The sequence below is a fragment of the Streptomyces sp. NPDC050423 genome, assembly GCF_040655445.1.
GTDB lineage: Bacteria > Actinomycetota > Actinomycetes > Streptomycetales > Streptomycetaceae > Streptomyces.
In genome coordinates, this window is sequence record NZ_JBFAJY010000015.1 from 57672 (window position 1) to 115342 (window position 57671).

A 57671-nucleotide genomic window follows, 5' to 3' on the forward strand; every position below is an offset into this window, starting at 1 on the left:
CAGGCAGTGCATCAGTGTCGACTTGCCGGAGCCGGACGGGCCCATGATGGCCGTGAACTGCCCGCGTGCGATGTCCACATCGACGTGGTCGAGCGCGACGACCCGGGTCTCCCCCACCCCGTACGCCTTGACGACCTGCCGCGCTCGCGCAGCAACAGCCGTACGCCTTCCAGTGCCCGCGTGCCTGGGAATGGTCACAGCCGTTGTCACGGTTTTTCTCCTATGTCGGTCAGCGTCGCGTTGTCGCTGTCTGCTCTGAAGTCTGTCGTTCGGAGGGGGTCCGGCGCGCTGGTGCCCAGCGCAGTCTTCCGGTGGGGTTTTCCCCACCCCGCCCCCTGCTGCCAGCCGCAATCGCGGTGTGTGGACCACGCTACGGAGCGGGCGGCACCGGGCACGTCCTCCGCCGGGAGGAACGGCCCCTGGACAGAAGTAAGGAGCCACCCCTAGGGGTCTGATACCGGGGGCGGAGGGGTCTCTCAGGGACTGCACCCAGGGGTCCACATCGCCGGGTGGAGCGGCACGGCGCAGCGGACACGGGCGGGGCATCGGCGCCGCGGGCGGCGTCCCGCCGGGTCTTCCCGCGGCCGCCGTGGCACGCGGCACGCGCCGGGACGGCCGGTCTCGGTCACACGGCTACGAGTGGTCCGGCAGCCGGGCCCAGAACCGGTTGACGATGTCGTCGATGTAGCCGCGTCCGTCCTCGCCGGAGGCGGTGGTGCCGCCGGCCCGGCTGAGGGTGGCGGCCATGAGCGCCTGGTACTCGTGCTGCATGGCGTTCAAGGGGTCCCGCAGGTCACGGCGGTCCATGGAGAGGAGCTTCGCGATGGCGCGGACGTGCGCCTGCCAGCGGGTGGAGACGGCTTCGGTGAGGAGTCGGGCGAGTTCGTCCTCGAGCCCGGTGATCGCGATGTAGTCGCGTGGGGGCAGAGCCAGGAGGCTGCCGAGTCTGAGGGACTGCCCTTTGTCACCGGTCCACTGACCGGTTTCCTCCATCGCATGGTAGGCGGCGATGTTCAGGCCGGTGCCGCGTGCGACGTCGTCGGGGGAGATACCGCGGGCGATGCGGTGCTCGCGCAAGGTACCGGGTCTTCCCATGAGTTCACTGGGGTGACACCACAGGGCGCCGGCCAGGGCCATGAGTTCGTTCGCGCTCGGCAGATGGGTGCCGCGTTCCCATGCGGCGACGTGTTCGGGGGCGATGTAGGACATGTCGAAGGAGGCCCGCATGGCGTAGGCGACGTGACCGGGAGCCATCCCGAGCTTTTCGCGCAGGGCTCGGGCCGCGCGTGCGTTGAAGGGGAGTGGTGGATGCACGCGCAGAGAGTAGGGGGGCTGTCACCGGAAAATCCATGGTCACTGTCGCCTGTCTCACGGTTTGGCGCGATAGGTCGCCGGTGATTCCGTAGGAACCGACAGGGGACAACTGGAATCGTCAACTACCCACCATGCCAAGGCGGTTGCCAACCATAACCGTCCGCGTATGATCCGCTCGCGAGGTGCCCTCCGCACGTTTGCGCGAATGCCCGTCACCCGCTTCGGGCGGCACCCGGTCACACCCTTCTATTTCACTGCAGGCCCAGGAGAAACAGTCATGCACCCCAGTGAGACCAGCGCGACCGACGTGCCGCCCACCAGATCCGGCAGCCCTCTCGACCGGTTCTTCCGCATCAGCGAACGCGGATCGACCTACGGACGGGAGATACGCGGCGGGTTCGCCACCTTCTTCACCATGGCGTACATCCTCGTGCTCAACCCGATCATCCTCGGCAGCGCCGAGGACAAGTTCGGCAAGCACCTGGACAGCGTCCAACTGGTCACCGCCACGGCTCTGGTGGCCGCGGTGATGACGTTGATCATGGGTGTGGGCGGCAATCTGCCACTCGCCCTGGCCGCAGGCCTGGGCATCAACGCCGTCGTCGCCTTCCAGGTCGCCCCCATGATGGGCTGGGACGACGCGATGGGCCTCATCGTGCTCGAAGGTCTGCTGATCTGCGTCCTGGTGATGACAGGTCTGCGCGAGGCGATCATGCACGCCATCCCACAACCCCTCAAGCAAGCCATCAGCGTCGGCATCGGCCTGTTCATCGCCTTCATCGGCTTCGTGGACTCCGGGTTCGTCACCCGCATCCCGGACGCCGCGAACTCCACCGTGCCCGTTCAGCTCGGCACCGGCACGCTCACCGGCTGGCCCATGTTCGTCTTCTGTTTTGGCGTGCTCATGACAATCGTGCTCCTCGCCCGCAAGGTGAAGGGCGCCATTCTGATCAGCATCGTCCTGATGACCGTCCTCGCCGTCGTCATCAACGAGATCGCCGACGTCAAGTCCTGGGGCCTGACCTCGCCCGCGCTGCCCGACAAGCCCGTCGCCGCACCCGACTTCGGACTGCTGGGCAAGTTCGACCTGTTCGGCTCGTTCGGACAGGTCAGCGTCCTGACCGTCGTCCTGCTCGTCTTCACCCTCGTCCTGTCCGACTTCTTCGACACGATGGGCACCGTCGTCGGTGTCACCGCCGAAGCCGGACTCCTCGACGAGCAGGGCCAGGTGCCCGGCCTGGGCCGCGTCCTGCTCATCGACGGCGTGGCCGCCGTCGCCGGTGGCGCCTCCTCCTCGTCGTCGGCCACCACCTACATCGAATCCGCCGCCGGGGTCGGCGAGGGTGCCCGCACCGGTTTCGCCAACCTCATCACCGGCGGACTGTTCGCGCTCGCGCTCTTCCTCACGCCCGTGCTGACCATCGTGCCCCTCCAGGCCGCGTCCCCCGCGCTCGTCGTGGTCGGGTTCCTGATGATGACCCAGGTCAAGCACATCGACTGGGACCGCTACGAAGTCGCCATCCCGGCCTTCCTCACCATCGTCGTGATGCCGTTCACCTACTCCATCACCAACGGCATCGGTGCCGGTTTCGTCGCCTACGTGATCATCAAGGCGTGCCTGGGCAAGGCCCGCGAAGTCCACTGGCTGCTCTGGGGCACCACGGCGCTCTTCTTCGTCTACTTCGTCATCGACCCCCTGGAACAGGTCCTCGGCCTCAAGTAGCCACGGGGCAAACACGACCGGGGTGGCCTCGTCCGCACTCGACGAGACCACCCCGGGGGCTGCGCGCACAGGGACGCGCGCCGGGATCAGCTCCTGGCCGCGGCGACCTCCGGTGCGGCGGACGCGTCAGCCTTGTCGCCGGTGGCGCCGGACCCGCGTACGGCCGGGATGAACGCCGAGATCGCCGCGGCGATGACGGCGACGGCGCAGCCGAACATCAGGCCGGTACGGAACCCGGCCTCGGTGGTGAGGGTGAAGCCACCCGTCTCGGCGGTCATCTGCGAGAGGACCGCACCGATGACGGCGGCGCCGATCGAGGTGCCGAGCGCGCGCATGAGGGTGTTGAACCCGTTGGCGGCGGCCGTCTCGGACGCCGGGACCGCGCTCATGATCAGGGCGGGCATCGCGCCGTAGGCGAGGCCGACGCCGCTGCTGCTGACCATGAGGAACAGCATCAGCCCCCAGGCGGAGCCCATCAGGACGATGCCGAGGCCGTAGGCAGCGGCGATGACCAGCACACCGCTGATCAGCGTGAACTTCGGGCCGCGGGCGTCGGTGAGCTTTCCGCCGAACGGGGAGACGATCATCATCATGATGCCGCCGGGGGCCATCCACAGGCCCGCCGCGAGCATCGACTGGCCCAGGCCGTAGCCGGTGGCCTCGGGGAACTGGAGCAGCTGCGGCGCGATCAGCATTCCGGCGTACATGCCGAAACCGACGAAGAGCGACGCGAGGTTGGTGATGAGCACCCGGGGGCGGGCGGTGGTGCGCAGGTCGACCAGCGGGTCCCTGGTCCGCAGTTCCCAGAATCCCCAGCCGATCAGCACCACGACGGAGGCGGCGAACAGGCCGACCGTCGTCGTGGAGGCCCAGCCCCACTCGGCGCCCTTGGAGACGGCGAGGAGCAGGCAGACCAGACCGACGGCGAGGCCGAGGGCGCCGGGCACGTCGAAACGCTGCCCCTTGGCGCCGGCCGGGACGTCCGGAATCAGGAACCAGATCAGCGCGGCGATGGTGAGGGCCAGCGCGGCGGAGCCCCAGAACAGCACCCGCCAGCTCGCGTACTGGGCGACCGCCGAAGCGATCGGCAGGCCGAGGGCGCCGCCGATGCCGAGGGAGGCGCTCACCAGGGCGATGGAGGAGCTGAGCTTCTCCTTCGGCACCACGTCACGCAGCAGGGCGATGCCGAGCGGCACCATGCCCATGCCCATGCCCTGCAGACCGCGTCCGATGATCATGGGGACGACGGTGGACGCGAGGGCGCACACCACGGAACCGACGAACAGTGGCACCGCGCACACGAGCAGCATCCGGCGCTTGCCCAGCAGGTCACCCAGCCGTCCGGAGACCGGCACGCACACCGCCGAGACCAGCAGGGTGACGGTGATCACCCAAGTGGCGTTGGAGGACGTCGTGTTGAGAAGCTTGGGCAGTTCCGCGATGAGCGGGGTGACCAGGGTCTGCATGACCGCCGCCACGGTACCGGCGAAGGCGAGAGTCGCGACCACACCGCCCGTTCTGGCTGTCGGCTGGGGGGCATCCATGAGGTGGAACTCCTAGGGGTCGTCCGGTGCGCCGAATAGCGATGTGCATCGTACATGTCGAATGTGTCATACACACCACGTGGCCGATGCACGACGCATGAGAGCATGAGCCCGCGTTCGGAACCGACGCGCGATCGCCCCCGGAGCAGGAGGCCGCAGACATGTCCAGGCCCACGGACGAAGTGGAGTACGAGCAGATGCTGCTCGGGCGACACGACCTCGCCCACCACCGGGGCGGACGGCACAAGTACGCCCTCATGGGCCGAAGCGCCTACATCCTGCTGAGCCGCATCCGGATCCAGGGCCCCATGTCCAACGGCGAACTGAGCGAGGCCTTCGGCCTCGACGCCTCCACCCTCAACCGTCAGACCGCCGCGGCCACACGCGCCGGACTGGCCGAACGCATCGCGGACCCCGACGGCGGCATGGCCCGCAAATTCCGCATCACCGACAAGGGCGCCGCGCTCCTCGACCAGGAGCGCGAACGCGTCGTGCGCGCCCTGGACCAGATCATGAACGACTGGCCGGACGAGGACATCGCCGCCTTCGCCGGCTACCTCAAACGCTTCAACAGCGGCATCGAGCACCTCTCCAAGCACCCCTGGCCGCGCCCCTGACAGTGCCCCGGCCGCTGACGGACCTGATCAGTGACGGGCCTGATCGCTGACGGGCCGGGGGCCCCTCAGTCGTCCGCCGGGGCCACCCGCCCGGTGAGCGCCGCCAGCGAATTGCGCACATGCGCCATGTGCGCCTGCACCTCCTCGCGGCCCTCCCCGTGCTCCCGCAGCATCCGCTCCGTCTCCCGGACCACCCGCTCCTCACGCACCCGGGCGGCGGCGACCAGCTCCGCACCCCGCGCCTCGGCGTCCTCCTGACCGTGCCGCGCGGCCTCCTCCGCCCCGGCCAGCGCCCGGCGCGCCCCGGCCAGAGCGGCATCCGCCCGCCCGGCCAGCTCCGTGTGCTCCGCGGACTGCGCCGACTCGGCGTCCGCCAGCTCCTGCCCGGCCACCTTCCACCGCTCGGCGTGCTCCTGCTCCTGATGCGCCAGCACACTCGCGGTACGGCTGCGCGTCGCCTCCATCGCGGCGTCCGCCTCCTCACGCACCGCCCCCGCCGCCAGCCGGGCCGCGGCCAGCGCCTCACCGGCCGAACCCTCCGCCGCGGCCAGCACGCCCTCGGCATGGGCCACCGCGGCCGCCCGCACCGCCTCCGCGTCCGCACGGGCCGACTCACGCAAGGTCCGCGCCGCCGCGTCCACCGCGTCCCGCAAGGACTGCGCATCCTCCAGCGCGGCACCCCGCACACCCTCCGCCTCGCCCTGAGCGAGCGCCAGGATCTGCTGCGCCCGCTCCCCCAGCGACGCGTAGTCCTGCGGCGCCAGCACGGCGACGGCCTCGTCCAGCCGGGCCGACTCCGCGATCAGCGTCTCCGCCAGCGCCGCAAGCCGCGCCACCTGCTCCTGGGCACCGTCCCGCTCGGCGGACAGCTCGGCCACCATGCGGTCCACCTGCTCCGGACGGTAGCCACGTCCGCGCACGCCGACGAAGCCGTGCGCGGACACCGGTGCAGAACTCATCCCTGACGCCTCTTTCCGACTCTCCGGCCCGACCCGAGCATCGAGCGATACGCCAAGGATGCGGCAATTGGCTGAGAAGTCGGAATCCTTTCGACGCTTTCCGGACGGAAGCGACGGGCATCACAGACGGCGAAGGCGTGACACCCCGTCCCCCAGCAGGGAACAGGGCGCCACGCCCGAGGAAGTACGACGCAGACCGGACGATCAGATCAAGCCGTCCCACATCTGCTCCAGCAGCACCGACCACCAGCTCTCCGGCGACGCGAGCGCCGCCGGGTCCAGCGCGACGAGCTGCGCCTGGAAGTCGACCGTCCAGCGGCCGGCCTGTTCCGGGTTGAGCCCGAACCGCAGCCGCCACATCCGGCCCAGCAGCGCCAGCGAACGGGTGAACTCCGGCAGCCCGGTGTTCACGAACTGCGGCGGCACCGACTGCCCGCCGGGCCCCGCCTCCACCGGCACGGCCACGATGTTCGCCGTCCCGTACTGCACACAGATCGCCCGGCCGAAGTCCGAACCCATCACGAGGTACGACCCCGCGTCGGACGCCGGCTGCACCTGACGCTGCACGGCCAGCTCGGCCAGCGTCGGCACCACCGGCTGCCCCGGCTGCGCCCAGAAGAACGGCCCGAAGTCGGCGGGCAGCCCCGCCCACACCAGCGTCCGCGCCACGACCTCCGGCACACCCTGCCGGGACACCGCACGCTGATCGAAGCGCAGCACACCCTGCGGACCGAAGGTCTGCAACAGCTCCTCCGCGACGGCCTCCGCCGGCACCGGCAGCGCGGGCGGCAACTGCGGCAGCGGCGCCCGGACCGGCGCCGGCCGCGCCGGACCGTCCGCGACCTGGTGCAGCTCACCCTGGTGGGTGAGCAGATGCTGCATGCCCTGCTGGCGGCTCGCGTGATCGGTGCCGTACGGGGCGACGCTGGTGATCCGCACCTGAGGCCAGGTCTCCCGGATCATCCGGGCACAGTAACCACCCGGCAGCTCACAGGACTCCAGCTCCGTGTGCAACTCGATGACCTGCTGCGGCGGCACGTTCATGGCCCGCAGCTCGTGCAGCATCTGCCACTCGGGGTGCGGGGTGCCGGGCGCCGAACGCCGGATCAGCTGCTGCTCGCTGCCGTCGGGGCCGCGGTAGCGCAGCACCGCCTGGTAACCGGGGCCGACCGTCGGCTGACCGACGGGCGCCTGCGGGTACCCGTACGCCGGGGGCGGCGGGGTATGACCCGGCGGCGGCACCGGACCCGGGGCGCCCCCCATCGGCGCACCGGGCGGACCCGGAGGCTGCGGAGCCGGCGGGCCCATCTGAGCCGGACCCGCGAGCATCGTCGCGGCATGGTGCACACCGCCGCCGGGAGGCGGCGTCGCCCCGGGAGGAGCGGGCGGACCGGGCGGCTGCGACACACCCGGGGCACCAGGCGGAGCGGGCGGCTGCGGCGCACCCGGGGCACCAGGCGGACCGGGCGGCTGCGGCGCACCCGGAACACCGGGCGGACCCGGCGGGTGCGGAACCGGCGGACCGACCTGGCCCGGGGCCGCGAACATCGTGGCCGCCTGGTGCACATCGCCACCGGGCGGCGGCGGTGCCGGCGGACCGGGAGGCTGGGGCGCGCCGGGCGGACCCTGCTGCGGAGCGAGCTGCGTCGGCATGTACCCGCCCGCCGGGGCGCCGGGCGCACCCGGTCCCGAGGGCGGCGGCAGCTGCGCACCCGGAATGCCGGGCGGCCCCGGGGGCTGCGGCGTCGTCGAACCCCCACCACGCCCACCCCGCGGCGAAACAGCCGCCTTGCTGGTGGCCTCCTGCGAGATGTCCCCCGAACCGGGACCCCGCGCGTCGAGACCGGGCACGATCGCCGTCCGGGGCAGCTGGCTGCCACCGGACATCAGCGCGGTCGGCGCATCGGCCGGCACCACCCTGGGCGGCGCACCCTCGTCGTCCGCACCCGAGAGCGGCGGCGCGAACACCGTGGCGGGCAGCCCCACCTCCCCCTCGTCGGAACCGGCGTTGGTATCGGTCCCCGCCCACGGCGTGGCCCCGGCCGGCGGCTGCGGCGAGGACGCCGGAACCCCCGCGAACGCGGTGGGCTCGTACGCGCCCGGCCCGGCCGACGGAGAAGGCGGAGGCGGAAGCGGAGGAGGAGAGGACAGAGGAGCAGGAGCGACAGGGGCGGGGGCGGGGGCCTGTGGCGGCACCCGCTCCCCGGCCCGGTCCGCCCGCCCGTCCGGGATGCCGAGCTTGTCCGCCGCCTCCTGGAGCCACTCGGGCGGGCTCAACAGGAACGACGTCTGATTCAGATCGATGCGCTGCGGCGGCTCCGGGGCGGCCTGCACCACATCCGGGGCGCCGTACTCCTCCTCGTACCGCCGGATCACCTCACCGACCGGCAGTCCGGGCCACAGCGTCGCCTCACCGCTGTCCCGGGCGATCACCAGCCGCTGCCGGCCACCGTCCGAGACCGGGCCGTCGACCCGGTCCTCGGCCCACACCACGAAACCCAGTTCGAACTCACGCACCCGCACCTCGCGGTGCTGGTACGCCGCAACGTCACCGTTGACCCACTCGTCCGCGCGCTCCTGCGCCTGCGCAAAGGTCACCATCGCGCTCACCCTTCCACCGGGACCGCGCGCGCGAAGCCGCCGTCCACCATCAGGTTCGCCACCGTCTCCAGCTCCGGCGGACTGCCCGCGAGACGCTGCAGAAAGGCATCGAAGTCCGCACCGCACGGCAGCAACAGCCGCTCCACCCGCTCCTGGACACTCCAGCCGTCCTGATCCCGCGCGTCGTCGTACACGCAGAACCAGACCGAACCGATGTCCCGGCCCCGGACCTTCACCGCGAGAATGCCACCCTGGACGAAACCGACCCCCAGGTAGTCCTTGGTCAGATGGTCCCGCAAGCACTTGTTGACGTACACCAGATCGTTCACCGCGGCCTCGTCGCGCACCGTGAAGAACGGCTGGTCGACCAGCAGACCGAGCTCCGCGTCGAGCGCCGCACCCACCGGGGCCGAACCGCCCGCCGCCTTCAGGAACGAACGGTACGCACCGGGCAGCCGGTACCCGAGGTCCTCCTCCACACCCTGGATCTGCTGCTCGCTCACCGCCACGGCCCCCTTCGGGAGCCGGAAGTGCGCGGGCCGGGTCTCCTGGAGCGGACGCGTACCCCGCTTGTTCTGGTCCACCGCGGTCGTCGCGAGACCGCCGTGATGCCGCAGCAGCGCCTTCACCTCGACCGGGACCAGCTCCATCCGACGGCCGCCCGGCACGTGGTGCCAGGTCCAGCCGTGCGGGGTGGCCACCGCCGGAATCGTGTCCCACAGCTCATGGCCACTGGCCGCCAGTGCCGCGTTCGCCGACACGTAGTCCGTGAGCCGCAGTTCGTCGACACCGAAACCCTGTGGGGGCTCCGCGATCTCAGCGACGGCGCGCGCGTACGGCGCGAACACCGGACAGCCGTTCCCGTCCATGCGCACACCTCTGGGGTGGCGGGACGCCCGGACAGGATCCGGGAAGTGCACGAGCTGCCCGGCGTAGGCCCCGTTCGGTGGCGCGGCTTGCTGCCCGAGCCGACCTGTCGTCATGGCGGTTGCCCCCTGCTGCGTCTGGCTGATGAGGACCGACTGCCCATGGGGGCGGTCCGGGCACAGCCTATGCGGTGCCGCGAGAACGGACCCCGCCCCACCGGCCGCCGGCCACTTCCGTCACGAACCGTCACGACGATGTGCCGAATGAGCGACCAACGGGCCACCTTCGGGCGACACGCGCACACGTTTTCCCGACCCAGCTTTCACACGACCCGACACATTTGGCAGGCTGTCACCGCATACACGGGGGCGTGCACATTCGGCAGCGGCCGCTGCGGGCACGGGAGGGACAACGCACCATGCACACCGCACACTCTGCACACACCGTCACATCCGGGGACCCACGACTCAGCTGGAGCAGCACCGAAACCAGCCACGCGCCCCACCTGACCCACCGCCGCGACGGCATCCTGCCCGCCGTGGCCGCAGCGCTGTCCGTACGCGGTGAAACGCTCACCTGCACCGCGGGCAAGGGTGACCAGGCACCCGTACTGCACCACCTCGTCCAGGACTTCCTCGACACCCTCACCAGCGGCCAGCGGGAGCGCTTCACCGGCCGCTGCCCCGAAGCGATACTGCTCTCCCGGCACCTCTCCGCCGCCGAGGCCGGCCGCTCCAAGCGGGCCCAGCGCAAGCCCCTCACCAACGGCGAGGCCCGCCGCGCACTCAAGCACGCCCGGCTCACCGCCCGCCGCATCCGCGAGGACGGCGACCCCCTGCACGGCAGCTACGCACCGCCCTGCCGCTCCTGTTCGGTGATGCTCGCCCACTTCGGCGTACGACCCGTCGACCTCACCACGACCGGAGCGGCGACCACCGCCGAGAAGGGCTGACCGCGCCCCCATGGCCGACCGAAACGACTTCCCCGAACAGGCGGGCCCGGCGAACCACGACCGCCAGGCCTCCACCCGCTTCCCCGTCCCCGTCGACGCCGCCCTGCGCGCCGCGGGCTGGCAGCCCGGCCGCTGGGACATCCGGCAGGCCGAGGAGTGGGCCGACGCGCTGCGCTCGCACGCCTCACCGGCCGGCCACCAGCACGCCGTCTTCCCGGCCGCCGTGGAGGCCTGGGCCGAATTCGGCGGCCTGCACCTCACCGCGACCACGCCAGGCCGCCAGATCGCACCGGCGGCGGTACGGATCGACCCCCTGCGCGGCCTGCACCTGGCCCGGACCCTGGCGGACCTGGGACGCGCCCTGGAGACCGAGGTCGCCCCACTGGGGGAGGAAGGGGACGGGCAGGCGGTCCTCGCGATCGACATCGAGGGACGCGTCTACAGCGTCGACCACACCGGTGACTGGTACCTCGGGCCGGACATCGACCAGGCCCTGTCCACCCTGGTCACGGGCACCCAGCCGGAACGCCTGACCTCGGGCTGAGCCCGCCTCGAAGCCCGTCCGTCTCGAACGCCGGACGGGCCGGGCAGGGACGCGCCCTCAGGCACCGGCCCCGGCCACGTCCGGCAGCACCGCCGACACCCGGAAGCCGCCGGCGTCCGTCGGGCCGGAGACGAAGACCCCGCCCAGACCCAGCACCCGCTCCCGCATCCCCACGAGCCCGTTGCCCCCGCTGGGCAGCCCCGCGTCCGCCGTGGCCGAGTCCGAGGGGCCGTTCTCCACCTGCATGGCGACCTCCGCCCCCCGATGCGCCAGCCGCACCCACGTCTTCGCGCCGGCCGCGTGCTTGTGCACGTTCGTCAGGGCCTCCTGCACGACCCGGTACGCCGTCTGCTCGACCTCGGGCGCGTAGACACGCGTCTCGCCCTCCACCGAGAACTCCACCGTCATCCCCGCCGCCCGGGACTCCCCGACCAGCGTCTCCACCTCGTGCAGCCGGGGCCCGTCCTCCGGCGCGACCACGGCCGCCCGGCCGACGGAGGCGAGCGGCACCTTGGTCACCCGCGCCACCATCGGCTCCCCCGTGCGCAGCACCCCGAGCATCTCCCGCAACTCGGTCAGCGCCTGGCGCCCCATGTCACCGACGAGCGCCGCGTTGCGCACCGCCTTCGCCGGGTCCTTGGGCGCGACCGCCTGGAGCGCCGCGGCGTGGACCACCATCAGACTCACCCGGTGGGCGACCACGTCGTGCATCTCGCGGGCGATCCGGGTCCGCTCCTCCGTACGCGCCCACTCGGCCCGCTCCTCGGCGCGGTCCGCGAGCAGCGACAGCTCCCGCTCCAGCGAGTCCGCCCGCTCCCGCAGGCTCTCCATCAGCCGGCGCCGGGCCCCTATGTAGAGGCCGAACAGCACGGGCGGCGCGGTGAGCCCCACCGCCATGAAGAGGGACAGCATCGGGACGTACCAGTCGCCGGGCCCGAAGTCGGCACTCGCCGAGACGCCCTGGCGCAGCCGTACGTACGTGACGATGAACGTGCCCACCAGCGACATGCTCATCAGCACGACGGTGATCCGCCGCGGCACGTCGGACGCGGCCAGCGTGTACAGGCCGACCAGGCCCATCAGGAAGCCCATCTCGGCCGGTGTCGTCGCGACCGACACCAGCACCACGGCGATCGGCCACCGCCGGCGCACCAGCAGCACAGCCCCCGCGAAGAACCCGAAAACCACGCCCAGAGGCACCGGCAGCCCGGTGTCCCCCGCGAATTCCACCCCTTCCAACGCACACTCCAGCGCCGAGAACAGCGCCAGCCCCACATCCAGTGCGACACTCCGTCGCCGTTCCCACCACCAGTAGCCGCGGGTGGTCGGTCCCGCCGCTTCCCGGTCTGCCCCCGTTGCGGTCATGGCATCCAGCGTACGGGCGGGCGCATCTCATTTTCGGGGGACCTGCGCAGCACGTCCCGACGTCGAACGGATTCGAATCATGTGCTCATCACTCGATCCGGCGAACACCAACCGAATCCCCGGCGGACGTCCGCATTCCGGACGACGATCACCACATGACGGCAGAACTCGGGAAATACGCCGACTTCGAGGGGCTGCGCGCACAAGCGGTGGCCCTGCGCCGGGAGGGCCTCAGCCTCCGCCAGATCCGCGACCGGCTACATGTCCACAACAACGACCTGCTCAATCGGCTCGTCAAGGGCGAGCCGCCTCCTGAGTGGACGAAACGCCCCAACGCCAAGGACGACCTCCGAGCCAAGGCGCGGGAGCTGCGGCTACAGGGGATGACGTACGACCAAATCCAAGTAGAGCTGGGTTGCTCAAAGAGTTCGATCTCACTGTGGGTCCGAGACCTACCGAAACCGACGCCGAGCCGCACTGCTGCCGATCAGGCACGCTTGGCCGGACGAATGCGGTGGGACCACGAGCTGGCCGTGCGCGACGTAGAACGGCGACGGACCAAGTCGGAAGCATCGGCCGAGATCGGTGTGCTCTCGGACCGCGACCTGTTCATGGCTGGCGTCTCCCTGTACTGGGCCGAGGGAGGCAAGGACAAACCGTACGACCGCCGCGAGAACGTCACCTTCATCAATAGCGACCCTGCCGTGATCCAGTTGTATCGAGCATGGCTGGCGCTCCTCGAAATCGAGCCGCAACGACTGTGCTACCGACTGAGCATCCATGAATCAGCTGACGTGAAGGCCGCCGAGACCTGGTGGGCCGAACTGATCGGAGTCGACGTCTCGACCTTCCAGAAGTCAACGATCAAGAAGCACAACCCGAAAACCGTTCGCAAGAACGTGGGGGATACCTACCGGGGGTGTCTGGTCATCCGAGTCTTGCAAGGCGCCGAGTTGTACCGTCGAATTGAAGGGTGGTGGCACGGCATCGCGGATCAGGCTCAACTCCGTCTCAGGTAGGGTCTCCTCCTGTAATCCGCCGTGGGGTAGCGGCATCCCGCAGGCCTTTGGAGCCTTGAGACGCTGGTTCGAATCCAGCCGGCGGAGCCCACGCATACGGGCCCCGACCAACCGGTCGGGGCCCGCACTCATGTCCGGTCCAACACCCCCCGGTATCCTGCGGATGTCCACCACCCGAAGCCGAAGGGCATATCCGTGAGCTCCGAACGCCCGGCAGCCGTCGTCGTCCTCGCAGCGGGTGAGGGCACCCGCATGAAGTCGAAGACCCCCAAGGTTCTGCACGAGATCTCCGGGCGCTCGCTCGTCGGACATGTCGTCGCGGCCTCCCGCGAGCTGGAGCCCCAGCACCTCGTCGTGGTCGTCGGCCACGCGAGTGAGCAGGTCACCGCCCATCTCACCGCCGCGGACGCCCAGGTGCGCACCGCCTACCAGGCCGAGCAGAAGGGCACCGGAAACGCGGTGCGCGTCGGGCTCGACGAGCTGGGCGGGACCGTCGCGGGCACCGTCATCGTGGTCTGCGGCGACACCCCGCTGCTGTCCGGCGGGACGCTCACCGCGCTCGCCGCCACCCACACCGCCGACGGCAACGCCGTCACCGTGCTGAGCGCCGAGGTCCCCGACGCGACCGGCTACGGCCGGATCGTCCGCGACCCGGCGACCGGCGCGGTCACCGAGATCGTCGAGCACAAGGACGCCACCGAGGCCCAGCGCGCGATCCGGGAGATCAACTCCGGGGTGTTCGCGTTCGACGGGCAGCTCCTCACGGACGCGCTCGGCAAGGTCCGTACGGACAACAGCCAGGGCGAGGAGTACCTCACCGATGTGCTGTCCATCCTGCGCGAGGCCGGGCACCGGGTCGGCGCCTCGGTCGCCGGCGACCACCGGGAGATCCTCGGGATCAACAACCGGGTGCAGCTCGCGGAGGCCCGCCGGCTGCTGAACCAGCGGTTGCTGGAGCGGGCGATGACGGCCGGCGTGACCGTGGTGGACCCGGCGTCGACGCTGATCGATGTCACCGTGACGTACGAGCGGGACGCGATCGTGCACCCGGGTACCCAGCTGCTGGGTACGACGCATCTCGCGGAGGACGCCGAGGTCGGCCCGAACTCGCGGCTGAAGGACACCGTCGTCGGTGCGGGCGCGCGGGTGGACAACACCGTCGCGGACGGGGCCGAGGTCGGCGCCGGTGCGACGGTCGGTCCGTACGCCTATCTGCGGCCGGGTACGCGGCTGGGCGCGAAGGCCAAGGCCGGTACGTACGTGGAGATGAAGAACGCGACGATCGGCGAGGGCACGAAGGTTCCCCACCTGTCGTACGTCGGTGACGCGACGATCGGCGATCACACCAACATCGGTGCCGCGAGCGTGTTCGTGAACTACGACGGTGTGGCCAAGCACCACACGACGATCGGCTCGCACTGCCGCACTGGGTCGGACAATATGTTTGTGGCGCCCGTCACGGTCGGGGACGGCGTCTACACCGCGGCCGGATCCGTCATCACGAAGGACGTGCCGTCCGGTTCGCTGGCCGTGGCCCGAGGCCAGCAAAGGAATATCGAGGGCTGGGTGGCCCGCAAGCGTCCGGGCAGCGCGGCCGCGCAGGCCGCCCAGGCCGCGGCGGCGGAGACCGGCGGCGAAAGCTGACCGGAATCAGGCGCGTCGCGCACGGCGTACCGTGATAGATGCTCACCCCATTTCGGCTGGCTCGTTGCACATCGGGACATCTGCGTGCAGCGCCAGGAACACGTCTGAGGAGACTGTGCTGTGACCGGGATCAAGACGACCGGCGAGAAGAAACTGATGTTCTTCTCCGGCCGCGCCCACCCCGAGCTGGCCGAGGAGGTTGCACACCAACTGGGTGTCGGCCTCGTGCCGACGAAGGCCTTCGATTTCGCCAACGGTGAGATCTACGTCCGATTCCAGGAGTCCGCCCGCGGCGCCGACTGCTTCCTGATCCAGAGCCACACGGCTCCGATCAACAAGTGGATCATGGAGCAGCTGATCATGCTGGACGCGCTGAAGCGCGCGTCGGCCCGTTCGATCACGGTGATCGTGCCGTTCTACGGCTACGCCCGCCAGGACAAGAAGCACCGCGGCCGCGAGCCGATCTCGGCCCGTCTGATCGCGGACCTGATGAAGACGGCTGGTGCGGACCGCATCCTCACCGTCGACCTGCACACCGACCAGATCCAGGGCTTCTTCGACGGTCCGGTCGACCACCTCTTCGCGCTGCCGATCCTGGCCGACTACGTCGGTGCGAAGGTCGACCGCTCGAAGCTGACGATCGTCTCGCCGGACGCCGGCCGGGTGCGCGTCGCCGACCGCTGGTGCGACCGGCTGGACGCCCCGCTGGCGATCGTGCACAAGCGCCGCGACAAGGACGTGCCGAATCAGGTCAGCGTTCACGAGGTCGTGGGCAACGTCAAGGGCCGGGTCTGTGTCCTGGTCGACGACATGATCGACACGGGTGGCACGATCTGTGCCGCCGCCGACGCCCTGTTCGCGCACGGTGCCGAGGACGTCATAGTGACGGCGACGCACGGCGTGCTCTCGGGTCCGGCCGCCGACCGGCTGAAGAACTCGAAGGTCAGCGAGTTCGTCTTCACGGACAGCCTGCCGACCCCGGGCGAGCTGGAGATCGACAAGATCACGGTGCTCTCGATCGCGCCGACGATCGCTCGCGCGGTGCGCGAGGTCTTCGAGGACGGTTCGGTCACGAGCCTCTTCGAGGAGCAGTAGGCGAAGAGCGTCACAGAAGATCCACTTTGGGGTGCGGCCTCCCCGCCGGGTAGACTCAGCGAGTTGCTCGGCGAGGGAGGCCGTACTCATAAGTACGGCGGTCCGTTATCGACGCGCTCTTCGTAGCAGGCCTGTCGTGGGCCGGGTGACCAATCGGAGTTTTGTCACCTTACGAGGAGTGCAGTCATGGCCGAGATCAAGCTCAACGCCGAGGTCCGTACCGAGTTCGGCAAGGGCGCTGCCCGCCGCACCCGTCGCGCCAGCCTCGTCCCCGCCGTCATCTACGGCCACGGCGCCGAAGCGGTCCACATCACGCTGCCGGCTCACGAGCTTCAGCTCGCGCTCCGTACCGCCAACGTCCTGATCGGTCTGGAGATCGACGGCAAGGACGCGCTGGTCATCCCGAAGGCCGTGCAGCGCAACGCCATCAAGGGCAACATCGAGCACGTCGACCTGCTGACCGTGAAGCGCGGCGAGAAGGTCAACGTCGAGGTCGCGGTGCACGTCGAGGGCGAGCTGGCCCCGGGCGGCAACCTGCTGGAGTACGTGATGAACACCCTGCGCGTCGAGGCCGAGGCCACCCACATCCCGAACTCGGTCACGGTCTCCATCGCGGGCCTGGACGCCGGTGCCTCGATCCTCGCCAAGGACATCCCGATGCCCCAGGGTTCGGTGCTGGCCGAGGCCGACCCGGACGCGGTCGTGCTCGCGGTCGTCGCCGCCCAGGTCGAGGAAGCGTCCACCGAGGGCGAGGATTCCGAGGCCTGAGCGGTCACCCGACAGCCTCCGCACCTCGCACCACCTGCTTGACTGACGGGGCGGCGGTCTCCCTCCGGGGGATCCGCCGCCCCGTTTCCCCTGTCTGCGACTCACCCGTACGCGAGGAGACCCAGCGCGATGTCCGACGCCACCGACCCCTGGCTGATCGTGGGCCTGGGCAATCCCGGTCCCGAGTACGCGGCGAACCGGCACAACGTGGGTTTCATGGTCGCCGACCTGCTCGCGGAGCGGATCGGCGGGAAGTTCAAGCGGGCGCCGAAGGCCCAGGCGCAGGTATTGGAGGGCCGGATGGGTCCGCCGGGTCCGCTGAGTCGCCGGGTGGTGGTGGCGAAGCCGATGTCGTACATGAACCTGTCCGGCGGCCCGGTGACGGCGTTGCGCGATTTCTACAAGGTGCCGCTCGGCCATGTCGTGGCGGTCCATGACGAGCTGGACGTCGACTACGGGTCGCTGCGGCTGAAGCTGGGCGGTGGCGACAACGGTCACAACGGGCTGAAGTCGATGACGAAGTCGATGGGGCCGGATTATCACCGGGTCCGGTTCGGGATCGGGCGTCCGCCGGGCCGGATGCAGGTCGCCGATTTCGTGCTGAAGGACTTCTCGTCCACGGAGCGCAAGGAGCTGGGCTTCCTGGTGGACCGGGCGGCGGATTCGGTGGAGTGCCTGTTGGCGGAGGGTCTGGAGCGCGCGCAGAGCGCGTACAACTCCTGAGCTCCGACCTGCGCGAATCCCGACATACCCACCGGTAATCACGTTGTTTTCAGCCACGGCTTGACCGGGTGCGGGGCGCTGGCCAAGGATCGGCCCCCATGAAGCGCAGCTCCTCCCAACGTGCCCTGCACTACGGCCGCAGCGCCGCGCTCGGCGGTGTCGTCCTGCTGCTGCTGGTGGCGGGTGTGCTGTCCTCGTGGGACACGGCGCATCACATCGTGCTGGCCAAGGGCCGTGAGCACGGCACGATGACGGTCACCGGGTGCGGCAGCGAGGTCTGTACGGGGCCTTACACGCCGGCCGACGACGGGTCGGGGCGTTCCCGGGTGTCGGTCGAGAAGTCCGTGGCGGCGAAGAAGGGGGACCGTTTCCCCGTCGTCGTGAAGCCGGGCACCTTCGAGGTCGTGCGGACGGGGACGCCGGGTTTCCTGCACGCGTGGGTGCCGCTGGGCGGTGCGCTGGTTCTTGCGGCGCTGGTGATCGGCGGCGGTCTCCGGCTGCCCCGGGTGGCGTGGGGCGCCGGGATCGCGGGTGCGGTCCTGCTGGTGGCGACGTTCTTCGCCCTGTGACAGGAGCGCACCCGCGGCGGCGTTGATCAGCCGGTGTTGCGCAGTCCGGCCGCGACCCCGTTGACGGTGAGCAGCAGGGCGCGGGCGAGCAGCGGGTCGGCTTCCTCGCCGCGTTCGGCGGCCTGGCGCTGGCGGGCCAGCAGGGACACCTGGAGGTAGGAGATCGGGTCCAGGTAGGCGTCACGGATGGCGAAGGTCTGCTGGAGCACCGGACTGGTGCCGAGCAGTTCGGTGTTGCCGGTGACCTTGAGGACTTCGCTGACGGTGAGCGCGTGCTCGGTCTCGATGGCGTCGAAGACGTGCTTCAGCTCGTCGGGGACGAGGGTGTCGACGTAGTGCCGGGCGATGCGCAGGTCGGTCTTGGCGAGGGTCATCTCGACGTTGGAGAGGAAGTTCTGGAAGAAGTGCCAGTGCTCGTGCATCTCTTCGAGGACGGTGTCGAGACCGGCTTCGCGCAGGGCCTTGAGGCCGGATCCGACGCCGTACCAGCCGGGCACGATCTGCCGTGACTGGGTCCAGCCGAAGACCCACGGGATGGCGCGCAGGCCGTCGAGCGAGACGCCCGAGCCGGGGCGGCGGGAGGGCCTCGATCCCAGGTGCAGGTCGGCGAGCTGGTCCACCGGGGTGGAGGCGAGGAAGTACGTCGGCAGGTCCGGGTCCTCGACGAGCTTGCGGTACGCGGCGTGGGCGGCGTCGGAGACGGTGTCCATGGCCGCGTCCCAGCGGGCGAGGGCCTCGTCGGACTGGCGGGGTGCGGTGTGCAGCGCGGAGGCCTGGAGGGTGGCCGCGACGGTGAGTTCCAGGTTCTCGCGGGCGAGTGCGGGGATGAGGTACTTGTCGGAGATGACCTCGCCCTGCTCGGTCACCTTGATCTCGCCCTCCAGCGTGCCCCAGGGCTGCGCGAGGATCGCGTCGTGGGAGGGGCCGCCGCCGCGGCCGACGGTGCCGCCGCGGCCGTGGAAGAGGCGCAGGCGTACGCCGTAGCGGTGGGCGACGTCGCGCAGTCGGCGCTGGGCGCGGTGGATCTCCCACTGGGAGGTGGTGATGCCGCCGAACTTGGAGGAGTCGGAGTATCCGAGCATGACCTCCTGGACGTCGCCGCGCAGTGAGACGAGGCGGCGGTAGGAGGGGTCGGCGAGCATCTCGTCGAGGATGACGTCGGCTGCCTTGAGCTCGTCGGTGGTCTCCAGGAGCGGCACGATGCCGATCTTGGCCCAGCCGCCGTGCAGGTCGAGGAGGCCTGCCTCGCGGGCGAGGACGGCGGCGGCGAAGACGTCGTCGGCGCCCTGGCACATCGAGATGATGTAGGACTCGATGACCTCGGGGCCGAAGCGTTCGAAGGCTTCCCTGATGGTGTGGAAGACGCCGAGGGTCTTCTCGCCGGCGGCGTCGAGCGGGGCCGGGGTCGGTGCGAGGGGGCGGCGCGAGCGGAGTTCCTTGGCGAGGAGCTTCTGCCGGTAGTCGCGGGGCATGTCGGCGTAGCGCCAGGATTCCTCGCCGAGCCGGTCGAAGAGCTGGCCGAGGGCGTGGTGGTGGGCGTCGGCGTGTTCGCGTACGTCCATGGTGGCGAGCTGGAGGCCGAACGCGGAGAGTGTGCGGATGGTGCGGTCCATCCGGCCGTCGGCGACGATGCCGCCCCTGTGCTCGCGCAGCGAGGTCTGGACGAGGGCCAGGTCGGCGATGAGTTCGGCGGTGCCGAGGTAGTCGCAGCCGGGGCGGTGCGGGGTGCCGGAGGCGAGGCGTTCGCGAGTGTTGACGAGCTTCTGCCGGATGCAGGTGGCCTTGAGGCGGTAGGGCTCCTCGGCGTTCAGCCGCTTGTAGCGGGGGCTGATCTCGGGGAGGAGTTCCAGGTCGGTCTGGAGCGAGGTGAGGAGCTCGTCGGTGGCTCCGGTGTAGCGGATGGAGTTGGAGAGCAGTCCGCGCAGCTGGTCGACGAGTTCGAGGGCGTCGGTGATGCCGTGTTCGTGCTGGAGGATCAGCACCTCCCAGGTGACGGCGGGCGTCACGTTGGGGTTGCCGTCGCGGTCGCCGCCGATCCAGGTGCCGAAGGTGAGGGGGCGGGTGCCGGCGGGCAGTTCGACGCCGACGCGCTCCAGTTCGGCGGCCAGGTCCTCCAGGACGTCGCCCACGGCGTTGGCGTGGAGTTCGTCGAGGTAGTAGATGGCGTTGCGGGCCTCGTCGGCGGGTTCCGGGCGGACTACGCGGAGTTCGTCGGTCTGCCAGATGAGGTCGATGTTCTCGGCGAGCCGGATGTCCTGGCGGCGCCGGTCGGCCTCGATGACGGGGGTTTCCAGGAGTGCGGCGATGCGGCGGAGCTTGTTGAGTACGGAGCGCCGCGCGGCCTCGGTGGGGTGCGCGGTGAAGACGGGCCGTACGTTCAGGTTCTTGACGGTGGCCCGCAGGTGCTCCGGGTCGGCGTCCTTGAGGCGGTCGGCGGTGCGGGCGAGGAGCCCGCCCTCGGCGGCGCGCCGGTCGCGCATCTCGTGGGCGCGGTGGACCTGCTCGGTGACGTTGGCGAGGTGGAAGTAGGTGGAGAAGGCGCGCACGAGCTGTGCGGCGGTCTCCAGGTCCGTGTCGCCGAGCAGCTGGGCCGCCGCTTCGCCGTCGGTGCGGGTCAGGGCGCGGACCCGTTCGACGAGGTCGAGGAGTTCCGGGCCCTCCTGGCGTACGAGGGTCTCGCCCAGCAGGTCGCCGAGGCGGCGGATGTCGGCGCGCAGCTCGGGGCTGGCGGCAGGGGTCTGGTCGGCACTGCTCACAGTGTGCGGCTCCTTGCAGTGGTTGAGCACGGGGTCCGGGGCCCGCGGCTGGCAGCGGGTGCCACGCCACCCCCGGGAAAGCAGAGTGCGGACCGCGCTGTCCGACCTCTCCAGGATAGGTGTCCGTGCTTTCGGTGCTGTTCGCGCCCCGATGGGTGTCCGCCCTTCAAGACGGGTCCCTCGGGGGTACGCGCTGTGTCCCTTACCCCGTATGACGCCACTCTGTGCCCGGTCGGCCGCTTCCTCTTGTGGCGGGGCTCCGCGCTGCCATACTTACGACGCCGTAGGTTACGGATGCGTAGCCCAGTCTGTCCGTTGCGTCTCACCCCACAGGGGACTCCCCATGAAGACCAGCCCCGATGTGATCGAGGCCGCTCCGGCGGCCGACGGTCCTCCCTCCGCCACGCTCGGCGGGGACAACAAACGGTCGATCGAGCAGTTCGCGCTTCTGCTGTTCATCGTCGTGCCCTTCCTGGCCCTGGTCGCGGCTGTGCCGCTGGCCTGGGGCCGCGGTGTCAGCTGGCTCGATCTGGGTCTGCTGGTGGCGATGTACTTCATCGGCTGCCACGGGATCACGATCGGTTTCCACCGCTATTTCACCCATGGCTCGTTCAAGGCGAAGCGTCCGCTCCGTATCGCCCTGGCCGTGGCCGGTTCGCTCGCTGTGGAGGGTCCCCTGGTGCGCTGGGTGGCCGATCACCGCAAGCACCACCGTTTCTCGGACGCCGAGGGCGATCCGCACTCCCCGTGGCGTTTCGGCGAGACGCTGCCGGCCCTGATGAAGGGTCTGTGGTGGGCCCACATCGCCTGGATGTTCGACGAGGAGCAGACACCGCAGCAGAAGTACGCCCCTGACCTGATCAGGGATCCGGCGATCCGCGGGATCTCCCGTCACTTCCTGTCCTTCACGATTCTGTCGCTGTCGATCCCGCCGCTGGTCGGCGGTCTGGTCACGATGTCGTGGTGGGGTGCGGCGACGGCGTTCTTCTGGGGCTCCCTGGTCCGGGTCGCGCTGCTGCACCATGTGACGTGGTCGATCAACTCGATCTGTCACGCGGTCGGCAAGCGTCCGTTCAAGTCCCGCGACAAGTCCGGGAACGTGTGGTGGCTCGCGGTCCTCTCGTGCGGTGAGTCCTGGCACAACCTGCACCACGCGGACCCGACCAGTGCGCGGCACGGCGTGATGCGGGGTCAGATCGATTCGAGTGCCCGGCTGATCCGCTGGTTCGAGAAGTTGGGCTGGGCGACCGATGTGCGCTGGCCCGATGCCGCCCGTATCGAGTCCCGGCGCCACTCGGCGGAGGCCGACGCGGCATGATTGACGATGTGGCGACCGACGGCAGCACAGGCAGTGAGAAATCCCGCGCACCCTCCACCCGGCGCGCCCGGCGGGTGCGGATGACGGGCAAGGAACGCCGCGAGCAACTGCTGGACATCGGTCGCACCCTCTTCGCCGACAAGGGTTTCGAGGGCACTTCGGTGGAGGAGATCGCGGCGCGTGCCGGGGTCTCCAAGCCGGTGGTCTACGAGCACTTCGGCGGCAAGGAGGGGCTGTACGCGGTGGTGGTGGACCGGGAGATGCGTCAGCTCCTGGACATGGTGACCAGTGCGCTGACCGCCGGGCACCCGCGTGAGCTGCTGGAGCAGGCGGCGTTCGCGCTGCTGGACTACATCGAGACGTACACGGACGGGTTCCGGATTCTGGTGCGTGACTCGCCGGTCGCCCAGTCGACCGGCACGTTCGCCTCGCTCATCAGCGATATCGCCACTCAGGTGGAGGACATCCTGGGGCTGGAGTTCAAGGCCAGGGGCTTCGATCCGAAGCTGGCTCCGCTGTACGCGCAGGCGCTGGTCGGCATGGTGGCGCTGACGGGCCAGTGGTGGGTGAACGCCCGCAAGCCGAAGAAGGCCGAGGTGGCGGCGCATCTGGTGAATCTGGCGTGGCACGGGCTGGAGAACCTGGAGTCGAAGCCTCGGCTGATCGGCCACCGCAAGAACTGAGTGGGCGACAGGGGGCGGGCGGCACGGGCCGGATGGCGCACGGGGGGTGGGGAGTTGGCGTGTCCAAGCCGAGACATTGATCCACTGCTAAACCACTTCTGTCGCGGGGGTCACAGTTGTAGAGTCTGTGAATATCCCGGGAACTCTTCACCCTGCGCGTGACGCACCCGTGAAGACGTTTCTCCCGGTTCCACCACGTACCCCTGGGGGGGCTTTGTCTTCTGTGGAACCCGGCCGTTCCGTTCCCGCGCGTTCGAACCGCGCGCGCCGGATCGCGGCCTGCACCGCACTCGTCCTCTCCGCCGGCATGCTGCTGGCGGCTCCGGCCTCGGCCGACGACTCGGCGCCCGCGCCGCACCGCGCCACCCAGCCCCGCGTGCCCGCCGCCGACGCGCAGCCCTCGCTGACGCTGCCGAAGCACACCGCGAGGAAGAAGTCGCCGGCGGCGGCCGCCGAGGGCGCCAAGGCCGCGGTCATTCCCGCCAAGCCGCGTTTCGACGTGGACGGCGACGGCTACAGCGACACCCTGTACCGCGGGATCGACGGGAACTACTACGTCATTCCGACGAACGGGACGGACTCCTACGAGTTCGCCCTGAACCCCGACGACCCGAACGAGAAGTTCAAGGACGTCATCACGCCGGGCGACCTGAACGGCGACGGCAGGCCCGAGCTGCTCACCCTGTCGGCGACCGGCAAGCTCTCGCTCCACCAGGCGTGGAGCGCCGACGGCGCCGGTTACGCCGACTGGTCCGGCACCGGCTGGCAGAAGTACAACAAGGTCATCGCCGCGGGTGACCTGACCGGCGACGGCAAGGGCGACCTGCTCGCCCGCACCCCGTCCGGCGACATCTTCCTGTACGCGGGCACCGGCAACGTCACCAGCGCCCCCTTCAAGGCCGGCGTCAAGGTGGGCTACGGCTGGGCCTCGTACGACCAGATCGTCGGCGCGAACGACGTCAACGGTGACGGGATCGGCGACCTCTACGCCCGTACGCCGGCCGGCGACCTGTACTACTACGCGGGTAGCGGGAAGGCCTCGGCGCCGTACAACGCGCGTGTCAAGGTCGGCTACGGCTACGACACGTACAACCAGCTCATCGCCGTCGACGACGTCACCGGTGACGGTCTGGGTGACCTGATGGCCCGTACGCCGGGCGGCACGCTCTACGCGTACGAGTCCACCGGGTACGGCACGTTCCTCAAGCGGACCGAGATCGCCACCGGCTGGAACGCCGCGTCGCTCTTCGGGGGCCAGGGCGGCAACCCGGACTTCGGCAAGAACGAGCTGATGGCCCGCACCACGGGCGGCACGCTCTACTGGTACTACGCGAAGAACAACGGCAAGCTCAGCGCCCGCGTCCAGGCCAGTGACAGCGGCGGCTGGGCCGGCTCCGACATCAGCTTCCCGTCGTCGCTCGACAACGACGGCTACGCGAACCTGCTGGAGAAGTACAACGGCACCCTCTACAACGAGGGCTCGCCCGTCAGCAGCGGCTGGGGCGCCTACAACTCCCTCGTCGGTCCCGGCGACCTGAGCGGCGACGGCAAGGGCGACCTGCTCGCCCGCACCACCTCCGGCGACCTGTACCTCTACCGGGGCAACGGCTCCGGTACCGGCTTCTCCGCCAAGATCAAGGTCGGCTACGGCTACAAGTCGTACAAGCTCGTCGGTGCCGGTGACCTGACCGGCGACGGTCTGAACGACATGGTGGCCCGCGCCTCGGACGGCACCCTCTACCTCTACCCGGGGACGGGATCGGCCACCAAGCCCTTCAAGGCACGTCTCAAGATCGGCACCGGCTACAACATCTACAAGAAGTTCGTGGCACCGGGTGACATCAACGGTGACGGCAAGGCCGATCTGATCGGCGTCGATGGCAAGGGCGACGTGTACCTCTACACGTCCACCGGCACCGGGAAGATCAACAAGCGCGTGAAGATCGGCTACGGCTGGGACATCTACAACAACATGTACTGAGCAACACGTACTGAGCGTCCCGCCCGGCTTGCCCCGCAAGAGGCATCGAAGCGCCCTGTCCCCGGATCCGCGGGGGCGGGGCGCTTCCGCGTCCCCGTCCGTCAGCCGGTCACCGGCTCCAGGAACTCCAGCCGGTTGCCCACCGGGTCGTGGCTGAAGAAGCGGCGGTGGCCCGGCAGGTCCTCGTCCCACCGCACCTCGGCGCCGTGCTCCGCCAGCCGGGCCGCGTACGCCCCGATGTCCGTGACGCGCAGGCCGGGGTGCGCCTTGCGGGCCGGGCGGAAGTCCGCCTCGATGCCCAGGTGGAGCTGGACCGGGCCCGCCTGGAACCAGCAGCCACCGCGGGCGGCCAGGACCGGGGGCTTGGGGGATTCAGTCATCCCGAGGGCGTGCACGTAGTAGTCGCGCAGCGCGTCCTCCGAGCCTTCGGGGGCGGCGAGCTGGACGTGGTCGACGGCGGCGATCATCACTTCTCCCGGTGGGCGACGGCGAAGATGCGGCGGAACGGGAAGACCGTGCCGTGCGGGCCCGCGGGGTACGCGGCGCGCAGCAGGTCGCGGTACTCGGCGAGGAAGGCGCTCCGGGCCTCCGCGTCGTCGGCGAGGGCGGTGAGGACGGGGCGCAGGCCGGTGCCCTTGACCCAGTCCAGGACGGCGTCCTCGCCGGGCAGCAGGTGCAGGTAGGTGGTCTCCCAGACGTCGGCCGTGCGGCCGGGGGCGGTGAGCCGGTCCAGGTAGGCGGAGGGGCTCAGTACCGCGTCGGAGTGGCGCAGCAGGCCGCCCAGCCGGGAGCGCCAGCGCGGGGTCTCGGCGAGATCGCGCATCAGGGCGTGGCTGGGCTGCTCGAAGTTGCCGGGGACCTGGAGGGCGAACGTGCCGCCGGGGGTGAGGGCGGCCAGCCAGTCGGGGAAGCGGTCGGCGTGCCGGGGCACCCACTGGAGCAGGGCGTTGGAGACGATCAGGTCGTACGGCTGCGCGGGCGTCCAGGTCGCGGCGTCGGCCTCGGCGAAGTCCAGCAGGGCGGTGGCGTGGGCGCGGGCCCGCTCCAGCATCTGCGGGGAGTTGTCGTACCCGGTGATGCGGGCCCCGGGCCAGCGTTCGGCGAGCAGGGCGGTGACGTTGCCCGCTCCGCAGCCGAGGTCGGCGATCCGGGGAGCGCCCGGGAGCGGGGGGACGCGGGCCAGCAGATCGTGGAAGGGGCGGGTGCGGTGGTCCGCGTGGCGCAGGTACTGCTGCGGATCCCAGGTGGGTGCGGTCATGGGATCCAGGATCATCCCGAAAGTATCTTGATGTCAAGACACTCGAATTCAAGAGACTTCATGTCGACAGACCCTTTACACTGATCCATATGGAGGACGAGGTCGACCGACTGGTCGCTGCATGGCGCCGAGAGCGCCCCGACCTCGACGTGGAACCACTCGAGGTCCTCAGCCGCGTCTCCCGCCTGGCCCGCCACCTCGACCGGGCCCGCCGGATCGCCTTCTCCGAGCACAGTCTGGAGCCGTGGGAGTTCGACGTGCTCACCTCGCTGCGCCGCGCCGGCGATCCGTACCAGCTCTCCCCCGGCCAGCTGCTCACCCAGACCCTGGTCACCTCGGGCACCATGACCAACCGCATCGACCGGCTGACCCAGAAGAACCTCGTCGAGCGGTTCCCCGACCCCAGCGACCGCCGCGGCGTACTGGTCCGGCTCACCGCCGAGGGCCGCGACAAGGCCGACCAGTCACTGGCCGGCCTGCTCGCCCAGGAGCGCGCCATCCTCGGCGAACTCTCCCGCCACCAGCGCGGCGAACTGGCAGGGCTGCTACGCCGGCTGACTGCCCCGTTCGACAACATCCCCGGCTAGAACGGGCTCCTGGGGCGCCACCGGATCGGCGGGGCCGACACCCGCCCGTCTGGCCAGCGCGACCGCCGCCAGCGTCGAGTGCACCCCCAGCTTGCCCAGCACGTTCTGCATATGGGTACGCACCGTGTGCGGGGAGAGGAAGAGCCGCTCCGCCACCGCCTTGCGGCCGAGCCCCGCCACCATGCAGCGCAGCACCTCGCGCTCGCGCGGGGTCAGCGACTCGACGAGCTGCTCGCTCTCGCTGCGGTGCTTGCGGTCCGCCAGCAGCTCCCGCAGCACCCCGGTGAGCAGGGCGGCGGGCAGATGCGTCTCGTCGCGCAGCACACCCCTGATGACCGCCAGCAGCCGCTGGAGCGAGCAGTCCTTGGCGACCCAGCCGCAGGCCCCGGCCTGGAGCGCGAGCGCGGCCCGGCGCGGGTCGTCCTTCTCGGCGAGCACCACCGTGCGCACCGAGGGCCGGGCGGCACGGACCCCGGCGACCAGCGAGATGCCGTCGGCCTGCCCGTCGGCCCCGCCGGGAGCGGGCACCGGCACCGGGCCGACGGCCCTGCGGCCGCCCGCCGGGGCCAGGACTCCCAGCTCGGCGTCGACCAGCATCACGTCGTAACCGCGCCCCTCGGCGGCCCCGCGCTCCAGACAGCGCAGGGCGGCCGGGCCACTGCCCGCCGCCGCCACGTCCACGTCCGGCTCGGCCGCGAGCGCCGCGGCGAGCGACTCGGCGAAAATGCGGTGGTCGTCGACCACGAGAACCCGGATACGGACCACAGACACCCCATGCTGTGTGTTCTGGGGCGCCCCGTAGCGTGCGCCCCCCGGCAGCGACGGACCGGCACGGGTGCGACACCCGGAACGGGAAGTCGGACCATGGTGCCCCGGCCGCCGCCGTGCACCGACCGCCCACCCCGCCCGGGTGTCGCACCCGGCTGTCTCGTACCCCTGAATCAGCACCGGCCCCCACCGGTGCTGTGCATCAGGGTACGGGCGGCCGCGCGGGGCGGGAGGCGATTCACAGAACTGGGGGCGCGGACACGACCTAGGGTGTTGTTCATGTTCCGTTTTGAGACAGAAGTGGACAAAGAACGACGCCATCTCCTGAGCAGGCGGCTCCGCGAGGACAACACCACCGGTTCACCGGAGATCCGTGCGCTGCGCGACGGCCCCGCAGCGCACGAAGTCCCGCTGGAGGTCTGGGCGTTGGACGCCCACGGGCAGATCGCCGCCGGGCTGACCGGGCGCACCTGGGCGCACTGGCTCCATGTGGACATGCTCTGGGTCGACGTCCGGCACCGCGGCTGCGGCCTCGGCTCGCGGCTGCTCGCCGAGGCGGAACGGGTGGCCCGCACGGACCGGTCCTGCACCCGCTCCCGGCTGGAGACCTGGGACTTCCAGGCCCCCGACTTCTACCGGAAGCGGGGTTACGAGGTGACGGGGCGGGTCGAGAACTACCCGCCGGGCATCACGGAGTTCACCCTCACCAAGCGGCTCGGCTGAGCCGCCCGGCCGTTCAGACGATCCGGCGGGCGCCCGCGGAGGGAACCGCGGGAAAGACGCCGGGGGCCGCGTAGCCCGCCCAAGTGAACGCCTCCAGCACGGACTTGGTGACCGTGTCCGCCTGCGCCTCCTCCACCAGCACGATCGCCGAGCCGCCGAAGCCGCCGCCGGTCATCCGCGCACCGAGCGCCCCGGCCGCGTTCGCCGTCTCGACCACCAGGTCCAACTCCACGCAGGAGACCCGCAGATCGTCCCGGAGCGAGACATGGCCCGCCGTGAGGACCGGACCGGCCGCGCGCACGTCGCCCCCGTCGAGCAGCGCGATGACCTGCTCGACACGCTCGTTGTCGCTGACCACATGGCGTACGCACCGCACGACGGACTCGTCCGCGCCGGCCTCGGCCAGCGTGTCGAGCCCGGCGCCCAGGCCCGCGTACGGAAGCTCGCGCAGCGTACGGATGCCGAGTGTGCGGGCACCCTCCTCACAGGCCGCGCGCCGCTCCGCGTACGCTCCGTCGCCGAGCGCGTGCTTGACACGGGTGTCGACGACGAGGAGCCGGAGGCCCTGGGCGGCCAGGTCGAAGGGGACCTGGCGCGTGGTGAGATCGCGGGTGTCCAGGTGCAGGGCGTGGCCCTCGGTGCAGCAGGCCGAGGCCATCTGGTCCATGACGCCGCAGGGGACGCCGACGAAGGCGTTCTCCGCGCGCTGGGCCAGGACCGCCAGTTCCTCGGCGGTGAGGCCGAGCCCGAACAGGTCGTTCAGAGCCAGCCCGGTGACCACTTCGAGGGCGGCGGACGAGGAGAGCCCGGCACCGGTGGGGACGGTGGAGGTCAGCTGGATGTCGGCGCCGGTGACCGGGTGGCCGGCCTCGCGCAGCGCCCAGACGACCCCGGCCGGGTAGGCGGCCCAGCCGTGTCCGGAGTGCGGGGCCAGTTCGTCGACGCGGAGCTGGACGACACCGCCGGGCACATCGGTGGAGTGCAGCCGCAGTTCGCCGTCGGTGCGGCGGGCGACGGCGGCCCGTGCGGTGTGCGGCAGCGCGAGCGGCATCACGAAGCCGTCGTTGAAGTCGGTGTACTCGCCGATCAGGTTGACCCGGCCGGGGGCGGCCCAGATTCCCTCGGGCTCGGTTCCGTACAGCTCGGTGAAGGAAGCGGTGAGCTCGGTGGAGGCGGCGGTCGGCTCAGCGGTGTCGGTCATGGTGCGGTGGGCTCCTCTCGGCGGGCGAACGTCCAGGCGTCGGAGACGATTCCGGCCAGGTCCGCGCGGGACGGCTGCCAGCCGAGGCGCTCCCTGGCGGTGGTGGCCGAGGCGACGAGGACGGCCGGGTCGCCGCCGCGGCGCGGGGCCGCGGTCTCGGGGACCGGGTGGCCGGTCACCTCGCGGACCGTCTCGATGACCTCGCGGACCGAGAAACCGTTGCCGTTGCCGAGGTTGCAGATCAGGTGCTCGCCCGCGGCGGCTGCGTCGAGGGCGAGAAGATGGGCCTGGGCCAGGTCCGCGACATGGATGTAGTCGCGGACGCAGGTGCCGTCGGGGGTGGGGTAGTCGTCGCCGTAGACGGAGATCGACTCGCGCTGCCCGAGGGCGACCTGGAGGACCAGCGGGATCAGATGGGACTCGGGGCTGTGCCGTTCGCCGCAGTCTCCGTACGCGCCGGCCACGTTGAAGTAGCGCAGCGAGACGGCGGCCAGTCCGTGGGCGGCCGTCTCGCCGGTGATCATGTGGTCGACGGCGAGCTTGGTCGCGCCGTAAGGGCTGGTCGGAGCGGTGGGGTCAGCCTCCGTGACGGGGCTGGAGACCGGCTCGCCGTAGGTGGCGGCGGTGGAGGAGAAGACCAGGGTGCGCACCCCGGCGTCACGCATGGCGGCGAGCAGGGCGGTGGAGCCGCCGACGTTGTTGACCCAGTACTTCTCCGGGTCGGTGACGGACTCCCCGACCTGGGAGTACGCGGCGAAGTGCAGCACCCCGTCGTAGGAGGGATCCAGCCACTTCGCCGCGTCCTGGACGCGGCCCTCGATGAACTCGGCCCCGGCCGGGACGCCCGCGCGGAAGCCGGTGGAGAGGTCGTCGAGGACGGTGACGGTGTGACCCGCCTCCAGCAGGTGCTGGGCGACCACGCTGCCCACGTATCCCGCACCGCCGGTCACCAGGTACTTCTTGGGGGACTCGCTCACTCGCTCGCTACCTCTCGCAGTCGTGCGGCCGCGGCCTCCGGCGGCACATCGTTGATGAACACACTCATGCCGGATTCGGAACCCGCGAGGAACTTCAGCTTGCCGGGAGTCCGTCGGACGGTGAAGAGCTCCAGGTGGAGCGCGAACTCCTCCCGTCCGGGGATCCCGAACGGTGCCTGGTGCCACGCCGAGATGTACGGCGTCGGCGGCCGGCCGGGTCCGAATATCCGGTCGAACCTCCTCAAGAGTTCCAGATATATCTGTGCGAACTCCGTGCGCGCCGCGTCATCGAGGTCCCGCAGGTCGGGGACGCGCCGGAGCGGGTACAGATGGACCTCGTACGGCCAGTGTGCCGCGTACGGCACGAACGCCACCCAGTGCTCGCCGGAGAGCACGACACGGTCGCCGTCGGACAGCTCGCGGGCGACGATGTCGTCGAAGAGGTTGCCGCCGGTCTCCGCGCGGTGCGTCTCCATCGAGCGGAGCATCAGCTCGGTGCGCGGCGTGACGAACGGGTAGCCGTAGATCTGCCCGTGCGGGTGGCCGAGTGTCACGCCGATCTCGGCGCCCCGGTTCTCGAAGCAGAACACCTGCTTGACCTGCGGAAGGTCCGCGAACTCGGCGGTGCGGTCGGTCCAGGCCTCCAGCACCAGGCCGGCCTGCTCCTCGCTGAGGCTCGCGAACGACGCGTCGTGGTCGGAGGTGAAGCAGACGACCTCGCAGCGGCCGGAGTCGCCGGCGAGCGAGGGGAAGCGGTTCTCGAAGACGACGACGTCGTAGTGGTCGTCGGGGATCTCGCTGAGCCGTCCCTCCTGGGAGGGGCAGAGCGGGCACTCATCGGCCGGCGGGTGGTAGGGGCGGCCCTGGCGGTGCGAGGCGACGGCGACGCTGTCCCCCAGCAGGGGGTCCCGGCGGATCTCGGACGAAGTCGCCACGGCGTCGAGCGGCCGCCGGTCGACGGCGTCGCGCACCACGTCGTCACGGCTGTCGTAGTAGAGCAGCTCCCGGCCGTCGGCGAGCGTCGTAACCGTCTTCTTCACCAGACTCCTCCCAAACATAACCCAACACAATGAACCACAAATCAACAGGCGCGTCAATGAGTCGACTTCAACCAAGTGCGGCCGGATGTGAGCGGGATCTCGCGCGGCCCTCATGCGGCTCTCGCGCGACTCCTGCGGGGTTCTCGTGGGGTTCTCGTGGATTGAGGCCGGGCTTCCCGGGGCAAATGATCACGATCGAACATCGGCACCGCCGGCTCGGGCACGACGTACAGCGACACGGTCCCGCCGCTGATGCGGCGACGGCCGACCACGTCGCCATCCACAGCAGGGCATCATCGACATCCCGGGCGACCGGGGCGCCTACTCCGTCTCCGCGATCTCGGGTTCGCCGCCGGTGCGGTCGTGACGGCCGCCGTCACGCTCTTCACCGCCCCAGGGCCGGACACCGTCAGCCGGCGGGGTCCTGCCCCTGCCGCGTGCCCACGGCCGCCCGGTCCAGCAGGCCGGTGCGGGCGGCGAGGGCCGCCGCCTCCAGCCGGGAGCCGACGCCCAGCTTCATCAGTACCCGCTGCACATGGGTACGGGCGGTGCTCGGCGCGATGCGCATACCGGCCGCGATCAGCCGGGTGCCCTCCCCCTCCGCGACCCTGACCAGGACCTCGACCTCGCGCGGGGTGAGCAGCTGGAGCAGCCGCTGCCCCTCGTCGTCCGGCTGGACCGCCGGGTCGAGCAGCTCGGCGAAGGCACCCTGGAGCAGTTGCGGTGCGACCGCCGCCTCGCCGGCCCGCGCCTTGGCGATCGCCCGCTCGACGCCCTCGATGCGTTCGTCGTGACGGACGTAGCCGACGGCGCCCGCCGCGAAGGCGGCCGCGATTCCCAGCGGGCTCGGCACCGGTCCGAGCACCACCACGGCGATCTGCGGGCGCTCGCGCCTGATCCTCACGATCGGGTCGAAGGTGCCCGGTTCGGCGGGTGCCGCGGTGCCGAACAGGCATACCTCGGGGGCCCTGCTGACCACCAGGTCCGCCGCCGCGGTGGTGGGCGCGGCCGCGGCGAGGACCCGGTGACCACGTAGCCTGAGCGCCGAGGCCAGCGCCTCGGCGAGCAGTCGGTGGTCATCGACCACCATCAGCCGCACGGCCATCGAGCAACCCCCCGTACCGACGCCGGGCCCCCCGGCCCGGCTAGACCCGGCAAGTTACACGCATGTTCGACGCCGCGCGCGCCTTAGCCGGCAGAAGGCCCACGGAATGCCGCATCGTGTGTCATTCGGGCTCACTTGAGCGTCGGAAAACGACCGGCCCTGCCGGTCGACTGATCGACCGGCAGGGCCGGGTGCGGTGTTGACGGAGCGTCAGTTCGCGCCGAAGGCGACGACGAGGTACTCCTTGTCGTTCAGCGAGCTCTCCCGCGGCTTGCTGATCATCTTCTCGGAGATGTACAGCCGCCCGCCGCTGTAACGGAATTCGGCGTAGTCCGCGGAGAAGCTGGTCTCCGCGTCCCGGACCGACTCGTCGCTCGGGTTCTCCAGCAGCACGGTCTGCTTGAAGGTGCTGCCGTCGATGGAGACGACCTGGCCGCCCTTGTCGTACGGGGGCTTCTTGTACGCGATGATGTTGCCGCCGTCCATGCGGAGCGGGAACATCGTGTAGCGGTCGCCCGCGTCGGCCCGGTCGCCGGTCTGCTTGCCGGTGGTCAGGTCGAAGGAGACGATCTCGTTGGTGTCCCCGTACTCGCCGCCGCCCTCGTGCTCCTCGGTCGGCAGGTAGATGCGGTTGTTGCCGACCGCGAGCTGCTGGCAGCTCTCGACCTCGGTGGACCGGCACTTCGCCGCGTACTTCTCCGCCTCGGCCGGGATCCTGACGAGCAGCTTGCCGGTGGCGGCGTCGATCGAGAAGAAGTCGGAGATCCCGCTGCCGTCGCCCGCGGTGTCGCCGACGTCGGCGGCGACGACCAGGGGCTTGGTGGAGACGATGCTCGCGTAATCGACACCGGGCGGCATCTTGTACGAGGAGAGCGGGGCGCCCGTGATCGGGTTCAGCGCCTGGATGGTGAGCTGGGGGTCGTCGTACTTACCGCACTTGCGGACCACGGCGAGTGCCTCGCCGCCGCCGTACCCGGTGTCGTAGCAGCCGTCGGTGCTGACCTTCGGCTTCCAGCGCTCGGCGCCGGTGTTCAGGTCGAAGGCGGCACCGCCCTCGGTGCCGGCCGCGGCGACCGTGGTGCCGCTGAGGGTGACCTCGTTGAACCGGACGGGGGCGTCGCCGCTGGTGGCGGCGGTCACCGACTTGCTCCACATGATCTTGCCGGTGTTCAGGTCGAGGGCGCCCACGTGGTTGCAGGCCTGGTACTTCTTCGTCGCGGTCCGCTTGCCCTCCTCGAAGGCGACGGCCGTCTTGAAGTCCTTGGTCATGTGCCGGGAGGCGGCGCAGAGCTGGCCGGGCAGCGCGATCGACCAGAGCTTGGTGCCCTTGGCCGGGTCGTAGCCGATGATCTCGTTGACGCCCGTCTTCACGTACGCCTTGTCGGTCAGCCAGGAGCCGTCGACCGTGGTGACGGCGGTGACCTTGGGCTGCGGCAGCTGGAAGGCGACCGTGCCCTTGGTGTTCGAGGGGACCTTCTCCTTGCCGCTGCCGCTGCCGCTGCCGCTGCCGCCGAGGCCCTCGCCGTCGCCACCCTTGCTCTCGCCGTCGGTGCCGGCGGACGTGGACGCCTCGTTCTTCTTCTTGTCGCCGTCGTCCCCGCTGGAGGCGTACCAGACACCGGCGCCGACGATCAGCACCACGGCGACCGCCGCGGCCACGATGATCTGCGCCTGGGTGGAGAACCTCTTCGGCCCGTTCCCGTCCGGCGGCTGGTACGGCTGCTGCATCGGGGTGGTCGGGTACCCGTAGCCCTGCTGCGGCGGCTGGCCCTGCTGCGGATAGCCGTAGCCCTGCTGAGGCTGCTGGCCCTGCGGCGGATAGCCGTAACCGGGCTGCTGCGGCTGGCCCTGCGGAAGTCCGTAGCCGGGCTGCGGCGGCTGGCCCTGCGGGGGCGTCTGCGGGTAGCCGTAGCCCGGCTGCTGCGCGGGCCGGCCGGCGGGCGGCGGGGTGCCGTATCCGCCCGGGGGCGGGGTCGGCGCGGTGGCCGGCGGCTTGCCGAACGGGTCGGCGGGCGGCGGCGTCGGGGCGCCGAAACCACCGGGCGGCGGGTCCTGCGGTGCGCCGAACCCGCCCTGGGGCGGTTCGTTGGGCGGTGGCTGGGGCGGCTGTGTCATGGCGTTGCGTACCTCTGGAGAAGGGGGATCGAGTCGGTGGGCCGGAGCCGGCCGCGGGCGGTGCTGCCGTCGGCGGCCGGCCGGGTTCCTGCGGGTGCCGTGGTGAGCCGTTACTTGCCGAAGGCCATCATGGTCTTCGTCTCCAGCTCTTCCTTGTCGTTACTGGCGCTGACCCGCCCGCTCGCGATGAACGAACGGCCGCCCGCGTAGAGAACCTTCTCGTCGTAGAAGGAGCTCTCGATCGCCGACGTCGAGTCCGGGTGCTTGAGCAGCATCTGCGGGGTGCCGCCGGTCGGCGCCAGGCTGGCGATCCCGCCGCCCTTGCTGTAACCGGCGTCCACGTGGAGCAGCAGGTTGCCGCCCTCCATCCGCAGCGGCTTCATCGTCTGCTCGGCCGGTGCGTCCGCCTTCCACTTCGTCCTGCCGGTGTTCAGGCTGAACGCGACGACCTTGTTGGTCCGGGCGGAGCCGCTGGTGTCGTCCTGCGTCGCCAGGTAGAGCGTGTTGGCGTCGGCCGCGACACCTTCGCAGCCGTCGACGGACTTGCCGAAGATGGCGAAGGCACTGCCGCAGCTGGTCGCGAACTTGTCGCCCTTGTCACTGATCACCTGGGAGCGGAGCGAGCCGTTCTCCTTGAGCGCGAGGATGCTCCACTTCTTGCTGTCACCGCTGCCCTTGGTCAGCGAGACGACGAGCGGGCTCACCGAGTAGAACCGGTCGATCTCCCAGCCGCGCGCGGGCTTGTACGTCCACTTGGGCTTCCCGGTGACCGGGTCGACCTCCTCGACCTCGTGCTGCGGGTTCTCGACGTCGCCGGTGCGGCAGCTGGTGGCGGCGATGAGCTTGGTACCGCCCGCGAAGGAGAACGGCTGGCAGTTGCCGTCCCGCTTGCCGAACAGCTCCTTGCCGTCACTCACCCGGAAGGCGTTGGAGCCGTTGGTGCGGCCGACCGTCACGGTGTCGCCGCTGATCGCGAGGGCGATGTCCGACAGCATGTCGAACAGGCCACTGCTCTTGATCGACTTCTTCCAGCCGGTCTTGCCGGTGTTGAGGTCGATCAGCTGGAGGTCCGAGCAGTCCGCCTTGGAGGTGGTGCCGTTCTTCACCGCGATGACGATCTTGCCGTCGGTGGTGGTCTGCGCCGGTGCGGAGCAGATGTCCGTGCCCAGCTTCAGCGTCCACTTCTGCTTGCCGTCGGCCACCGAGAAGCCGGAGACGGTGCGGTACATGCCCTTGACGACGGTGTCACCGACGATCCACGGGCCGTACACGTCGGCGCCGTTGCGCGGGAGGTCGACGTCGTTCTTCTGGAGCCAGAGCACCTTCGCCTCGCCCGACTTGCGTCCGGCGTTCAGGTCGTCGCCGCCCTCGCGGCCGGTGCCGTTGCCGTCGCCCTCGTCCACGGACGGCGAGGAGGACGGCTTCAGGACGTCGTCGCTCTTCTCCGCGACGGGCTTCTTGTCGTCGTCGCCCCCGCTCGTGGCGAGGTAGACACCGCCGCCGACGACCAGGAGGGCGGCGACCGCGGCACCGATGATCACCAGGGGCTTCCCCTTGAACGGGCCGCGCCCGCCGGGACCCGCCGGTCCGCCGGCGACGGGTGCGCCGGGGTACTGCTGCTGCGGATAGCCGTAACCGGGCTGCTGCGGCTGACCGTACGGGCCCGGCTGCTGGGGCTGGCCGTACGGACCGGGCTGCTGGGCGTAGGGGCCCGGCTGCTGCGGCTGACCGTACGGGCCCGGCTGCTGGGACTGGTCGTACGGGCCCGGCTGCTGGGACTGGTCGTACGGGCCGGGCTGCGGCTGGCCGTACGGGGGCTGCTGCGGCTGGCCCGGCTGCTGCGGGTAGCCGTAGCCGGGCTGCGCGGGCGGCGGGCCCGGCGGGGCGGCCGGTGCCTGGGGCGGCGGCGCGGGCGGCGGCGTCTGCGGCGGGCCCTGGGGCGGCTGAGGTATCCCCTGCGGCGGCTCCTGCGGAGCGCCGAAGCCTCCCTGCGGCGGTTGCTGGCTGGGCGGCTGGGTCATCAGCGCGTCCCCCTTCGTGCGGTCCGGTGCCCGTTCCGGACTCCCCCGCGATTCCGCCGGGGTTCCGGGAGTCGGACAAGACCCCCTGAATCCCCAGCGAAATGGAGCGAATCGGGCATGGATCCCGCAGTGTCACGACAGTCGAGCGGGGCTTCTTTGTACCACCCGCCCCATCACGGGTCCCGGTTCGGTCCACCCCCTGTTCCCAAGGGAGGACCGCCCCGTGATGCCGCCGTTACGCCCAGGGCCGGGACATGGGCTAGTTACCGAACGCAACCATCGACCGTGTCCTGATCTCCTCGTCGTTCATACCGCTGATCCTCGACTGTCCGATGACGGTGCGTCCGTCCGCGTAGACGATGCGCGGCTCGATGAACTCGCGCTCGACGGCCGCCCCCGAAGCCGGGTGCCGCACCACCATCTCCCACTTCCCGCCGGTGGGCGGGAGCGAGGCGATGCCGCCCCCCTTGCCCTTGCTCGGCGCGAGATACATCAGCAGCCTGCCGCCCTCCGTCCGCATCGGGCTGAGGGACTGCTCGGTCGGGGAGGAGACCGTCCACTTGTGCTTGCCGGTGGCCAGATCGAAGGCGGCGACCTTGTTGCCGTCACCGGTCTTGATGTCGACGGGCCCGGTCGACATGTAGAAGGTGTTCGCGTCGGCGGCCACCCCCAGGCAGTTGTCGAGGTTGGGGCCCTGGACGATCACGTCCTTGTCGCACTTGGGCGCGTAGTCGCCGGGTCCGCCCGAGAGCTGGGAACGGTAGGTGCCGTTGGTGCCGAGCACCAGGATCGCCCACTTGTCCGGCTTCTTGAGCGAGATCACCGGGGGGTCGGCGGAGTAGATCTGCGCGATCTCCCAGCCCTTCTTGACCTTGTACGACCACAGCACCTCGCCGGTGACGGGGTCCATCTTCTGTACCAGCTGCTCCTTGTGGTCGTCCGCGGCGGTCTGGCAGCTGGCCGCCGCGATGGCCACATCGCCACTGGCGAACCCGAACGGCTGGCAGTTTCCCGGCAGTTTCCCGAACAGCACCTTGCCGTCGCTCACCCGGAAGGCGTCGGTCCTGGAGGTGCGCCCCACGGTCACGGTGTCGCCGTTTATCGCCATCCTGAGATCGGAGAGCCCGTCCCAGACACCCTGGCGGACGTACGTCTTGTGCCAGCCGGCCTTGCCGGTCCTGAGGTCGACCATCTGGAGGGCGTTGCACTCCGAGTCACGCGAGGTGGTGCGCCTGAGACCCAGGACGATCTTGCCGTCGGCGGTGGCCTGCGAGGGCGCCCCGCACGCGTTGGCGGGCAGCCGCAGGCTCCACTTCAGCCTGCCGTCCGTGACGTCGTAGCCCGTGACGGTGTGGAACATCGCCTTGACGACGGTGTCGCCGAAGATCCACGGGCCGTACACGTCCTCGCCGCCCTCGGGCAGATCGACGCCGCTCTCCTGGAGCCAGAGCATCTTCGCCTCGCCGGGCTTGCGCTGGGCGTTGACGGTCTTGGTCTCCGCCCCGGGGCTGAGCTGGTCGTCGTTCCGGTTCTTCCGCCTGCTCGGCGAGGGCGAGGGGGAGGAGTCCGGCGCCCCGGAGCTCAACTCCGGTCCGGCCGTGGGCTTTCCGCTGCCGCCGTCCCCGTCGAGGGCGAACCAGACGCCGGCGCCGGCCAGGAGGACGACCGCGAGCACGGCACCGACGACCGCGCCGGTCCGGCCGCGGAAACGCCCCGCGCCGCGAGGCCCGCCGGACTGCGGCGGCTGCGGCGGCGGCTGCTGCCCCGGGTAGCCGTAGCCCTGCGGCGGCTGCCCGTACGGGCCGGGCTGCGGCGGATACCCGTATCCCGGTGCGGGCTGCGGCGGTTGGCCGTGGGCCGGCGCGGGCTGTGCCGACTGTACGGGTGGCGTGGGCGGTCCGTACGGGCCGGGCTGCGCGGGCGCCGCGTACGGGCCGGACGGCTGTGCCGTGCCCTGGCCCGGTGGTGGGAACGTCTCGGGCGGCGGGCCGTACGGTGCTCCGAACTCACCCTGCGGCGGCTGCTGTCCGGGCGGCTGGCTCATCGGCCCGTCCCCCTGTTCCTTTGTCACCTGCGGTGTGGCGCGGTCCGGCTACCGCGCCGGGCAAGATCTCTTTCTACCATCTGCCCCACAGACCCCACAGACTCCACAGACCCCACCCGCCCCATCAACCGCACCCGCCCCGCCAGTCGGGCGGAAGCACGAGGGTGCGGCTGATGCGGTGTCAGGCGTCCTCGGCCAGTTCCAGCCAGCGCATCTCCAGCACATCGCGCTCCGCCACCAGTTCACGCAGCTCGGCGTCCAGCTTCGCCACCTTCTCGAAGTCCGTGGCGTGGTCGGCGATCTGGGCGTGCAGCGTCGTCTCACGGGTCGACATCTTGTCGAGCTGCCGCTCGACCTTCTGCAGCTCCTTCTTCGCCGCGCGTGCCTCCTGCGGCGAAACGCCCGGGGCCGGTGCGGCGGCGGGCTGCGAGGCCGACGTGGGAGCCACGGCGGCGGGGGTGCCCGCCGCGGCCATCTGCCGCCTGCGCTCCAGGTACTCGTCGATGCCGCGCGGCAGCATCCGCAGCGAGCGGTCGCCGAGGAGCGCCAGCACCCGGTCCGTGGTCCGCTCGATGAAGAACCGGTCGTGGGAGATCACGATCATCGACCCGGGCCAGTTGTCGAGCAGGTCCTCCAGCTGGGTCAGGGTCTCGATGTCGAGGTCGTTGGTGGGCTCGTCGAGGAAGAGGACGTTGGGCTCGTCCATCAGCAGCCGCAGGATCTGGAGCCGCCGCCGCTCACCGCCCGACAGGTCACCGACCGGGGTCCACTGCTTCTCCTTCGTGAACCCGAACTGCTCGCAGAGCTGGCCCGCGGTCATCTCCCGGCCGTTGCCGAGGTCGACCCGGTCGCGCACCTGCTGCACCGCTTCGAGCACCCGAAGGTTCGGGTTGAGCTCCGCGACCTCCTGGGAGAGGTAGGCCAGCTTGACCGTCCTGCCGACGATGACCTTCCCTGCCGCGGGCTGCTCCTCGCCCTGGGTGCGGGCGGCCTCGGCCAGTGCCCGCAGCAGCGAGGTCTTGCCCGCGCCGTTGACCCCGACCAGGCCGATCCGGTCGCCGGGGCCGAGCTGCCAGGTGAGGTGGGTGAGCAGCGTCTTGGGCCCGGCCTGGACGGTCACGTCCTCCAGGTCGAAGACGGTCTTGCCGAGCCGGGCGTTGGCGAACTTCATCAGCGCGCTGGTGTCGCGGGGCGGCGGCACGTCGGCGATCAGCTCGTTGGCCGCCTCGATGCGGTAGCGCGGCTTGGACGTACGGGCGGGGGCGCCGCGCCGCAGCCAGGCCAGCTCCTTGCGCATCAGGTTCTGCCGCTTGCCCTCCTCGGTGGCGGCGATCCGCTCCCGTTCGGCACGGGCGAAGACGTAGTCGCTGTAGCCGCCCTCGTACTCGTGGACCGTGCCGCGCTGGACGTCCCACATGCGCGTGCAGACCTGGTCGAGGAACCACCGGTCGTGGGTGACGCAGACCAGCGCCGAGCGGCGGGCGCGCAGATGGCCGGCCAGCCAGGAGATCCCCTCGACGTCGAGGTGGTTGGTCGGTTCGTCGAGGACGATCAGGTCCTGTTCGGCGATGAGCAGCTTCGCGAGCGCGATCCGGCGGCGCTCCCCGCCGGAGAGCGGGGCGATGACGGTGTCCAGGCCGTGCTCGAAGCCCGGCAGGTCGAGACCGCCGAAGAGCCCGGTCAGCACATCGCGGATCTTGGCGCTGCCCGCCCACTCGTGGTCGGCCAGGTCGCCGATGACCTCGTGGCGGACCGTCGCCCGCGGGTCGAGCGAGTCGTGCTGGGTCAGGACACCGAGACGCAGCCCGCCGTTGTGGGTGACGCGGCCGGTGTCCGCGTCCTCCAGCCTGGCGAGCATCCGGATGAGGGTCGTCTTGCCGTCTCCGTTACGACCGACGACACCGATCCGGTCCCCCTCGGACACGCCGAGGGACACACCGTCGAGCAGCGCACGGGTGCCGTACACCTTGCTGACCTGCTCGACATTGACGAGGTTGACGGCCACGTACGCTCCAGCTCGAAGGAAAACACAGACCTCCAGCGTAGTCGCCACGCTGCGCAGCTCCGTACGAGCGCCCGCTCACCCGTGCGGGGGCGGGTCCGTGACCAGCCCCCTCAGGGCGCAGGGGCGTTTCCCGGCACGTGCGGTACCTTGCCCGGAATGATCAAGGCCCGGGGGGCCGGGCCCAGGATTTCGCCGGGGTGGGGAACTTCATGGTGGGTCGTACGGTTCGGGGGCTCGTCCCCGTACTGCTGGTCGCGGGAGCGCTGGCCGGATGTTCGACGGAGTCGGACGACGTCACGGACGCGGGCGCGAAGCCGGGCGGTGGGGCGACGGCCGGGAGCACCGCCGGGAAGACGGCGGCCAGGGGCGGCACGGTCGGGGGCGCCGGTTCCGGGTGCGCGCTGCGCGTCACCTTCGACGTGGCGGAGCGGTGGAAGGCGCAGGCCGTCGCCATCGAGTCCGACTCGCCCGTGGACGCCGCCCTGGGCACGCAGGGCCCGGTCTCCATGGTCTGTGAGATCGACGCGAAGCCCGCCGGGCACCTCGGGTTCCTGCGGGTGTGGCAGGGCGACAGCAAGGGCGGCACACCGCGTCAGGTGCTGGAGGGCTTCGTGGCGGCCGACGAGAACGCGTCCAAGACGACGTACACCCGGAGCACGGTCGGGAAGCTGGCCGTGACCGAGGTCTCCTACACCGTCCACAGCAAGGTCATGGAGGAGTCGCGCGAGGCGCGGGCCTTCGCCGTCGCCACCCCGGACGGACCGGTGGTGGTGCACCTGGGCGGGCTGGACTCCCAGGAGCACCGGGCCATGCTGCCCGCGTACGAGCTGGCGAAGCGGAGCGTGCGGCTCGGCTGAGCCGCCGCCCGTTCCCCGGCGCCCCCGGTCAGCGGAGGGTGGCGCCCGGCGCCGGGGACGTGGCGATCCGGGTGCCGCGGCAAGTCCCCGAGGCCATCAGCGCGTCGGCGACCTTGCGGGCGGACGCCTCGTCCTCGGCCAGGAACGCCGTGGTCGGCCCGGAACCGGAGACCAGCGCGGCGGCCGCACCCGCGGTGGTGCCCGCCGCCAGGGTGTCGGCCAGCGAGGGCCGCAGCGACAGCGCCGCGGGCTGGAGGCCGTTGCTCAGGGCGGCGGCGAGGGCGGCGGGGTCCCCGGCCCGCAGGGCGTCCAGGAGCGCGCCGGAAGCGGCCGGCTCGGGCACCGGCGTCCCCGCCGTGAGGCGGTCGAACTCGCGGTACACGGCCGGGGTGGAGAGGCCGCCGTCGGCGACCGCGAAGACCCAGTGGAAGGTGCCGCCGACCTCGACCGGGGTCAGCCGCTCACCGCGCCCCACCCCGAGGGCCGCGCCGCCGACCAGGCTGAACGGGACATCGCTGCCCAGCTCCGCGCAGATGGCCAGGAGCTCGTCGCGGGGGGCACCGGTGGACCAGAGCGCGTCGCAGGCCAGCAGGGCGCCGGCCCCGTCGGCGCTGCCGCCCGCCATTCCGCCCGCGACCGGGATGTCCTTGTCGATGTGGATGTGCACCCGGGGGTCGATGCCGTGCCGCCCGGCCAGGGCGATCGCGGCGCGGGCGGCGAGGTTGGTGGCGTCCAGCGGGACCTGGGCGGCGTCCGGCCCGGAGCAGGTGATGCGCAGCTCGTCGGCCGGGGTGACGGTGACCTCGTCGTAGAGGCCGACGGCGAGGAAGACGTTGGCCAGGTCGTGGAAGCCGTCGGGGCGCGCGGCGCCGACCGCGAGCTGGACGTTGACCTTGGCCGGTACCCGGACGGTGACGCTCACTGGGCACTCCCGGCGGGCTCGTCGGCGGCCGGGAGGTCCCCGGCGGGCTCGTTCTCGGCGCTGTCGCTCACGGGCCGCGCGGGCTTGTTCTCGGCGATGGCGGCGAACTCCTCGACGGTCAGTGCCTCGCCGCGGGCCTGTGGCGAGATCCCGGCCGCGACCAGGGCGGCCTCGGCGGCGGGCGCGGAGCCCGCCCAGCCGGACAGGGCCGCGCGCAGGGTCTTGCGGCGCTGGGCGAAGGCGGCGTCGACGACCGCGAAGACCTCGGCCCTGCTCGCCGTGGTCGCGACCGGCTCGGCCCGGCGCACCAGGGACACGAGTCCCGAGTCGACGTTCGGGGCGGGCCAGAAGACCTTGCGTCCGATGGAGCCGGCGCGCTTGACGTCCGTGTACCAGTTGGCCTTCACCGACGGCACTCCGTAGACCTTGTTGCCCGGCCGCGCGGCCAGCCGGTCGGCGACCTCGGCCTGGACCATGACCAGGGTCCGCTCGATGGTCGGGAAGCGGTCGAGCATGGTGAGCAGCACGGGCACGGCGACGTTGTACGGAAGGTTGGCGACCAGCGCGGTCGGCGGCGGGCCCGGCAGTTCCCGTACCTGCATCGCGTCCGAGTGGACGAGGGTGAACCGGTCCGCGCGCCCCGGCATCCGGGCGGCGACCGTGGCCGGCAGGGCGCCCGCGAGCACGTCGTCGATCTCGACGGCGACGACCCGGTCGGCCGCCTCCAGCAGTGCCAGGGTCAGCGAGCCGAGACCGGGTCCGACCTCGACCACGACGTCGTCGGGGCGGACTTCCGCGGTCCGCACGATCCGCCGGACCGTGTTGGCGTCGATGACGAAGTTCTGGCCGCGCTGCTTGGTGGGGCGTACGCCCAGCGTCGCGGCCAGCTCGCGGATGTCTGCGGGGCCCAGGAGGGCGTCGGGCTCTGTGGTGCTCACCCGTCAAGCCTACGGCCGCCGGGCGGCCCGGGATCTCGCCCTTGGTGCCCGGGACGCCGGTGGGGCCCGCGTCCGGATGACCCTCCGGGGCAACACGACCACCCAACGTCGTGAGGACGCGGTCAGTAGTCGAACGCGCGAGCCGTGTTGTCGTCGATCGCCGAGGCCAGGGTGTCCTCGTCGATGCCCTTCACCGCCGCCATGGCACGCAGCGTGACCGGGATCAGGTACGGCGCGTTGGGCCGGCCGCGGTAGGGGGCGGGGGTCAGGAACGGTGCGTCCGTCTCGACCAGGACCAGCTCCGTGGGCGCGACGGCCAGGGCGTCGCGCAGCGGCTGGGCGTTCTTGAACGTCATGTTGCCCGCGAAGGACATGAAGTACCCGGCGTCCGCGCAGATCCGGGCCATGTCCGCGTCGCCGGAGTAGCAGTGGAACACGGTCCGCTCGGGGGCGCCGGCGTCGGCCAGGATGCGCAGCACATCGGCGTGCGCCTCGCGATCGTGGATGACGAGCGCCTTGCCGTGCCGCTTGGCGATCTCGATATGGGCCCGGAAGGACTCCTCCTGGGCCGCCATGCCCTCGGGGCCGGTCCGGAAGTAGTCGAGTCCGGTCTCCCCGACGCCCCGTACGTGGTCCAGCGCGGCCAGTGCGTCGATCTCGGCGAGGGCCTCGTGGAGAGCCGCCGCCCCGCCCGCCTCGCGCGCTCCCTGCCGCGACCACCCGTCCGGGTCCCCGTGCACGATGCGCGGCGCCTCGTTGGGGTGCAGGGCCACCGCGGCGTGCACGCCGGCGTGCGCGGCGGCGGTCTCGGCGGCCCAGTGCGAGCCCTTCACGTCGCAGCCCACCTGGATCACGGTCGTCACGTTCACCGCGGCGGCCCTGGCCAGGGCCTCCTCCACGGTGCCGTCCTGCATGTCCAGGTGGGTGTGCGAATCGGCGACCGGTACCCGGAGGGGTTCGGGCAGCGGCGGGGCTTCGGTACGGCTCATGGCCACGATCGTACGAGGACCGTGGCCCTGGGCTCACTTGCGGTGGAAGGGATGCAGCAGGTCGGCGAGGTGCCAGTGGTGCTCGCCCCCCGGAGCGGCGGTGGCGGCCACGGCCTCGGCCTTCCGTTCACGGACGTCGGTGGCGGCATCGGCGATGTCGTCGGCGGGCCGGCGGTTCTGGAGCAGTTGCTGAGCCGTCGATACCCGGCCGGCTCGCATGATCCGCACGACGTGCCCGCCGCAGTTGGCGCAAGTGGGCGTGGAAAGGGGGGAGGGCACTCGTTCGCCGTCCGCCTTGTAGACCACGAAAGCGTTGTTGGAAGCGTCGACGTGGTGCTCTATTTCGTAGGCCTGTTCCCAGCCGTGTCCGCACCTCATGCAGGCGAAGGCATACGCCTCGTGCACGGTTGTTGTCGCTGCGATCTCACTCATGCCTGCTCCTCTTGTCCGCCGGACAAGCACTCCGGAGAATGCGTCCTGGTATCCAGTGGACGCCTTTACCGGCAGAAGCGCACCGGGCCCTGTCGAGTGTTGGAGCGGTCTTGGCCTTCTCGTGGCAAAAGGGACCGGTACGCGGCTCTCGCTTTGCCTTTCACGATAGTCCTTTGCCCTCCGCCGGGCCGGTCCGAGCCGCGTTCTTTGCTGCCACTACCGCATCGAAGACCTCGCGTTTGGGCAGCCCGGCCGCGGCGGCGACGGCGGCGATCGCCTCCTTGCGCCGCTCCCCCGCCTCCTCGCGCACCTGCACCCTGCGCACCAGCTCCCCGGCGTCCAGTTCCTCGGCCCCGGAGTCGGCCGCGCCCTCGACGACGACGGTGATCTCGCCGCGTACGCCCTCGGCCGCCCATGCGGCGAGTTCGCCCAGCGGACCGCGCTTCACTTCCTCGTAGGTCTTGGTCAGCTCCCGGCAGACGGCGGCGCGCCGGTCGGCGCCGAACACCTCGGCCATCGCGGCCAGGGTGTCGTCGAGCCGGTGCGGGGCCTCGAAGAAGACCATGGTGCGGCGCTCGCCGGCGACCTCGCGGAGCTTGCCGAGGCGTTCGCCGCCCTTGCGCGGCAGGAAGCCCTCGAAACAGAACCGGTCCACCGGCAGCCCGGACAGGGCGAGCGCGGTGAGCACGGCCGAGGGGCCGGGCACCGCGGTGACCTTGATGCCCTGCTCCACGGCGGCGGCGACGAGCCGGTAGCCGGGGTCGGAGACCGACGGCATCCCGGCGTCCGTGACCAGCAGCACCCGGGCGCCGCCGGTCAGCGCCTCGACGAGTTCCGGCGTACGGGCGGACTCGTTGCCCTCGAAATAGGACACGACGCGCCCAGTGGTGTGGATGCCCAGCGCCTGCGTCAGCCGGCGCAGCCGGCGGGTGTCCTCGGCGGCGACGACGTCCGCCGTCTCCAGTTCGGTGGCGAGGCGTGGCGGGGCGTCCGCCACGTCGCCGATGGGGGTCCCTGCGAGTACCAGCGTTCCAGTCGTCTCCGTCACAACGTCCATCCTCCCAGCACGGGCGGCAGCACTCGCACAGATGCGTTCCCTACGATGGCGCGGTGACGAGTACAGCGCCCGATGCCCGGCAGGGCCAAGACGCCGGGGATCAGTACGGCCCGGAGCCGACTTCCTGGCAGCAGCGGCTGCGCCGCTTCGGTCATTCACCGCGGCCCGGGATCGGGCTGCGGGAACGGCTGGTTCCGCCGTACACCCGCCCCGGGAACCGGCTGTGGGCGGTGCTCGGGGTGCCCCCGGTGCTCGCGGACCGGCTGCTGCGCTGGTCGGCGTGGGGCGGTCCGCTGCTGGTGACGCTGGTCGCCGGGGTGCTGCGGTTCTGGAACCTGGGCAGCCCGCACGCGGTGATATTCGACGAGACGTACTACGCCAAGGACTCCTGGGCGCTGATCAACCAGGGGTACGAGGGGGCGTGGCCCAAGGACGTCGACAAGCTGATCCTGGACGACCCGTCCAAGGTGAGCATCCCGATCGACCCCGGCTATGTGGTGCACCCGCCGGTCGGCAAGTGGATCATCGGGATCGGTGAGCAGATCTTCGGCTTCACCCCGTTCGGCTGGCGGTTCATGGTCGCGGTGCTCGGCACGCTGTCGGTGCTGATGCTGTGCCGGATCGGCCGCAGGCTCTTCCGCTCGACGTTCCTGGGCTGCCTGGCGGGCGCGCTGCTCGCGGTGGACGGTCTGCACTTCGTGATGAGCCGCACCGCGCTGCTCGACCTGGTGCTGATGTTCTTCGTGCTGGCCTCGTTCGGCTGTCTGCTGATCGACCGGGACTGGGCGCGGCGCCGGCTCGCGGCCGCGCTGCCGGTCGACGCGGAGGGGGTGCTGCGGCCGGACGCGGGGATCGCGGAGCGGCTGCGGCTCGGCTGGCGGCCGTGGCGGATCGCGGCCGGACTCATGCTCGGCCTGGCCTTCGCCACCAAGTGGAACGGCCTGTACATCCTGGTCGCGTTCGGCCTGATGACGGTCCTGTGGGACGTGGGCGCCCGGCGTACGGCGGGTGCGGTACGGCCGTACGCGGCGGTGCTGAAGCGGGACCTGGTCCCGGCGTTCGTCTCCACGGTGCCGGTGGCGATCCTGACCTACGTCGCCTCGTGGACCGGCTGGATCATCCACAACTCCCCCGCCCGGCACGGCTACTACCGGGACTGGGCGGCGACCGACGGCAAGGGCGGCAGCTGGACCTGGCTGCCGGACTGGCTGCGCAGCCTGTGGCACTACGAGTACCAGGTCTACGAGTTCCACGTGAACCTGACGTCCGGGCACACCTACCAGTCCAATCCGTGGAGCTGGATCGTGCTGGGCCGGCCGGTCTCGTACTTCTACGAGGAGCAGAACGGCTGCGCCGCGTCGGGGACCGGAAAGTGCGCCCGCGAGGTGCTGGCCATCGGCACACCACTGCTGTGGTGGGCCGCGTGCTTCGCGCTGCTGTACGTGCTGTGGCGCTGGCTCTTCCGCCGCGACTGGCGGGCGGGCGCGATCGCCTGCGCGGTGGCCGCGGGGTGGGTGCCGTGGTTCCTGTACCAGGAACGCACCATCTTCCTGTTCTACGCGGTCGTGTTCGTGCCGTTCCTGTGCCTCGCGGTGGCGATGATGATCGGCGCGATGCTGGGGCCGGCGGCGGGTACCGGGACGAAACATGAACTGGGCCTGGCGACCGGTGACCCGTCGGGAGAACGGCGCCGGACGGTGGGGGCGGTCGCGGCGGGCGTACTGGTCCTGCTGATCGTCTGGAATTTCATCTATTTCTGGCCGCTGTATACCGGGACCCCCATTCCGGAGAATTCCTGGCGCGACCGGATGTGGCTGGATACCTGGATTTAGCCGGCGGGAGCATGTGGAGGGCGTGGCCGGTGGCCACGCCCTCCACATGTTCACCGGCCACTGCGGGCGTCAGGACAACCTGATGCTCCCACCGGCGTCGACGGACCCGACGTCGCCGGAGCCGATGGCACCCACGGGCCCATCCGTGCAGGCCGCGTCGAGGAATACTTCGACATCCGCGTCGGTCTGATTGTCGACCTCGGCGCCCCTGTCGCCCGCTGCGTAGCAGCCGGGTCCGGGGTTCTCGTATGCCACTCCGTTGACGATCAACGTGCCACTCGCGGCGAATGCCGACTGGGTGCCGGCAAAGGCGAGCATTCCGGCAGCGGCAACGCTGCCGAGGGAGATCAGGGTTCGGCGCATGTGGGGGGTCTCCTATGTCAGGGGCACTTTCTGTGTGCCCTCGCTCATCATGATCACCGCCGGTTGTGCCAGGCACCCGGATGGTCATCCCAACGGGTGGGCCCGCGTGCCTCCTTGACGGGGAAGGAAAAGAAAAGGCTGGATACCCGGATATGACCGGTCTGTTCACGCCACAACGGATCGCTTTCCGATAACAACCGACTCCGCTGTCGGAGCAGTCCCGTAGGGTCCCCGGAAAAGCCCCCTTGAACCTGTTCAAGGGGGCCTCCGGGGGAGGGGGGACCGCGCACATGCGCAGTGGAGTGAAGGTGGCCGTGATCGGCGGAGTGTTCGCGGTCGTGGTCGGCGGCGTGGGCTACGGGGCGTACAACATCCTGGACGGGCTCGGGGACAGCGGCGTCGGGGGCGGCACGGGCACCGAGGCCACCTCCGCCGAGGTGAAGACCGGACCGGTCACGAAGCAGGAGATAGCCGACACGTCGGAGAAGTTCCTCGCGGCGTGGGCGAAGGGCGACGCGGCCGTCGCGTCCCGGCTCACGAACAACGCGGGCGATGCCGAATCACTTCTGACGCAGTACAGCGAGTCGGCGCATGTGACCAAGGCCGTGATCACCTCCGGCACGCCGACCGGCTCGAAGGTCCCCTACACGGTCAGGGCGACCGTCTCGTACAAGGGGAAGGCCAAGGCCTGGTCGTACGACTCCGACCTGACCGTGGTGCGCGGACTGACCACCGGCAACGCGCTCGTCGACTGGAAGCCCTCCGTCGTCCACCCGGAACTGCGGGCCGACGAGACGCTGGAGACGGGTGAGGCGTCGAGCGCGTCGATCGAGGCGGTCGACCGCAACGGCCAGGTGCTCAGCAAGAAGAAGTACCCCTCGCTGGGCGGCATCCTGGACGAGCTGCGCAAGAAGTACGGCGAGAAGGCCGGCGGCACCGCCGGCATCGAGACCTGGGTCAACAGCGCGAACGCGGACGGCGCGGACAAGACGCTGCTGACCCTGGTCAAGGGGAAGCCGGGCAGGGTCCCCACCACCCTGGACGCGAGGGTCCAGGCGGCGGCCGAGCACGCGGTGAAGCAGTTCGAGGAATCGTCCGTGGTGGCCGTCGAACCGTCGACCGGTGCGATCCGGGCCATCGCCAACAACCGCGCGGACGGCTTCGACGCCGCGCGGAAGGGCGCGGTGGCCCCCGGCTCGACGATGAAGATCGTGACCGCCGCGATGATCATGCAGAACGGCCTCGGCGGCGCGAACTCACCGGTCGCGTGCCCGTCCCAGGTGACGTGGATGGGCGTGCCCTTCCACAACCTGGACAACTTCTCGATGCCGAACCCCACCTTGCAGACCGCCTTCGCACGCTCCTGCAACACCGCGTTCATCAAGCCCGTGAGTCCGCTGGGCGACAAGGCCGACTCGGCGCTCCGCGAGGAGGCCGGGCAGTACTTCGGGATCGGCAAGGAGTGGCAGACCGGCGTGGTGACGCTCGACGGCAGCGTGCCGGCGTCGGAAGGCGCGGAGACGGCGGCGTCGTACATCGGCCAGGGCAAGGTGCAGATGAACCCGCTGAACATGGCGTCGATCACCGCCACCGCCGTGACCGGTCAGTTCCGACAGCCCTACATCGTCGCGAAGGACCTGGACAACCGGGTCTTCGCCGTCGCGAACCCACTGCCGAACGGGGTCTCGGCGCAGCTGAAGCAGATGCTGCGCTACACCGCGACGGCCCAGGAGGGCACCGCCACCGCCGCCATGGCGAACGTGGGCGGCGACAAGGGCGGCAAGACGGGCTCGGCGGAGATCGACGGCCACGCCACGTCCGACAGCTGGTTCACCGGCTTCAGCAACGACCTGGCGGCAGCGGCCCTCGTCCAGTCCGGCGGCCACGGCGGGACCGCGGCCGGCCCGGTCGTCGCGGAGGTCCTGCGCGCGGGGCCGTGAACGGTGCTTCCGGGGGCGCCCGGGGCGCCCGGGGCGCCAAAGAAGTTGACGAACGCCGCCCGGTTTCCTGATAGTCGCAGAAGTGGATCAGGCGCGCTGGCACAGGTCCGGTCCCGGGGAAAAGGGTCAGCGGCACAGGGGGAACGCGCGATGAACGCCGGCTGGACGCTGCTGCTCGTACTGGCCGTCGCGGGCGCGAGCGCAGTCGGCCGGCAGCTCCACCGCTACCCGGGAGGCCGGCGGTTCGCCTTCGGCCGCGAGTACTCCGCCGCGCGCCGCGACCTGGACACCGCGCGGAACGCCCTGCGCGCCCTGGAGCGGGCGGCACAGAAGGAGCTGTCCGGCGCACGGACCGCCGCCCGGAAGGCCGAAGCCACCCACCGCCGCCGGGTGCGCAGCGCCGAGGCGGACGTCGCCTACCCGCGCAAGCCGGGCCGCGGGTCGTACATGACCGAGATCCGCGGCCTCTCCCTCTGCCAGCACGTCCTCGTCGCGGACATCCCCGACGAGTGGCTCCGCGACTTTCCGCTGGACGGGATCGCCGTCCGCGCCGATCACTCCCCGACGGCCTCCCACGTCTACCTGACCGGCCCGGACGGGCGCCAGTACCTGATGACCTACCCCGTTCACGAGCTCGGCGAGGAGTACGTCCGCACGTTCGTCCTCGACGTGCGGAACGCCATCCCCGCCGCCAAGACCTTCCAGCGGGACCGGCCCCGCCTCATCCGTGAGTCGGAGGCCGAGCTGAGACGCGTCCGCGACGACACCACCGGACGCTCGGAGGCCGGTCTCCGTCTCGACGCGCTCACCGCCCACCAGAGCGGCGATCCCCGTATCCCCCGAGCACGCCAGGATCTCGACGGCGCCCATGCGCGCCGGCACGCGCTCACCGGCCGCCGCCCCCGCTGACCGGAACCAGGTACCACGTGACACCGCTCGTCGCCACCGCCGTCCTGATCGCCGCGTTCACGCACGCCGGCTGGAACGCCATCGCGCACGCGATCAAGGACCAGCTGATCTCGTTCACCCTGATCTCCGGCGGCGGGCTGCTGATCGGCGTGTCCGCCGCCTTCTTCGTCCCGTTCCCGGCGGCGGACGCCTGGCCGTACCTGGCCTTCTCCGCCGCCCTGCACGTGGCGTACATGCTGCTGCTGATGCGCTCGTTCACCCTGGGCGACTTCGGCCAGATGTACCCGATCGCCCGCGGCACCGCCCCGCTCGTGGTCACCGTCCTCGCCGCCGTCTTCGTGGGCGAGCGCCCGGACGGCTGGGCCACGGCCGGTGTCGCGGTGGCCTCGGCGGGACTGGTCGGCCTGGCCCTGTGGGGCATCCGGGGCTCCGGCAAACGCCCCCACTGGCCCGCGATCCTGGCCGCCCTGGCGACCGGCCTGGCCATCGCCGGCTACACGACGGTCGACGGCGTGGGCGTACGCGCCTCGGGCAGCTCGCTCGGATACATCGTCTGGCTGATGATCCTGGAGGGCGTGGCGATCCCCCTCTACGCCCTGCACCGCCGCCGCTCCGCCCTGACCGCCCAGCTCCGCCCGTACGCGCTGCGCGGCCTGCTCGGCGCGGCCCTGTCGGTCACCGCGTACGGACTCGTCCTGTGGGCCCAGACCCGGGCGGCCCTGGCCCCGGTCGCGGCCCTGCGCGAGTCCTCGATCATCGTCGGCGCGGCCATCGGCGCGGTGTTCTTCAAGGAACGCTTCGGCGCCCCGCGGGTGGCGGCGGCCGGGCTGATGGTGGTGGGGATCGGGCTGATGCTGCATACGAGTTGAGGGGGCGGCCGGTGCCCCGGGCCTCAATGGTCTGCGGCAAGGACCCCCGACACCGACGAGGCCACACAGGCCGAGTGCCTGCAGTACGGCTCCGTCCCCGACACCGAGACCGTCATCCGCATCCCGTTACGCATCATGCCGCAGACCAGAAAGGCGTGCGATGCCGCAGGACGCGCAGCCTCAGCAGAAGGGCCAGGAGCCGACACCGCCGAGCTTCGCTGAGGTCATCCAGGACACGGAGCGCTCCGCGGTCCACCTGGAGATGCGTGACGCGTACTTCGACAACGAGCGATTCGCCGCCTGGCGGGGTGGCGAGCGGGTCAACTGGGAAGACCGCGACTCGTGGTGGCGCGGCTTCCACGATCTGGTGGCCCAGGCCGTGGACCGTGGCGTCGTGATCCGCCGCCTCCGTGTCGTCAGTGAGCCCGTCTCGGAGTACATCCGCTGGGAGCACTACGCAACCCGGGCCAACGTCGAGGCCGGCGAGCAGGTCCGCTGGTTGCCCCGACGTCTCACCACGAACCTGCCCCTGCCGGGCAACGACTACTGGCTATTCGATGAGCGGCTGGCCCGTATCCACCACTTCGCAGGCGACGGCGCCCTGGTGGACGACGAGTTCAGCACAGAGTCGAGGCTCCTCAAGTGCCTCGCCGGTTCCTTCGAGACACTGTGGGCACACGGCATCCCGCACGGCGAGTTTCACGTCTGATCCGTGCACGTACCGAACGCGCGCTCGTCGCTCTCACGTACCTGCGCATGCACGACACCCGGACCCGGATAGCCGCTGGATTCGAGATCTCGGGGGCAAGGTCGTCACGGCGTGAACGTACAGGTCGTGACCGACCCGATCGAGCAGGTGCTGTCGATCTCACCGGCCCTGCCGATGCCATGGCCTGACCACGGCCCGCACCCACCGGATCATCCGGATCTGCGAACGCCTTCCCTGCCCCCTTGCTGAAGCGCCTCAGCCAGACGCTGATGCGAACCCACCCTGGCTGGCGACGGCGTACGTACCGGGGCCGACACTCGCCGAGTGCATCCAGTCCCAAGGCCCCATGGACGCCGGGAGACTGAGGGCACTCGGCGCGGCGCTCGCTGAGGCGCCGGCGGCCATTCACCGCTGCGGTCTGGTCCACCGCGATCTGAAGCCCGGCAACATCATCATGGCCGAGGACGGGCCCCGCGTCCTGGACTTCGGGATCGCAAGGGCGGTTGAGCTCACACGCCTCACGGCGACGGGCCACGCCTTCGGTACGCCGGGCTTCCTCGCGCCTGAGCAGGCGATGGGCGCCGATGTCACGGGCGCGGCGGACGTGTTCGCGCTGGGCGTGGTCCTCGTAGCGGCGGCGGGCGGCAGCGCATTCGGGGCAGGCACGCCGATGGGGCTGATGTATCGGTCGGTGCACGAACCGCCCGACCTGAGCGCCGTCCCGCCGGTGATGCGTGAGGTGGTCGCGTCCTGCCTGGCCAAGGAGCCGGCCCGACGCCCGAGCCCAGACCAACTCCTCGATCTTTTCGACGAGTTGGTGAATGCGGAGGCGGTGACGTCGCACCCCCTCACGCCTCCGCGCCCGACCGTGCCTCTGCCACCGCACGTTCGCCCTCTCCTGCCCACGATCGTCGACGCACCGGCGGACTCCCGCCCCGGACGGGGGGCGGCTTCGGACAGCGAAGCGTTCATCGCCGCGGACACGGAGTCCAGCATCGTGCTCGACGCCGACGGGGTACTGCTGACACTCCACGGAGGCGGACCGCCGCTTGACCAGACGGAGAACGACGAGGACCTCGACCGGGACGACGTTGAGCTCGACTTCTCCTGGCCGGAGATTGCCGACGTCACCCACCGCGTCACCCACCGAACCTGGCTGCACGTCACAGTCACGCTGCTCGACGGCTCGACGGTCGAGAGCGAGGTCAAGGCCCGTCGCGCCGCACGCGCCAAGGCGTGGCACCGCGACTTGACCGAGGCGCTCACTCACTACGTGCGGGATTGACGACCGCGGCCGGAATGCCGTCCCCGCACTCAGCTTGCCCCTTGGCACCCAGCCGTCGAGGTCGGTGCGGACGGTGCAGTCATGTTCGCCGGTCCGGGCGACCTGTTCGAGGACCGCGAGGAAGGAGTCCGCCAGACGGGCGGCGGTACCACCCTCCGCATAGGCCACCCCATCGGCAGTCGGCCCGCCTGCCCGCCTGCCCGCCTGCCTCTAGGTAACTCGCATCAGGCAACCGGTATCAGGCAACACGTTCACGTTGCACACGAGTTGAGCGCCCCGCGGGCATCCGCGCAGGTCATCCGGCCCCGCCGCCGCCCAACCGGCCCGCCGCGCCAACTCCGGTTATGGCGGCCGTCGTTAACCAACTATTGACACGCTCTTGTCAGGAGCGGAACACTCCGAACCGGGAGAGCGCTCTCCCACCCTCATGCACCCCCACCCACGCAGCAGGAGGTCTCCATGCCACGGAGGTCGAGAACACTCACCGGACTGCTCTTGTTCACCTCGCTGACCCTGACCACGGCAGGGATCGCCGGGATCGCCGCGACAGCGAACGCGTCCACCGAAACGCCGACCGCTGCCGCGGCGGGCGCGCACGCCGAGCACGCCGCGTACTCCATGCCGGGCATGCCCGGCATGGAGGCTTCCACCCAGGCCTCGGGCGACGACCCGGACGCGGACGGCTACATCATGGCCGACCCGCCGGTCACCGGCGTCACGCCCTCGATGGAGGTCCCGCCGCCGGCGTACTTCCACGAGTTCCAGGCCAAGTGCGCCCCGACGCACACCGCTCCGGACGACCCGATCGTCTACCCGGGGCAGCCCGGGAAGTCCCATGACCACACGTTCATGGGCAACACCACGACGAACGCCAACACCACCACGGCCTCGCTGGAGGCGGGCGACACCACCTGCCTGGCCCCGGGCGACAAGTCCGGGTACTGGATGCCGAGCCTGTTCAACGGGGACACGAAGATCCTCCCCGAAGGCGTCCAGACCATCTACTACAAGTCGGGAGTGACCGACTACCGGAGCGTCCGCCCCTTCCCGAGGGGACTGCGCTACGTCGTCGGCAGCCCGATGCAGACCAAGGACGAGTTCAAGAACCTCAAGGGCACCGTCGAGGGCTGGGAGTGCGGCGAGTCGTTCAAGAACTACGACTTCCCGGCCACCTGCCCGACCAGCCGGGACACCTACCTCAACCTGCGCCTCCAGGCACCGAGTTGCTGGGACGGCATCCACCTGGACACGCCCGACCACAAGAGCCACATGGCATACCCGGTCGCGGGGGGCGCCAACTACAACTCCTGCCCGGCCGACCACCCCGTCGCGCTGCCGATGATCGAGTTCAAGATGGCCTGGCCGGTCAACGGTGACATGTCGCAGGTGAAACTGGCGAGCGGCGCCGGCTTCTCCTTCCACTACGACTTCATGAACGGGTGGGACGCCGCCACGCTCGACGCGATGGTCACCCACTGCGTCAAGGGCGGGCTCCAGTGCGACCCGCACGGCTACGACGAGAACCACCCCGAGGCGGGCCCCGTGCTCAACGGGGACTACGAACTCCCGTAGCCCGTAAGGGCACGCACTCGTACAGCCACACATCCGCACCCCGGGTCGCGGGCCTTTTTTCGGCCCATCTTGGAGAGCGCTCTCCAAGATCACCCGGGGTCACTCCTCCCCCGACCGCCTCCCCCCCACCTGCCTCCCCCCACCCGCAAGGAGAGTGACATGCACCATCCCCCCACCCGCACGGCCAAACGCCTCGTAGCCCCCTTCGCGGCGGCGGCTCTGCTGGCCGGCGCCCTGGTGGCCCTCCAGGCGCCCGCCGCGCAGGCGGCCGGCAGCGTCGTCAAGGTCACCGGTTCGCAGGGTGCCTGGCAGCTGACCGTGGACGGTGCGCCGTACACGGTCAAGGGTCTGACCTGGGGCCCCTCGGTCGCCGACGCCGAGAAGTACATGCCGGACGTGGCGTCCATGGGCGTCAACACCATCCGCACCTGGGGCACCGACGCCACCAGCAAGCCGCTCTTCGACACCGCGGCGGCCCACGGCGTCAAGGTGATCGCCGGCTTCTGGCTCCAGCCGGGCGGCGGCCCCGGGAGCGGGGGCTGCGTGAACTACCTGACGGACACCCAGTACAAGAACGACATGCTCGCCGAGTTCCCCAAGTGGGTCGACACCTACAAGGACAACCCCGGCGTGCTGATGTGGAACGTCGGCAACGAGTCCACGCTCGGCCTGCAGAACTGTTACGGCGGTGACGAGCTGGAGGCCCAGCGCAACGCGTACACCACCTTCGTCAACGACATCGCGAAGAAGATCCATGACGTCGACCCCAACCACCCGGTCACCTCGACCGACGCCTGGACGGGTGCCTGGCCGTACTACAAGAAGAACGCGCCGGACCTCGACCTGTACGCCGTCAACGCGTACAACGCGGTGTGCGACATCAAGTCCGACTGGGAGCAGGGCGGTTACGACAAGCCCTACATCGTCACCGAGACGGGCCCGGCCGGTGAGTGGGAGGTCGACGACGACGCGAACGGCGTCCCGACCGAGCCGACCGATGTCGCAAAGGCCGAGGGCTACACCAAGGCGTGGGGGTGCGTCACCGGCCACACCGGGGTCGCGCTCGGCGCCACGATGTTCCACTACGGCGTCGAGGACGACTTCGGCGGCGTCTGGTTCAACCTGCTCCCGGGCGGCGAGAAGCGGCTCTCGTACTACGCCGTGAAGAAGGCGTACGGCGCCGGCACCTCGGGCGACAACACCCCGCCGGTGATCACGGACATGGCGGTGGACGACGCCACTTCCGGCGTCCCCACCGGCGGTGACGTGCGGATCAGCACCAGGACGTCCGACCCGGACGGCGACGCGATCAGCTACCAGGTGCTGTTCAGCAGCAACTACATCGACCAGAACAAGGCGCTCGTCCCCGCCGGGACCAAGGACAACGGCGACGGCACGCTGACCGCGAAGGCGCCGAACAGGACGGGCGTCTACAAGGTCTACGTGAAGGCCACGGACGGCAAGGGCAACGAGGGCATCGAGACCAAGTCCATCAAGGTGATCCCGCCGAAGGTGGACGGGACGAACGTGGCCCGGGGCAAGACCGCCACGGCGTCCTCGTTCCAGACCGACCCGACCGGCGGCTGCCCGTGCGGTGCGGCCAACGCGGTGGACGGGAAGTTCGACACCCGCTGGGCCGGCGACTGGAGCGACCCGCAGTGGCTCCAGGTCGACCTCGGCGCCTCGACGAGCTTCAAGCACGTGCAGCTCGTCTGGGACCCGGCGTACGGCAAGGCGTACGACATCCAGACGTCCGAGGACGGACAGAACTGGACGACGGTGAAGTCGGTGACCGACGGCGACGGCGACATCGACGACGTCGACGTCAACGGCACGGGCCGCTACGTGCGGATCAACGGCACGGAACGCGGCTCCGGCTACGGCTACTCGCTCTACGAGTTCGGCGTCTACAGCTGACAGGAGACGGGCCCTCATGATGATCAATCGCCTGGGGCGGGCACAGCCCTACGCGCTCAGCCTGTTCCGCATCGTCATCGGGTTGCTCTTCACCTGCCACGGGATCGCCTCGCTGTTCGGCGTCCTCGGCGATGCACCGGTACCGGCGGGCACCTGGCCGAGCTGGTACGCCGCTGTCATCCAGTTGGCCGGGG

Annotated in this window: 49 protein-coding genes, 1 tRNA gene and 1 pseudogene (2 of these 51 cut by a window edge); 26 read left to right on the top strand and 25 right to left on the bottom strand. The window is 70.7% G+C overall.

Features of this window, described 5'->3' with window-relative positions; genetic code table 11:
• Positions 1-210 carry the start of an ABC transporter ATP-binding protein gene (locus AB0I52_RS13845; protein ID WP_363072126.1) on the bottom strand. The gene continues 579 nt to the left of window position 1, outside the view, so the window shows 210 of its 789 coding nt (coding positions 1-210); the start codon lies at positions 208-210; its stop codon lies beyond the left edge, outside the window.
• Positions 211-633: 423 nt separating this feature from the next.
• On the bottom strand, positions 634-1314 hold the full coding sequence (locus AB0I52_RS13850; protein WP_363072128.1) for a helix-turn-helix transcriptional regulator: 681 nt from the start codon (positions 1312-1314) through the stop codon (positions 634-636).
• Positions 1315-1591: 277 nt separating this feature from the next.
• Between AB0I52_RS13850 and AB0I52_RS13855 the strand changes: the two genes are divergently transcribed.
• The gene (locus AB0I52_RS13855; protein WP_363072130.1) at positions 1592-3037 is read left to right on the top strand and encodes an NCS2 family permease; all 1446 of its coding nucleotides are present in this window, start codon (positions 1592-1594) and stop codon (positions 3035-3037) included.
• An 86-nt stretch (positions 3038-3123) separates the two neighbouring features.
• Here the strand turns inward: AB0I52_RS13855 and AB0I52_RS13860 are convergent, their stop codons facing one another.
• The gene (locus AB0I52_RS13860; RefSeq protein WP_363072132.1) at positions 3124-4581 is read right to left on the bottom strand and encodes an MFS transporter; all 1458 of its coding nucleotides are present in this window, start codon (positions 4579-4581) and stop codon (positions 3124-3126) included.
• Positions 4582-4742: 161 nt separating this feature from the next.
• Between AB0I52_RS13860 and AB0I52_RS13865 the strand changes: the two genes are divergently transcribed.
• Positions 4743-5198: a MarR family transcriptional regulator gene (locus tag AB0I52_RS13865; RefSeq protein ID WP_363072134.1), complete on the top strand. Its 456-nt coding sequence runs from the start codon at positions 4743-4745 to the stop codon at positions 5196-5198.
• Positions 5199-5263: 65 nt separating this feature from the next.
• Here AB0I52_RS13865 and AB0I52_RS13870 read toward each other — a convergent pair whose 3' ends face one another.
• The 3 genes from AB0I52_RS13870 to AB0I52_RS13880 form a co-directional block, all read right to left on the bottom strand.
• On the bottom strand, positions 5264-6157 hold the full coding sequence (locus AB0I52_RS13870; RefSeq protein WP_363072136.1) for a cellulose-binding protein: 894 nt from the start codon (positions 6155-6157) through the stop codon (positions 5264-5266).
• 204 nt (positions 6158-6361) lie between these two features.
• Entirely contained in the window at positions 6362-8758 is a 2397-nt protein-coding gene (locus AB0I52_RS13875) for an SUKH-4 family immunity protein (RefSeq protein WP_363072138.1), read from the bottom strand.
• Between the two features lie 5 nt (positions 8759-8763).
• Positions 8764-9741: an SMI1/KNR4 family protein gene (locus AB0I52_RS13880; RefSeq protein WP_363072140.1), complete on the bottom strand. Its 978-nt coding sequence runs from the start codon at positions 9739-9741 to the stop codon at positions 8764-8766.
• 302 nt (positions 9742-10043) lie between these two features.
• Between AB0I52_RS13880 and AB0I52_RS13885 the strand changes: the two genes are divergently transcribed.
• Together AB0I52_RS13885 and AB0I52_RS13890 are read left to right on the top strand one after the other, a co-directional pair.
• On the top strand, positions 10044-10577 hold the full coding sequence (locus AB0I52_RS13885) for a YwqJ-related putative deaminase (RefSeq protein WP_363072142.1): 534 nt from the start codon (positions 10044-10046) through the stop codon (positions 10575-10577).
• Positions 10578-10587: 10 nt separating this feature from the next.
• On the top strand, positions 10588-11121 hold the full coding sequence (locus tag AB0I52_RS13890) for an SUKH-3 domain-containing protein (RefSeq protein WP_363072144.1): 534 nt from the start codon (positions 10588-10590) through the stop codon (positions 11119-11121).
• A 57-nt stretch (positions 11122-11178) separates the two neighbouring features.
• Here the strand turns inward: AB0I52_RS13890 and AB0I52_RS13895 are convergent, their stop codons facing one another.
• Positions 11179-12486, bottom strand: a complete 1308-nt coding sequence (locus tag AB0I52_RS13895; protein WP_363072146.1) for a histidine kinase — start codon at positions 12484-12486, stop codon at positions 11179-11181.
• Positions 12487-12641: 155 nt separating this feature from the next.
• On the opposite strand from AB0I52_RS13895, the gene AB0I52_RS13900 reads away from it, so the two are divergent.
• From AB0I52_RS13900 to AB0I52_RS13930, 7 genes are all read left to right on the top strand, one after another.
• Positions 12642-13505: a hypothetical protein gene (locus AB0I52_RS13900; protein WP_363072147.1), complete on the top strand. Its 864-nt coding sequence runs from the start codon at positions 12642-12644 to the stop codon at positions 13503-13505.
• Positions 13506-13520: 15 nt separating this feature from the next.
• A tRNA-Gln gene (locus tag AB0I52_RS13905) sits at positions 13521-13592 on the top strand.
• A gap of 108 nt (positions 13593-13700) precedes the next feature.
• Positions 13701-15149 carry a bifunctional UDP-N-acetylglucosamine diphosphorylase/glucosamine-1-phosphate N-acetyltransferase GlmU gene (gene glmU, locus AB0I52_RS13910; protein ID WP_363072148.1) on the top strand — a complete coding sequence of 483 codons (1449 nt, stop codon included), beginning with the start codon at positions 13701-13703 and terminating at the stop codon, positions 15147-15149.
• Positions 15150-15269: 120 nt separating this feature from the next.
• Entirely contained in the window at positions 15270-16244 is a 975-nt protein-coding gene (locus tag AB0I52_RS13915; protein WP_362955075.1) for a ribose-phosphate diphosphokinase, read from the top strand.
• Positions 16245-16430: 186 nt separating this feature from the next.
• Complete coding sequence (locus tag AB0I52_RS13920) at positions 16431-17012, top strand: 50S ribosomal protein L25/general stress protein Ctc (protein ID WP_363072150.1); 582 nt, start codon at positions 16431-16433, stop codon at positions 17010-17012.
• 129 nt (positions 17013-17141) lie between these two features.
• Complete coding sequence (gene pth, locus AB0I52_RS13925) at positions 17142-17735, top strand: aminoacyl-tRNA hydrolase (protein ID WP_363072152.1); 594 nt, start codon at positions 17142-17144, stop codon at positions 17733-17735.
• A 98-nt stretch (positions 17736-17833) separates the two neighbouring features.
• Positions 17834-18304 (top strand): hypothetical protein, encoded by a 471-nt coding sequence (locus AB0I52_RS13930; RefSeq protein WP_363072154.1) that lies wholly within the window; start codon positions 17834-17836, stop codon positions 18302-18304.
• Positions 18305-18330: 26 nt separating this feature from the next.
• Here AB0I52_RS13930 and ppc read toward each other — a convergent pair whose 3' ends face one another.
• Positions 18331-21060: a phosphoenolpyruvate carboxylase gene (gene ppc, locus AB0I52_RS13935; protein WP_363072156.1), complete on the bottom strand. Its 2730-nt coding sequence runs from the start codon at positions 21058-21060 to the stop codon at positions 18331-18333.
• Positions 21061-21403: 343 nt separating this feature from the next.
• Here ppc and AB0I52_RS13940 point away from each other — a divergent pair, with 343 nt between their 5' ends.
• The 3 genes from AB0I52_RS13940 (at position 21404) to AB0I52_RS13950 (ending at position 25042) form a co-directional block, all read left to right on the top strand.
• Positions 21404-22378, top strand: a complete 975-nt coding sequence (locus AB0I52_RS13940; RefSeq protein ID WP_363072158.1) for a fatty acid desaturase — start codon at positions 21404-21406, stop codon at positions 22376-22378.
• Positions 22375-23061, top strand: a complete 687-nt coding sequence (locus tag AB0I52_RS13945) for a TetR/AcrR family transcriptional regulator (protein ID WP_123525569.1) — start codon at positions 22375-22377, stop codon at positions 23059-23061. Before AB0I52_RS13940 ends, AB0I52_RS13945 begins: the two co-directional genes overlap by 4 nt.
• Positions 23062-23284: 223 nt before the next feature.
• On the top strand, positions 23285-25042 hold the full coding sequence (locus tag AB0I52_RS13950) for a VCBS repeat-containing protein (protein ID WP_363072284.1): 1758 nt from the start codon (positions 23285-23287) through the stop codon (positions 25040-25042).
• Between the two features lie 101 nt (positions 25043-25143).
• On the opposite strand, the gene AB0I52_RS13955 is transcribed toward AB0I52_RS13950, so the two are convergent.
• Entirely contained in the window at positions 25144-25509 is a 366-nt protein-coding gene (locus AB0I52_RS13955) for a VOC family protein (RefSeq protein ID WP_363072161.1), read from the bottom strand.
• Positions 25509-26300, bottom strand: a complete 792-nt coding sequence (locus AB0I52_RS13960) for a trans-aconitate 2-methyltransferase (protein ID WP_363072163.1) — start codon at positions 26298-26300, stop codon at positions 25509-25511. Before AB0I52_RS13960 ends, AB0I52_RS13955 begins: the two co-directional genes overlap by 1 nt.
• Before the next feature lie 89 nt (positions 26301-26389).
• Here AB0I52_RS13960 and AB0I52_RS13965 point away from each other — a divergent pair, with 89 nt between their 5' ends.
• Positions 26390-26887, top strand: a complete 498-nt coding sequence (locus AB0I52_RS13965; RefSeq protein WP_363072165.1) for a MarR family transcriptional regulator — start codon at positions 26390-26392, stop codon at positions 26885-26887.
• Here the strand turns inward: AB0I52_RS13965 and AB0I52_RS13970 are convergent.
• Positions 26846-27652 (bottom strand): response regulator transcription factor, encoded by an 807-nt coding sequence (locus tag AB0I52_RS13970; protein ID WP_363072286.1) that lies wholly within the window; start codon positions 27650-27652, stop codon positions 26846-26848. The two genes, AB0I52_RS13965 and AB0I52_RS13970, sit on opposite strands and share 42 nt — an antisense overlap.
• Before the next feature lie 282 nt (positions 27653-27934).
• Between AB0I52_RS13970 and AB0I52_RS13975 the strand changes: the two genes are divergently transcribed.
• Positions 27935-28378, top strand: coding sequence for a GNAT family N-acetyltransferase (locus tag AB0I52_RS13975; protein WP_363072167.1), 444 nt, complete (start codon positions 27935-27937; stop codon positions 28376-28378).
• 13 nt (positions 28379-28391) lie between these two features.
• Here AB0I52_RS13975 and galK read toward each other — a convergent pair whose 3' ends face one another.
• The 8 genes from galK to AB0I52_RS14015 all read right to left on the bottom strand — a co-directional run bounded on the left by galK (position 28392) and on the right by AB0I52_RS14015 (position 40886).
• Entirely contained in the window at positions 28392-29579 is a 1188-nt protein-coding gene (gene galK, locus AB0I52_RS13980) for a galactokinase (protein WP_363072169.1), read from the bottom strand.
• Complete coding sequence (gene galE / locus AB0I52_RS13985) at positions 29576-30556, bottom strand: UDP-glucose 4-epimerase GalE (RefSeq protein WP_363072171.1); 981 nt, start codon at positions 30554-30556, stop codon at positions 29576-29578. Before galE ends, galK begins: the two co-directional genes overlap by 4 nt.
• Positions 30553-31596, bottom strand: coding sequence for a galactose-1-phosphate uridylyltransferase (gene galT, locus AB0I52_RS13990; RefSeq protein ID WP_363072173.1), 1044 nt, complete (start codon positions 31594-31596; stop codon positions 30553-30555). The genes galE and galT overlap by 4 nt, the downstream gene beginning before the upstream one ends.
• 409 nt (positions 31597-32005) lie before the next feature.
• Positions 32006-32701 carry a LuxR C-terminal-related transcriptional regulator gene (locus AB0I52_RS13995; RefSeq protein WP_363072175.1) on the bottom strand — a complete coding sequence of 232 codons (696 nt, stop codon included), beginning with the start codon at positions 32699-32701 and terminating at the stop codon, positions 32006-32008.
• A gap of 210 nt (positions 32702-32911) precedes the next feature.
• The gene (locus AB0I52_RS14000) at positions 32912-34816 is read right to left on the bottom strand and encodes a PQQ-binding-like beta-propeller repeat protein (RefSeq protein ID WP_363072176.1); all 1905 of its coding nucleotides are present in this window, start codon (positions 34814-34816) and stop codon (positions 32912-32914) included.
• A gap of 110 nt (positions 34817-34926) precedes the next feature.
• Positions 34927-36837: a PQQ-binding-like beta-propeller repeat protein gene (locus AB0I52_RS14005; RefSeq protein ID WP_363072178.1), complete on the bottom strand. Its 1911-nt coding sequence runs from the start codon at positions 36835-36837 to the stop codon at positions 34927-34929.
• Positions 36838-37096: 259 nt separating this feature from the next.
• The gene (locus AB0I52_RS14010) at positions 37097-38881 is read right to left on the bottom strand and encodes a PQQ-binding-like beta-propeller repeat protein (protein WP_363072180.1); all 1785 of its coding nucleotides are present in this window, start codon (positions 38879-38881) and stop codon (positions 37097-37099) included.
• A gap of 181 nt (positions 38882-39062) precedes the next feature.
• Positions 39063-40886: an ABC-F family ATP-binding cassette domain-containing protein gene (locus AB0I52_RS14015; RefSeq protein WP_363072182.1), complete on the bottom strand. Its 1824-nt coding sequence runs from the start codon at positions 40884-40886 to the stop codon at positions 39063-39065.
• A gap of 209 nt (positions 40887-41095) precedes the next feature.
• Between AB0I52_RS14015 and AB0I52_RS14020 the strand changes: the two genes are divergently transcribed.
• The gene (locus AB0I52_RS14020; protein ID WP_363072184.1) at positions 41096-41743 is read left to right on the top strand and encodes a lipoprotein; all 648 of its coding nucleotides are present in this window, start codon (positions 41096-41098) and stop codon (positions 41741-41743) included.
• Between the two features lie 28 nt (positions 41744-41771).
• Here AB0I52_RS14020 and AB0I52_RS14025 read toward each other — a convergent pair whose 3' ends face one another.
• The 5 genes from AB0I52_RS14025 to rsmI all read right to left on the bottom strand — a co-directional run bounded on the left by AB0I52_RS14025 (position 41772) and on the right by rsmI (position 46081).
• Positions 41772-42665, bottom strand: a complete 894-nt coding sequence (locus AB0I52_RS14025) for a 4-(cytidine 5'-diphospho)-2-C-methyl-D-erythritol kinase (RefSeq protein ID WP_363072186.1) — start codon at positions 42663-42665, stop codon at positions 41772-41774.
• Positions 42662-43603 carry a 16S rRNA (adenine(1518)-N(6)/adenine(1519)-N(6))-dimethyltransferase RsmA gene (gene rsmA, locus AB0I52_RS14030; protein ID WP_363072188.1) on the bottom strand — a complete coding sequence of 314 codons (942 nt, stop codon included), beginning with the start codon at positions 43601-43603 and terminating at the stop codon, positions 42662-42664. The genes AB0I52_RS14025 and rsmA overlap by 4 nt, the downstream gene beginning before the upstream one ends.
• A gap of 122 nt (positions 43604-43725) precedes the next feature.
• The gene (locus AB0I52_RS14035; protein WP_363072190.1) at positions 43726-44592 is read right to left on the bottom strand and encodes a TatD family hydrolase; all 867 of its coding nucleotides are present in this window, start codon (positions 44590-44592) and stop codon (positions 43726-43728) included.
• 33 nt (positions 44593-44625) lie between these two features.
• Positions 44626-45024 carry a hypothetical protein gene (locus AB0I52_RS14040; protein WP_363072192.1) on the bottom strand — a complete coding sequence of 133 codons (399 nt, stop codon included), beginning with the start codon at positions 45022-45024 and terminating at the stop codon, positions 44626-44628.
• Between the two features lie 160 nt (positions 45025-45184).
• Positions 45185-46081, bottom strand: coding sequence for a 16S rRNA (cytidine(1402)-2'-O)-methyltransferase (gene rsmI, locus AB0I52_RS14045; RefSeq protein WP_363072194.1), 897 nt, complete (start codon positions 46079-46081; stop codon positions 45185-45187).
• 53 nt (positions 46082-46134) lie between these two features.
• Here rsmI and AB0I52_RS14050 point away from each other — a divergent pair, with 53 nt between their 5' ends.
• Positions 46135-47913, top strand: coding sequence for a phospholipid carrier-dependent glycosyltransferase (locus AB0I52_RS14050; protein WP_363072196.1), 1779 nt, complete (start codon positions 46135-46137; stop codon positions 47911-47913).
• Positions 47914-47982: 69 nt separating this feature from the next.
• On the opposite strand, the gene AB0I52_RS14055 is transcribed toward AB0I52_RS14050, so the two are convergent.
• A complete protein-coding gene (locus AB0I52_RS14055; RefSeq protein ID WP_363072198.1) occupies positions 47983-48276 on the bottom strand; it encodes a hypothetical protein in 294 nt (97 codons plus the stop codon).
• Positions 48277-48566: 290 nt separating this feature from the next.
• Between AB0I52_RS14055 and AB0I52_RS14060 the strand changes: the two genes are divergently transcribed.
• From AB0I52_RS14060 to AB0I52_RS14095, 8 genes and pseudogenes are all read left to right on the top strand, one after another.
• Entirely contained in the window at positions 48567-50216 is a 1650-nt protein-coding gene (locus AB0I52_RS14060) for a penicillin-binding transpeptidase domain-containing protein (protein WP_363072200.1), read from the top strand.
• A gap of 150 nt (positions 50217-50366) precedes the next feature.
• Positions 50367-51125, top strand: coding sequence for a hypothetical protein (locus AB0I52_RS14065; protein ID WP_363072202.1), 759 nt, complete (start codon positions 50367-50369; stop codon positions 51123-51125).
• Between the two features lie 17 nt (positions 51126-51142).
• Complete coding sequence (locus AB0I52_RS14070) at positions 51143-51994, top strand: EamA family transporter (protein ID WP_363072204.1); 852 nt, start codon at positions 51143-51145, stop codon at positions 51992-51994.
• Positions 51995-52154: 160 nt separating this feature from the next.
• Positions 52155-52703: a DUF6879 family protein gene (locus AB0I52_RS14075; RefSeq protein ID WP_363072206.1), complete on the top strand. Its 549-nt coding sequence runs from the start codon at positions 52155-52157 to the stop codon at positions 52701-52703.
• A 14-nt stretch (positions 52704-52717) separates the two neighbouring features.
• Positions 52718-53988, top strand: a pseudogene (locus AB0I52_RS14080) (protein kinase); the annotation flags it as partial.
• A 459-nt stretch (positions 53989-54447) separates the two neighbouring features.
• Positions 54448-55560 carry a DUF1996 domain-containing protein gene (locus tag AB0I52_RS14085; RefSeq protein WP_363072208.1) on the top strand — a complete coding sequence of 371 codons (1113 nt, stop codon included), beginning with the start codon at positions 54448-54450 and terminating at the stop codon, positions 55558-55560.
• Positions 55561-55719: 159 nt separating this feature from the next.
• Positions 55720-57477 (top strand): discoidin domain-containing protein, encoded by a 1758-nt coding sequence (locus AB0I52_RS14090; protein WP_363072210.1) that lies wholly within the window; start codon positions 55720-55722, stop codon positions 57475-57477.
• A 19-nt stretch (positions 57478-57496) separates the two neighbouring features.
• Positions 57497-57671 carry the start of a DoxX family protein gene (locus AB0I52_RS14095; protein WP_363072288.1) on the top strand. Its footprint extends 272 nt past the window's final position, so the window shows 175 of its 447 coding nt (coding positions 1-175); the start codon lies at positions 57497-57499; the stop codon falls past the right edge of the window.

What these genes read in the sequence shown, in the direction of transcription:
- AB0I52_RS14090 (WP_363072210.1), top strand. Translation starts at nt 55,720, where the DNA reads ATGCACCATCCCCCCACCCGCACGGCCAAACGCCTCGTAGCCCCCTTC.
- AB0I52_RS13940 (WP_363072158.1), top strand. Translation starts at nt 21,404, where the DNA reads ATGAAGACCAGCCCCGATGTGATCGAGGCCGCTCCGGCGGCCGACGGT.
- AB0I52_RS14085 (WP_363072208.1), top strand. Translation starts at nt 54,448, where the DNA reads ATGCCACGGAGGTCGAGAACACTCACCGGACTGCTCTTGTTCACCTCG.
- pth (WP_363072152.1), top strand. Translation starts at nt 17,142, where the DNA reads ATGTCCGACGCCACCGACCCCTGGCTGATCGTGGGCCTGGGCAATCCC.
- AB0I52_RS13920 (WP_363072150.1), top strand. Translation starts at nt 16,431, where the DNA reads ATGGCCGAGATCAAGCTCAACGCCGAGGTCCGTACCGAGTTCGGCAAG.
- AB0I52_RS13870 (WP_363072136.1), bottom strand. Translation starts at nt 6,157, where the DNA reads ATGAGTTCTGCACCGGTGTCCGCGCACGGCTTCGTCGGCGTGCGCGGA.
- AB0I52_RS13945 (WP_123525569.1), top strand. Translation starts at nt 22,375, where the DNA reads ATGATTGACGATGTGGCGACCGACGGCAGCACAGGCAGTGAGAAATCC.
- AB0I52_RS13885 (WP_363072142.1), top strand. Translation starts at nt 10,044, where the DNA reads ATGCACACCGCACACTCTGCACACACCGTCACATCCGGGGACCCACGA.
- AB0I52_RS14005 (WP_363072178.1), bottom strand. Translation starts at nt 36,837, where the DNA reads ATGACCCAGCCGCCCAGCCAGCAACCGCCGCAGGGAGGCTTCGGCGCT.
- AB0I52_RS13955 (WP_363072161.1), bottom strand. Translation starts at nt 25,509, where the DNA reads ATGATCGCCGCCGTCGACCACGTCCAGCTCGCCGCCCCCGAAGGCTCG.
- rsmI (WP_363072194.1), bottom strand. Translation starts at nt 46,081, where the DNA reads ATGGACGTTGTGACGGAGACGACTGGAACGCTGGTACTCGCAGGGACC.
- AB0I52_RS13995 (WP_363072175.1), bottom strand. Translation starts at nt 32,701, where the DNA reads ATGGCCGTGCGGCTGATGGTGGTCGATGACCACCGACTGCTCGCCGAG.
- AB0I52_RS14055 (WP_363072198.1), bottom strand. Translation starts at nt 48,276, where the DNA reads ATGCGCCGAACCCTGATCTCCCTCGGCAGCGTTGCCGCTGCCGGAATG.
- AB0I52_RS14075 (WP_363072206.1), top strand. Translation starts at nt 52,155, where the DNA reads ATGCCGCAGGACGCGCAGCCTCAGCAGAAGGGCCAGGAGCCGACACCG.
- AB0I52_RS14010 (WP_363072180.1), bottom strand. Translation starts at nt 38,881, where the DNA reads ATGAGCCAGCCGCCCGGACAGCAGCCGCCGCAGGGTGAGTTCGGAGCA.
- AB0I52_RS14000 (WP_363072176.1), bottom strand. Translation starts at nt 34,816, where the DNA reads ATGACACAGCCGCCCCAGCCACCGCCCAACGAACCGCCCCAGGGCGGG.
- AB0I52_RS13890 (WP_363072144.1), top strand. Translation starts at nt 10,588, where the DNA reads ATGGCCGACCGAAACGACTTCCCCGAACAGGCGGGCCCGGCGAACCAC.
- AB0I52_RS13895 (WP_363072146.1), bottom strand. Translation starts at nt 12,486, where the DNA reads ATGACCGCAACGGGGGCAGACCGGGAAGCGGCGGGACCGACCACCCGC.
- AB0I52_RS13965 (WP_363072165.1), top strand. Translation starts at nt 26,390, where the DNA reads ATGGAGGACGAGGTCGACCGACTGGTCGCTGCATGGCGCCGAGAGCGC.
- AB0I52_RS14065 (WP_363072202.1), top strand. Translation starts at nt 50,367, where the DNA reads ATGAACGCCGGCTGGACGCTGCTGCTCGTACTGGCCGTCGCGGGCGCG.
- AB0I52_RS14020 (WP_363072184.1), top strand. Translation starts at nt 41,096, where the DNA reads ATGGTGGGTCGTACGGTTCGGGGGCTCGTCCCCGTACTGCTGGTCGCG.
- AB0I52_RS13860 (WP_363072132.1), bottom strand. Translation starts at nt 4,581, where the DNA reads ATGGATGCCCCCCAGCCGACAGCCAGAACGGGCGGTGTGGTCGCGACT.
- AB0I52_RS13865 (WP_363072134.1), top strand. Translation starts at nt 4,743, where the DNA reads ATGTCCAGGCCCACGGACGAAGTGGAGTACGAGCAGATGCTGCTCGGG.
- AB0I52_RS13900 (WP_363072147.1), top strand. Translation starts at nt 12,642, where the DNA reads ATGACGGCAGAACTCGGGAAATACGCCGACTTCGAGGGGCTGCGCGCA.
- AB0I52_RS13960 (WP_363072163.1), bottom strand. Translation starts at nt 26,300, where the DNA reads ATGACCGCACCCACCTGGGATCCGCAGCAGTACCTGCGCCACGCGGAC.
- AB0I52_RS13880 (WP_363072140.1), bottom strand. Translation starts at nt 9,741, where the DNA reads ATGACGACAGGTCGGCTCGGGCAGCAAGCCGCGCCACCGAACGGGGCC.
- AB0I52_RS13930 (WP_363072154.1), top strand. Translation starts at nt 17,834, where the DNA reads ATGAAGCGCAGCTCCTCCCAACGTGCCCTGCACTACGGCCGCAGCGCC.
- AB0I52_RS13875 (WP_363072138.1), bottom strand. Translation starts at nt 8,758, where the DNA reads ATGGTGACCTTTGCGCAGGCGCAGGAGCGCGCGGACGAGTGGGTCAAC.
- AB0I52_RS14035 (WP_363072190.1), bottom strand. Translation starts at nt 44,592, where the DNA reads ATGAGCCGTACCGAAGCCCCGCCGCTGCCCGAACCCCTCCGGGTACCG.
- AB0I52_RS14060 (WP_363072200.1), top strand. Translation starts at nt 48,567, where the DNA reads ATGCGCAGTGGAGTGAAGGTGGCCGTGATCGGCGGAGTGTTCGCGGTC.
- AB0I52_RS14040 (WP_363072192.1), bottom strand. Translation starts at nt 45,024, where the DNA reads ATGAGTGAGATCGCAGCGACAACAACCGTGCACGAGGCGTATGCCTTC.
- AB0I52_RS13975 (WP_363072167.1), top strand. Translation starts at nt 27,935, where the DNA reads ATGTTCCGTTTTGAGACAGAAGTGGACAAAGAACGACGCCATCTCCTG.
- galK (WP_363072169.1), bottom strand. Translation starts at nt 29,579, where the DNA reads ATGACCGACACCGCTGAGCCGACCGCCGCCTCCACCGAGCTCACCGCT.
- AB0I52_RS13855 (WP_363072130.1), top strand. Translation starts at nt 1,592, where the DNA reads ATGCACCCCAGTGAGACCAGCGCGACCGACGTGCCGCCCACCAGATCC.